54 protein-coding genes, 1 rRNA gene and 1 pseudogene (1 of these 56 only partly in view) are annotated in these 57036 nt (G+C 69.5%); 37 read left to right on the top strand and 19 right to left on the bottom strand.

The window, feature by feature from the left end; all coding sequences use genetic code 11:
• From OO70_RS20215 to OO70_RS20180, 8 genes are all read left to right on the top strand, one after another.
• On the top strand, positions 1-1259 hold the 3' portion of the coding sequence (locus OO70_RS20215) for a S1C family serine protease (protein ID WP_043673046.1). The gene continues 46 nt to the left of window position 1, outside the view; only the last 1259 of its 1305 coding nucleotides appear in the window; its start codon lies beyond the left edge, outside the window; it ends in the stop codon at positions 1257-1259.
• 60 nt (positions 1260-1319) lie between these two features.
• Positions 1320-1526 (top strand): hypothetical protein, encoded by a 207-nt coding sequence (locus OO70_RS20210; protein WP_043673043.1) that lies wholly within the window; start codon positions 1320-1322, stop codon positions 1524-1526.
• A gap of 160 nt (positions 1527-1686) precedes the next feature.
• On the top strand, positions 1687-2424 hold the full coding sequence (locus tag OO70_RS20205; RefSeq protein ID WP_019064547.1) for a response regulator transcription factor: 738 nt from the start codon (positions 1687-1689) through the stop codon (positions 2422-2424).
• A 62-nt stretch (positions 2425-2486) separates the two neighbouring features.
• Complete coding sequence (locus OO70_RS20200; protein ID WP_234336901.1) at positions 2487-3866, top strand: sensor histidine kinase; 1380 nt, start codon at positions 2487-2489, stop codon at positions 3864-3866.
• 192 nt (positions 3867-4058) lie between these two features.
• On the top strand, positions 4059-5267 hold the full coding sequence (locus tag OO70_RS20195; protein ID WP_043673040.1) for an FAD-dependent oxidoreductase: 1209 nt from the start codon (positions 4059-4061) through the stop codon (positions 5265-5267).
• A 120-nt stretch (positions 5268-5387) separates the two neighbouring features.
• Positions 5388-6008: a hypothetical protein gene (locus tag OO70_RS20190; RefSeq protein WP_043673037.1), complete on the top strand. Its 621-nt coding sequence runs from the start codon at positions 5388-5390 to the stop codon at positions 6006-6008.
• 72 nt (positions 6009-6080) lie between these two features.
• Complete coding sequence (locus OO70_RS20185; protein WP_051741433.1) at positions 6081-6809, top strand: hypothetical protein; 729 nt, start codon at positions 6081-6083, stop codon at positions 6807-6809.
• 44 nt (positions 6810-6853) lie between these two features.
• Positions 6854-7579: a response regulator transcription factor gene (locus OO70_RS20180; protein WP_043673034.1), complete on the top strand. Its 726-nt coding sequence runs from the start codon at positions 6854-6856 to the stop codon at positions 7577-7579.
• A gap of 1 nt (position 7580) precedes the next feature.
• Here OO70_RS20180 and OO70_RS20175 read toward each other — a convergent pair whose 3' ends face one another.
• Together OO70_RS20175 and OO70_RS20170 are read right to left on the bottom strand one after the other, a co-directional pair.
• Entirely contained in the window at positions 7581-9413 is a 1833-nt protein-coding gene (locus OO70_RS20175; protein ID WP_051741431.1) for an ABC transporter ATP-binding protein, read from the bottom strand.
• Positions 9414-10507: 1094 nt separating this feature from the next.
• Positions 10508-12325: a bifunctional metallophosphatase/5'-nucleotidase gene (locus OO70_RS20170; protein ID WP_043673031.1), complete on the bottom strand. Its 1818-nt coding sequence runs from the start codon at positions 12323-12325 to the stop codon at positions 10508-10510.
• A gap of 145 nt (positions 12326-12470) precedes the next feature.
• Between OO70_RS20170 and mshD the strand changes: the two genes are divergently transcribed.
• Positions 12471-13400, top strand: a complete 930-nt coding sequence (mshD, locus tag OO70_RS20165; RefSeq protein WP_043673029.1) for a mycothiol synthase — start codon at positions 12471-12473, stop codon at positions 13398-13400.
• A 547-nt stretch (positions 13401-13947) separates the two neighbouring features.
• On the opposite strand, the gene OO70_RS20160 is transcribed toward mshD, so the two are convergent.
• The 5 genes from OO70_RS20160 to OO70_RS20140 all read right to left on the bottom strand — a co-directional run bounded on the left by OO70_RS20160 (position 13948) and on the right by OO70_RS20140 (position 18669).
• Complete coding sequence (locus tag OO70_RS20160; RefSeq protein WP_234336885.1) at positions 13948-14628, bottom strand: ABC transporter; 681 nt, start codon at positions 14626-14628, stop codon at positions 13948-13950.
• Entirely contained in the window at positions 14619-16145 is a 1527-nt protein-coding gene (locus OO70_RS20155; RefSeq protein ID WP_043673025.1) for a hypothetical protein, read from the bottom strand. The genes OO70_RS20160 and OO70_RS20155 overlap by 10 nt, the downstream gene beginning before the upstream one ends.
• On the bottom strand, positions 16142-17002 hold the full coding sequence (locus OO70_RS20150; RefSeq protein ID WP_043673021.1) for an ABC transporter ATP-binding protein: 861 nt from the start codon (positions 17000-17002) through the stop codon (positions 16142-16144). Before OO70_RS20150 ends, OO70_RS20155 begins: the two co-directional genes overlap by 4 nt.
• Positions 17003-17284: 282 nt before the next feature.
• Complete coding sequence (locus tag OO70_RS20145; protein WP_043673017.1) at positions 17285-18121, bottom strand: cupin domain-containing protein; 837 nt, start codon at positions 18119-18121, stop codon at positions 17285-17287.
• Positions 18118-18669, bottom strand: a complete 552-nt coding sequence (locus OO70_RS20140) for an RNA polymerase sigma factor (protein WP_043673014.1) — start codon at positions 18667-18669, stop codon at positions 18118-18120. The genes OO70_RS20145 and OO70_RS20140 overlap by 4 nt, the downstream gene beginning before the upstream one ends.
• Positions 18670-18793: 124 nt before the next feature.
• On the opposite strand from OO70_RS20140, the gene OO70_RS20135 reads away from it, so the two are divergent.
• From OO70_RS20135 to pstB, 13 genes and pseudogenes are all read left to right on the top strand, one after another.
• Positions 18794-19180, top strand: a complete 387-nt coding sequence (locus tag OO70_RS20135; RefSeq protein WP_043673012.1) for a GntR family transcriptional regulator — start codon at positions 18794-18796, stop codon at positions 19178-19180.
• Positions 19081-19674: pseudogene (locus tag OO70_RS57225) on the top strand (ATP-binding cassette domain-containing protein); the annotation flags it as partial. The gene OO70_RS20135 and the pseudogene OO70_RS57225, both read left to right, overlap by 100 nt.
• Positions 19675-20054: 380 nt before the next feature.
• Entirely contained in the window at positions 20055-21077 is a 1023-nt protein-coding gene (locus OO70_RS20125; protein ID WP_043673007.1) for an ABC transporter, read from the top strand.
• Positions 21074-22024, top strand: a complete 951-nt coding sequence (locus OO70_RS20120; protein ID WP_043673004.1) for an ABC transporter permease — start codon at positions 21074-21076, stop codon at positions 22022-22024. Before OO70_RS20125 ends, OO70_RS20120 begins: the two co-directional genes overlap by 4 nt.
• Positions 22021-22776, top strand: coding sequence for a hypothetical protein (locus OO70_RS20115; protein ID WP_043673001.1), 756 nt, complete (start codon positions 22021-22023; stop codon positions 22774-22776). Before OO70_RS20120 ends, OO70_RS20115 begins: the two co-directional genes overlap by 4 nt.
• Positions 22773-23723 (top strand): hypothetical protein, encoded by a 951-nt coding sequence (locus OO70_RS20110; RefSeq protein ID WP_043672998.1) that lies wholly within the window; start codon positions 22773-22775, stop codon positions 23721-23723. Before OO70_RS20115 ends, OO70_RS20110 begins: the two co-directional genes overlap by 4 nt.
• Positions 23724-23997: 274 nt before the next feature.
• Positions 23998-26229, top strand: a complete 2232-nt coding sequence (locus OO70_RS20105; RefSeq protein ID WP_043672995.1) for an RNA degradosome polyphosphate kinase — start codon at positions 23998-24000, stop codon at positions 26227-26229.
• Complete coding sequence (locus OO70_RS20100) at positions 26210-27337, top strand: CHAD domain-containing protein (protein WP_043672992.1); 1128 nt, start codon at positions 26210-26212, stop codon at positions 27335-27337. The genes OO70_RS20105 and OO70_RS20100 overlap by 20 nt, the downstream gene beginning before the upstream one ends.
• Positions 27338-27379: 42 nt before the next feature.
• On the top strand, positions 27380-27802 hold the full coding sequence (locus OO70_RS20095; RefSeq protein WP_043672989.1) for an NUDIX hydrolase: 423 nt from the start codon (positions 27380-27382) through the stop codon (positions 27800-27802).
• Positions 27803-28026: 224 nt separating this feature from the next.
• A complete protein-coding gene (gene pstS, locus OO70_RS20090) occupies positions 28027-29157 on the top strand; it encodes a phosphate ABC transporter substrate-binding protein PstS (protein WP_051741426.1) in 1131 nt (376 codons plus the stop codon).
• 108 nt (positions 29158-29265) lie between these two features.
• Entirely contained in the window at positions 29266-30273 is a 1008-nt protein-coding gene (pstC, locus tag OO70_RS20085) for a phosphate ABC transporter permease subunit PstC (protein ID WP_043672983.1), read from the top strand.
• Positions 30270-31331 carry a phosphate ABC transporter permease PstA gene (gene pstA / locus OO70_RS20080; protein ID WP_043672980.1) on the top strand — a complete coding sequence of 354 codons (1062 nt, stop codon included), beginning with the start codon at positions 30270-30272 and terminating at the stop codon, positions 31329-31331. The genes pstC and pstA overlap by 4 nt, the downstream gene beginning before the upstream one ends.
• A gap of 47 nt (positions 31332-31378) precedes the next feature.
• A complete protein-coding gene (gene pstB / locus OO70_RS20075) occupies positions 31379-32155 on the top strand; it encodes a phosphate ABC transporter ATP-binding protein PstB (RefSeq protein WP_043672976.1) in 777 nt (258 codons plus the stop codon).
• A gap of 122 nt (positions 32156-32277) precedes the next feature.
• Here pstB and OO70_RS20070 read toward each other — a convergent pair whose 3' ends face one another.
• The 3 genes from OO70_RS20070 to OO70_RS20060 all read right to left on the bottom strand — a co-directional run bounded on the left by OO70_RS20070 (position 32278) and on the right by OO70_RS20060 (position 34486).
• Entirely contained in the window at positions 32278-32694 is a 417-nt protein-coding gene (locus tag OO70_RS20070) for a hypothetical protein (protein ID WP_158711492.1), read from the bottom strand.
• A gap of 165 nt (positions 32695-32859) precedes the next feature.
• Positions 32860-33858: an inorganic phosphate transporter gene (locus tag OO70_RS20065; protein ID WP_043672970.1), complete on the bottom strand. Its 999-nt coding sequence runs from the start codon at positions 33856-33858 to the stop codon at positions 32860-32862.
• A gap of 7 nt (positions 33859-33865) precedes the next feature.
• Complete coding sequence (locus OO70_RS20060) at positions 33866-34486, bottom strand: DUF47 domain-containing protein (RefSeq protein WP_043672967.1); 621 nt, start codon at positions 34484-34486, stop codon at positions 33866-33868.
• 197 nt (positions 34487-34683) lie between these two features.
• On the opposite strand from OO70_RS20060, the gene OO70_RS20055 reads away from it, so the two are divergent.
• A complete protein-coding gene (locus OO70_RS20055) occupies positions 34684-35025 on the top strand; it encodes a metal-sensitive transcriptional regulator (protein WP_043673926.1) in 342 nt (113 codons plus the stop codon).
• A gap of 44 nt (positions 35026-35069) precedes the next feature.
• On the opposite strand, the gene OO70_RS20050 is transcribed toward OO70_RS20055, so the two are convergent.
• Together OO70_RS20050 and OO70_RS20045 are read right to left on the bottom strand one after the other, a co-directional pair.
• Positions 35070-35252, bottom strand: a complete 183-nt coding sequence (locus OO70_RS20050) for a hypothetical protein (RefSeq protein WP_043672965.1) — start codon at positions 35250-35252, stop codon at positions 35070-35072.
• Between the two features lie 107 nt (positions 35253-35359).
• Positions 35360-36202 (bottom strand): hypothetical protein, encoded by an 843-nt coding sequence (locus OO70_RS20045; RefSeq protein ID WP_043672962.1) that lies wholly within the window; start codon positions 36200-36202, stop codon positions 35360-35362.
• Between the two features lie 396 nt (positions 36203-36598).
• Between OO70_RS20045 and OO70_RS20040 the strand changes: the two genes are divergently transcribed.
• Positions 36599-38170, top strand: coding sequence for an FAD-dependent oxidoreductase (locus tag OO70_RS20040; protein ID WP_043672959.1), 1572 nt, complete (start codon positions 36599-36601; stop codon positions 38168-38170).
• Between the two features lie 107 nt (positions 38171-38277).
• Here OO70_RS20040 and OO70_RS20035 read toward each other — a convergent pair whose 3' ends face one another.
• From OO70_RS20035 to OO70_RS20025, 3 genes are all read right to left on the bottom strand, one after another.
• The gene (locus OO70_RS20035; RefSeq protein WP_043672956.1) at positions 38278-38985 is read right to left on the bottom strand and encodes a phosphatase PAP2 family protein; all 708 of its coding nucleotides are present in this window, start codon (positions 38983-38985) and stop codon (positions 38278-38280) included.
• A 166-nt stretch (positions 38986-39151) separates the two neighbouring features.
• Positions 39152-40096, bottom strand: coding sequence for a C40 family peptidase (locus OO70_RS20030; RefSeq protein ID WP_106971713.1), 945 nt, complete (start codon positions 40094-40096; stop codon positions 39152-39154).
• Positions 40097-40288: 192 nt separating this feature from the next.
• Positions 40289-41074: a trypsin-like serine peptidase gene (locus OO70_RS20025; protein ID WP_199827354.1), complete on the bottom strand. Its 786-nt coding sequence runs from the start codon at positions 41072-41074 to the stop codon at positions 40289-40291.
• Between the two features lie 202 nt (positions 41075-41276).
• Between OO70_RS20025 and OO70_RS20020 the strand changes: the two genes are divergently transcribed.
• Together OO70_RS20020 and OO70_RS20015 are read left to right on the top strand one after the other, a co-directional pair.
• Positions 41277-41555 carry a DUF397 domain-containing protein gene (locus OO70_RS20020; protein WP_043672949.1) on the top strand — a complete coding sequence of 93 codons (279 nt, stop codon included), beginning with the start codon at positions 41277-41279 and terminating at the stop codon, positions 41553-41555.
• On the top strand, positions 41548-41931 hold the full coding sequence (locus OO70_RS20015) for a VOC family protein (RefSeq protein ID WP_043672946.1): 384 nt from the start codon (positions 41548-41550) through the stop codon (positions 41929-41931). The genes OO70_RS20020 and OO70_RS20015 overlap by 8 nt, the downstream gene beginning before the upstream one ends.
• A 20-nt stretch (positions 41932-41951) precedes the next feature.
• Here OO70_RS20015 and OO70_RS20010 read toward each other — a convergent pair whose 3' ends face one another.
• Positions 41952-42713, bottom strand: coding sequence for an SDR family oxidoreductase (locus OO70_RS20010; RefSeq protein WP_043672944.1), 762 nt, complete (start codon positions 42711-42713; stop codon positions 41952-41954).
• Positions 42714-42769: 56 nt separating this feature from the next.
• On the opposite strand from OO70_RS20010, the gene OO70_RS20005 reads away from it, so the two are divergent.
• Entirely contained in the window at positions 42770-43426 is a 657-nt protein-coding gene (locus OO70_RS20005) for a TetR/AcrR family transcriptional regulator (RefSeq protein ID WP_063749731.1), read from the top strand.
• On the opposite strand, the gene OO70_RS20000 is transcribed toward OO70_RS20005, so the two are convergent.
• Complete coding sequence (locus OO70_RS20000) at positions 43389-44330, bottom strand: oxidoreductase (RefSeq protein WP_043672943.1); 942 nt, start codon at positions 44328-44330, stop codon at positions 43389-43391. The two genes, OO70_RS20005 and OO70_RS20000, sit on opposite strands and share 38 nt — an antisense overlap.
• A 90-nt stretch (positions 44331-44420) precedes the next feature.
• On the opposite strand from OO70_RS20000, the gene OO70_RS19995 reads away from it, so the two are divergent.
• The 10 genes from OO70_RS19995 (at position 44421) to OO70_RS19950 (ending at position 56322) form a co-directional block, all read left to right on the top strand.
• Positions 44421-45032 (top strand): TetR/AcrR family transcriptional regulator, encoded by a 612-nt coding sequence (locus OO70_RS19995; RefSeq protein WP_043672941.1) that lies wholly within the window; start codon positions 44421-44423, stop codon positions 45030-45032.
• Positions 45029-45481, top strand: a complete 453-nt coding sequence (locus OO70_RS19990) for a hypothetical protein (protein ID WP_043672939.1) — start codon at positions 45029-45031, stop codon at positions 45479-45481. Before OO70_RS19995 ends, OO70_RS19990 begins: the two co-directional genes overlap by 4 nt.
• Positions 45482-45760: 279 nt before the next feature.
• Positions 45761-47134, top strand: coding sequence for a S53 family peptidase (locus tag OO70_RS19985; protein WP_043672937.1), 1374 nt, complete (start codon positions 45761-45763; stop codon positions 47132-47134).
• A gap of 419 nt (positions 47135-47553) precedes the next feature.
• Positions 47554-48867, top strand: coding sequence for a S53 family peptidase (locus OO70_RS19980; protein WP_043672935.1), 1314 nt, complete (start codon positions 47554-47556; stop codon positions 48865-48867).
• A gap of 372 nt (positions 48868-49239) precedes the next feature.
• Entirely contained in the window at positions 49240-49548 is a 309-nt protein-coding gene (locus tag OO70_RS19975; protein ID WP_033281366.1) for a hypothetical protein, read from the top strand.
• A 168-nt stretch (positions 49549-49716) separates the two neighbouring features.
• A complete protein-coding gene (locus OO70_RS19970; RefSeq protein WP_043672930.1) occupies positions 49717-50559 on the top strand; it encodes a hypothetical protein in 843 nt (280 codons plus the stop codon).
• Positions 50549-51871: a membrane protein gene (locus OO70_RS19965; RefSeq protein WP_043672927.1), complete on the top strand. Its 1323-nt coding sequence runs from the start codon at positions 50549-50551 to the stop codon at positions 51869-51871. The genes OO70_RS19970 and OO70_RS19965 overlap by 11 nt, the downstream gene beginning before the upstream one ends.
• Positions 51868-53427 carry an SCO6880 family protein gene (locus OO70_RS19960; RefSeq protein WP_043672924.1) on the top strand — a complete coding sequence of 520 codons (1560 nt, stop codon included), beginning with the start codon at positions 51868-51870 and terminating at the stop codon, positions 53425-53427. The genes OO70_RS19965 and OO70_RS19960 overlap by 4 nt, the downstream gene beginning before the upstream one ends.
• Positions 53428-53435: 8 nt before the next feature.
• On the top strand, positions 53436-54869 hold the full coding sequence (locus tag OO70_RS19955) for an ATP-binding protein (protein WP_043672922.1): 1434 nt from the start codon (positions 53436-53438) through the stop codon (positions 54867-54869).
• Between the two features lie 16 nt (positions 54870-54885).
• Complete coding sequence (locus OO70_RS19950) at positions 54886-56322, top strand: type IV secretory system conjugative DNA transfer family protein (RefSeq protein WP_043672919.1); 1437 nt, start codon at positions 54886-54888, stop codon at positions 56320-56322.
• Positions 56323-56347: 25 nt separating this feature from the next.
• On the opposite strand, the gene OO70_RS19945 is transcribed toward OO70_RS19950, so the two are convergent.
• On the bottom strand, positions 56348-56893 hold the full coding sequence (locus OO70_RS19945; RefSeq protein ID WP_043672916.1) for a GNAT family N-acetyltransferase: 546 nt from the start codon (positions 56891-56893) through the stop codon (positions 56348-56350).
• A 71-nt stretch (positions 56894-56964) separates the two neighbouring features.
• A 5S ribosomal RNA gene (gene rrf, locus OO70_RS57220) occupies positions 56965-57036 on the bottom strand; the annotation flags it as partial.

Here is a 57036-nt window from a genome sequence, read left to right as displayed (position 1 = left end):
GCGAGCAGCCGCAGGCGTACCCCCAGCAGCAGCACGTCTCTTCCCCCGTGAACCCGGAGTGGCCGCCCCCGCCGGCCTACCAGCCGCAGCCGGTGCAGGCGCAGCCCGCCCAGCCGGTGCAGCAGGCCCAGCCAGCGCAGCAGCCGGTCACCGTCGAGCCGGGTACGACGGTGTGGCCGGGCCAGGCGTCGGCCCCCTCGCCCGCCCCGCAGGCCGCCTTCGGCGCCGACGGCGGTGCGTACGGCGGTGACGGCGGAGCGTACGGCGGCGGCCACGGCGGTGACGGCGGAACCTCCTTCGGCAGCGCCGGCGGTCACGGCGGTGGCGGTGACACGGCTCTCCTCACGCACGTCCAGGGCGAGGCGCCCAGGCCGAAGAAGCGGACCCGCGGCCCGATCGCGCTGCTCGCCGCCGTGGCGATCGTCGCCGCGGCCGTCGGCGGCGGTACCGCGTACGCCTTCCAGCAGCTGACCGGCAAGGACACCGTCGCCAGCTCCAGCACCACCACGGCGGTCGTGCCCTCGAGCAAGACGGGCGACGTCGCCACCATCGCCGCGACCGTCAGCCCGAGCGTGGTCGAGGTCGAGGCCACCCTGAGCAACGGCTCGTCGACCGGCGCCGGCGTGATCATCACCAGCGACGGCCAGATCGTCACCAACAACCACGTCATCTCCGGCGCCTCGTCCATCAAGGTCAAGACGAGCGACGGCAAGTCGTACACGGCGAAGGTCGTCGGCACCGACAGCAAGAAGGACCTCGCGCTCCTCAAGCTGGAGAACGCCTCCGGCCTCAAGCCCGCCACCCTCGGCAACTCCGACGGCGTCAAGGTCGGCGACACGGTCGTCGCGATCGGCTCTCCCGAGGGCCTGACCGGCACCGTCACCAGCGGCATCATCTCGGCCCTGTCCCGTGACGTGACCGTCTCGACCGACGAGAGCCAGAGCCAGGGTTCGGGCGGCAGCGACGGCCAGTGGCCGTTCCAGTTCGGCGGCCAGCAGTTCAACGGCGACACCGGTACGTCCACCACGACGTACAAGGCGCTCCAGACGGACGCGTCCCTCAACCCCGGCAACTCCGGCGGCGCGCTCATCGACGCGAGCGGCAACATCATCGGCATCAACTCCGCGATGTACTCGGCGAGTTCGGACTCCTCGTCCTCGTCGTCCGACGCCGGCAGCGTCGGCCTCGGCTTCGCCATCCCGATCAACACCGTCAAGGCGGACCTGGCTTCGCTGCGAGCGGGCGGTTCCGACAGCTAGATCAGCCGGATCAGCCAGATCAGCCACGTGCGGTCGATCCATCACAGTAGGGAGTACGTCATGATCAAGCAGGTTTCGCACACGGTGACCGACACCGGAGCGGCCGGTCTCGGCCTGGCCCTCGGGGTGGCGTACGAACTGCACGCACCGGCGGCACGGGCACCGGAAGTGGCGCCCGCCCCGGAGCTGATGGGGCTGCGTACCAGCGCGGCCCGCCCGCACCACCGCAAGGTGCCGCTGAGCCGACTCCAGACGATGCGGGGCTGAACCTGGCGAGGCGGCGGGGCGGTTCCGGTGAGACGGCGAGGCTGATCTCACCTTTTATCCCCTCCCCTCCTCTTTACGCGCCAGCCGGGAAACATGCGAGGCTGATTGCGACCGGCCGATCGTTGTCTCCCCGTCCCACCGCACCCGAGGAATCCAGCCCATGAGCCCCGCCGAAGGCGACCGTGACACCCAGCGCATCCTGATCGTCGACGACGAGCCGGCGGTACGCGAAGCACTCCAGCGCAGCCTCGCCTTCGAGGGGTACGACACGGAGGTCGCCGTGGACGGCGCGGACGCGCTGGAGAAGGCGACCGCGTACCAGCCCGACCTGGTCGTCCTCGACATCCAGATGCCGCGCATGGACGGCCTGACGGCGGCCCGCCGGATGCGGGGCGCCGGCACGACGACCCCGATCCTGATGCTGACGGCCCGCGACACGGTCGGCGACCGCGTCACGGGACTGGACGCCGGGGCCGACGACTACCTCGTCAAGCCCTTCGAACTCGACGAACTGTTCGCGCGGGTACGGGCGTTGCTGCGGCGCAGTTCGTACGCGGCAGCGGCCGCCGCCGGGAACGCCCCCGAGGACGACTCCCTGACCTTCGCCGACCTCCGGATGGACCTCGCGACGCGCGAGGTGACGCGGAACGGCCGCCAAGTCGAGCTGACCCGCACGGAGTTCACCCTGCTGGAGATGTTCCTGGCGCATCCCCGCCAGGTCCTCACCCGCGAGCAGATCCTGAAGGCGGTCTGGGGCTTCGACTTCGAGCCGTCGTCCAACTCCCTTGATGTGTATGTGATGTACCTCCGCCGGAAGACGGAGGCGGGGGGCGAGCCGAGGCTTGTGCACACCGTGCGCGGGGTGGGGTACGTGCTTCGACAGGGTGGCGCGGAGTGAAGAAGGTCTTGGACCGGTTCCTTCATCGGTTCCGCACGCTGCCGATCCGGTCGCGGCTGGCGATGCTGGTAGCGGCGGCGGTGGCTTTCGCGGTGGCGGCGGTTTCGGTCACCTGTTGGTTCATCGTGCAGGGGAAGTTGTACGACCAGGTCGACGGCGATCTGAAGGACATGGTGCGCAGGCCCGGCACAGTCCAGGCGCTCCTGCAGAGGTGCACGCAGACCCCGCAGAAGAACACTGACATGTTCTCCGGCCGGAACGAGTACGTGGAGGCGATCAAGGAGGAGGGTGCCCCTTGCGTCGACCCGAACTCCCCGGGCACGGTCAAGGCCACCAGCACCGACAAGAGCGTCATCAGGAACGCGAACGGTAAAGAGGCCGTCTTCCGAAACGGCACCGACGAGGACGGCAACGCCGTACGCGTGCTGACCCTGTACCTCGGAGTCGACCAGTCCGACTCGAAGGGCGTCGCCCTGCTCCTCGCGGCCCCCCTGAAGGGCACCCAGTCGACGCTCAACGAACTCGCCCTGATCCTCCTCCTCGTCTCCGGCATCGGAGTGATCGGCGCCGGCGCAGCAGGCCTCGCCGTCGCCCGCGCGGGTCTCCGCCCCGTCGACAAACTCACCGAGGCCGTCGAACACGTGGCCCGCACCGAGGACTTGGCCATCCGCATCCCCGTGGACGAGGACAGCGACGACGAGGTCGCCCGGCTCTCCCGCTCCTTCAACTCGATGACGACCTCCCTCGCCACCTCCCGCGAGCTGCAACAGCAACTCATCGCCGACGCCGGTCACGAACTCCGCACCCCCCTCACCTCCCTCCGCACGAACGTCGAACTCCTCACCCGCAGCGAGGAGACCGGCCGCCCGATCCCCCCGGCGGACCGCAAGGCACTGCTCGCCTCGGTGAAGGCACAGATGACCGAACTGGCGTCCCTGATCGGCGACTTGCAGGAACTGTCCCGCTCCGAGGGCCAACGGGGTGAGCGCGTCCAGGTGGTCTCGCTCCAGGACACCGTGGAAGCGGCCCTGCGCCGAGCCCGCCTGCGCGGACCGGAGTTGACGATCACGGCGGACGTCCAGCCGTGGTTCGTCCAGTCGGAGCCCTCCGCACTGGAACGCGCGGTGGTCAACATCCTCGACAACGCGGTGAAGTTCAGCCCCGAGGGCGGCACGATCGAGGTGCAGCTCACGCGCGGCGTCCTCACCGTCCGCGACCACGGCCCCGGCATCCCCGCCGAGGAACTCCCGCACGTCTTCGACCGGTTCTGGCGCTCGCCGTCGGCGCGCGCACTCCCCGGTTCCGGCCTGGGCCTGTCGATCGTCGCCCGCACGGTCCAGCAGGCCGGCGGCGAGGTGACCCTGGCGCACGCGCCGGGTGGCGGGACGGTGGCGACGGTACGGATTCCGGGGGCACCGACTCCGCCGCCGGAGACGTCGTAGCGTTCGCCCTCGTTCCGCCTCCATTCCGCCTCAGTTCCGCGCCGATCGAACCGCCCGTGCTAACTTCCAGGAGACGTACGAAAGCCACAGCCTGGTAGGTAGTCCGGGCGGCGCCGTTCTCCGGCGCCCGTACAAGTGCCCGATCGGGTCACCGGTGCGTCCTTTGTCGAACCACTCAGCAAAGGACCACGCATGTCCGCACTCCGTAAAGTGCTCGTCATCGGCTCCGGTCTCGGCGGCCTGACGCTCGCCCAGTCCCTGCGGGGCGGCGGAATCGACGTCGCCGTCTTCGAACGCGACGCGAGCCCGTGGGATCGCCCCCAGGGCTACCGCCTCCACCTCGACGACGACGCCGTGAACGCCGCCCGCGAAGTACTCCCCGGCCACCTGGTCGCGCTGTTCGAGGCGACCTCGCAGTTCACCGAGCCGTTCACCACGATCCTGAAAACGGACCTGTCCGTCGTCCGGCGTCTGCCCGCCCACGACGACCACGGGGATGTCTGGCCCGGCCGCGAGAACCGCGTCCACGCGAACGTCGACCGCGCCACACTGCGCCAGATCCTGATGTCCGGTCTCGACGACGTCATCCACTTCGGCAAGGAACTGGTGCGCTACGAGGACACCCCGGACGGCGTCACCGCGTACTTCGGCGACGGCACCACCGCGCACGGAGACGTACTGGTCGGCGCGGACGGCATCCGCTCGGCCGTGCGTGCCCGGCGCGCCCCGCACCTGACCACCGTCGACGCGGGCATCACCGCCCTCTACGGACGGCTGCCCCTGAACGCGGCCCGGTCGCGGGTACCCGCAGAAGCCCTCCAGGACATCTTCGCCATCGCCTCCGACGACCGGAAGGTGTTCCTGGGCCTGGGCTCGGTCCGGTTCCCGACCGCTCCCGCCCGGGCCGCGGCGGACCACTCCCCCGGCACTGCCGTCCGCGACCAGGACGACTACGTCGTGTGCGTCGTCGGCGGACGCCACCAGTTCTTCCCCGCCACCGGCGACCTCTCCGGGGAGCGACTGCGCGACCTCGCCGCGAGGACGGTGGCGGACTGGCCCGGCCTGGCCGCCGACCTCATCCGTCAGGGCGACGCCGAGTCGTTCTTCCCGGTCCGCATGTACACCAGTGTGCCCGGCACACTGGACGCGCCCACCAACGTCACGCTTCTGGGAGACGCCGTCCACGCCATGACGCCCACCCTGGGACGCGGCGCCAATCTCGCCATGCGGGACGCCACCCTGCTGGGCCGCACCCTGCGCACCGTCGCCGCCGGCGACCGCGAACTCGACGAGGCCCTCCACCACTACGAGCGCGACATGACCGCGTACGGATTCTCCGTCGTACGCCAGGCCGCACGGATCGGCGAACAGCGCATGGCACAGAACCCGCTGCCCGAGTAAGGGCGTTCACGCCGGCGGGTGAGCGGTCGGCAAGCGGCGAACGGCAGTTGCGGCTACCCGCCCCCTCCTGCGCACAGGCTCCTGCCCTACTCTCCTCTTCTGCTGACCGGGGGAGGGTCCATGAGCGTGGACAACGAGGACTACAGCGACGTGCGTGGGATCGAGCGGGAGTACGGACGGCGAAGAGCGCTGTCCCTCTCCTGGTGGCAGATCGTCATCACCGTGCTGATCATCGGCAACTTCGTCCTCCAGGCGACGACGAACCCCTATTTCCCCGCGCGGAGATGGATCGAGATCGTCGTGCTGGTGATCGTGCTCGCCCGGGTCGTCCTGGCCGTGCTCTACCGGCAGCGGGCGCGCACGATCGTGGGCGCTCAGGGGATCGCCGCCCGAGACGCCGTGCGGACGGAGACCCGTACCTGGGGCGACGTCTACGACATCCGGGCCGAGTTGAGGGCGAGCGGCCGTATCGAGAAGGCCCAGTGGACGACCTACGTCTACGACAACGACGGCCGCCGGATGCGCCTCCCCTACTTCGACGACTGGCAACTCCCCGACTTCCACGCCGAACTCGCCGACCTGCGTGCCGTATCCGCCCTGCACCGGGGCATGGCCTGGGAGCTGCGGCCGGAGACGGAGGACCGGATACGGCGGCGGGTGCGGAACAGCAAGGTCTGGGGCGCGGTGTACGTCGCAGCCGTCATCATCGCCGTGTTCGCGGCGATCTCGTTCCTGACGTAGCTCCCGCGAACCGAGCCCCAACACAGCCCCCGACCTTACGATCGTCTCCAACACAGGCTCTGGGGAGGGTCGATGGGCGGGGACAACGGGGACCGCGGCGACGTGCAGGGGATCGAGCGGGAGTACCGCAAGCGGCGGAAGGTGCCTCGCGGGTGGCTCTTCTCCCTGGGCGGCCTGACGCTGTACTTCCTGTCCTCGATCACCCGGCGGGACTCCACGCCCGGTTGGGCCAGGCTCCTCATGTTCGCGTTCCTGCTGGCTGTCATCGCGCGCGGGGTTCTGTACATGCACCGCGGCCGCACCCTCGTGGACACGCGCGGAGTCACCGCACGCCGCGCCCTGACCGAACGCCGGCGGTCCTGGCACGACATCTACGACATCCGGGTCCAGCCGATCCCCAAGGCCCCGTCCTACGTGCGGAAGTGGCTGGTCCACCTGTACGACAACGACGGGCGCCGGTTTCTCCTCCCGCACGTCGACGACTGGCAGTTGGACGACCCGCCGGCCGAGGTCGAGGAGCTGCGTGCCGTCGCCGCCCGGCACCGGGGCATGGCCTGGGAAGCGCGTCCGGCGATCGAGGCGCGCATCCGCGAGCGGGCCGCGCACCGCAAGGCGTGGGAGCGGGCGGTCATCGGCGCGCTCATCGTCTTCGGGTGCACGTTCCTGCTCGCGCTGGTGCTGATAGTCACCACGGACGAGCCGCCGCTACTGCTCCTCCTCCTGTGGATACCGCTGGCCGCCTTCGCCCTCTTCGCCCCCTTCTTCCACTGGCGCGCCTCCCGAGCCCCAGCCCACCCATAACCCCCTGCCAGCCCCCGCACAGCCCCCCGTCACACCGTGTTGAGATGGCGCGGAAGATTCTGCTGGCCGACGACGACGTGGACGTACGCGAAGGGCTCGGTCGGGTGCTCAGATTCGAGGGGTACGAGACCGTCCTCGCCGGGGACGGGCGCACCGCCCTCGATCTGCTCGGCGTACCGGAGGATGCCGCCGGGCCCGATCTGGTGCTGATGGACGTCACCATGCCCGAGCTGGACGGACTCGCCGCCACGCGGCGCATCCGGGCCTCCGGGTCCACCGTGCCGATCCTGATGCTCACCGGACGGACCGCCGTCGGCGACCGTATCGTCGCCCTCGACAACGGCGCCGACGACTACCTCAGCAAGCCGTTCGCCGTGGACGAACTCCTCGCGCGGGTACGGGCGTTGTTGCGCCGCAGTGGCCGGCAGGGCGCCACCGACGATTCCCCGCCGCCCGATCTCCAACAGCTCGCCTTCCACGATCTCGTCATGGACCTGCGCACCCGCACCGTCACCCGTGGCGGCCATCCGCTCGAGCTCACGCGGACCGAATTCCTGTTGCTGGAGCACCTGTTGAGGCATCCGGCCGCCGCGCTCAGCCGCTCCCAGATCCACCGGCAGGTGTGGGGCTTCGACTTCGAGCCCGCGTCCAACACCCTCGACGTCTACGTCATGTACCTGCGCCGCAAACTGGAGAGCCGCGGCGAACCGCGGCTCATCCACACCGTGCGGGGGCTCGGGTACAGCCTTCGTACCGCTCCCCCTGCCTGATCTACCTCTTCGGCAGCCTCAGGATCATCGTCTCGTCCGGTGCCTGCGGCGGGACCTGGCGCAGGATCATCGTGTCCTCCAACCGCCGTCCCTCGATGGCCATTTCGGGCAGCGGGCCGGCCAGACGGGCGTACGCGCCGCCCCTGGCCACCAACTCCGCGTGCGTGCCTGTCTCGACGAGATGTCCGCCGTCGACGACCAGGATGCGGTCCGCGTCGGGGGCGAGGCTCAGGTCGTGGGTGATCATGATGGTCGTACGGCCGGACATCAAGCGCCGGAGGGGCTGGATCACCTGGCGGGCCGCCACCGAATCGAGGCCGGCCGTCGGTTCGTCCAGGACCAGGACCGGGGCCTCGCGGAGCATCGCCCGTGCGATCGCGATCCGTTGCAGCTGGCCGCCGGAGAGTGCCGCCGTGCCGGGGGCGATCTCGGTGTCGTAGGCCTCGGGGAGTGCGGTGATGAAGTCGTGCGCCGCCGCTGCCCTCGCCGCTCGCTCGATCTCCTCGTCCGTCGCGCCCGGGCGGCCGCACTCGATGTTCTCGCGGATCGTGCCGTTGAGGATCAGCGTCTGCTGGGGCAGCAACGCCACGTTCTCCCGCAGGAATTCGAGGGGTACGTCTCGGAGGGGGACGCCGTCCAGACAGATCACGCCGCCGGAGGGGTCGTAGAAGCGCGTGAGGAGTTTGGAGAGGGTGGACTTGCCTGCTCCGCTTTCGCCCGTGACGATGATCAGTTCTCCGGGGCCCGCCCTGAACGTGACGTCGTTCACCGAGTCGCGGCTCGCGCCGGGGTAGCGGAAGGTCACGCCGTGGAAGCTGACCCAGCCGTGGACGGGCCAGGCCTGGACGGGTTCGCGGGGGTCGTGGACGGACGGGGTGGCGTCCAGGATCTCGTTGATGCGGGCGGCGCCGGCGGTGGCCGCGGTGAGGGTGAGGCCGAGTTGGCCGAGGTTGCGGACCGGCGGGTAGAGGTAGCCGATGAAGGCGGCGAAGGCGAGGAGGGCGCCGAGGGTCATGCGGTCTGCCGAGATCTCCCAGACGCCCAGGCCGATGACCGCCAGTACGCAGAGGGTTTCTACGACCTCCACGAACTGCTCGTACATCTCGCTGAGGCGGGCGCCGCGCACCGATGCCTTCATCCACGCGCGGGCTTCGACGTCGAGGCGCTTCTCCTCGTCCCGGCGGCGGTTGTACGCCTGGGTGAGGACCACGTTGCCGAGGGACTCCTCGACCACTGACGTGATCGCGCCGTCCGCGACCCGCTCGTCCTGCGAGGCCTGCCTGATGCGGCCGGAGAAGCGGCGGGCGGCCAACAAGAACAAAGGAGCCAGGACGAACGTGGCCAGGGCCAGGTCCCAGCGGAGGTACAGGGCCGCGCAGGCGTAGAAGACCGCCGAGAAGGCCGCGGAGATCGTGCCGACCACGCCGGACACGACCATCTGCTCGATGGCCTCGACGTCTCCGGTGAGGCGTTCGACCAGGTCGCCCTGGCGGTGCTTCTGGAAGAAGTGGGGTGGGAGGCCCTGGACGTGGCGGAAGACGTTCGCGCGCAGGCGCAGGACGAAGCGTTCGGCGGTCCAGGTGGCGAGGGAGTTGCCGAAGTAGCCGACGAGCGCGCCGAGTACGGCGACGCCGAGCCAGGCGGCGGCGGGTCCCCAGAACGCGGACAGCGAACCGGCCTTCAGGGCGTTGTCGGTGAGGTCCGCGAAGAGGAGGATCGCGGCGGTCTCGGCGAGCGCCGACACGATGACGCACGTGATGATCACCGCCAGCCACTTGCGGTCACCGCGGGTCAGCGGCCAGAAACGGCGGAAGGCCTCACGGGCTTCCCTCATGGTCAACAACTCCCTTCAGGGCGTGATGAGTTCAGGGCACGGCCGGGATCGGTATCCGGGCCGGACATGGCCGAGGCGGGGCCACCGGCGCGAGCGAACTCGCTAACCGGCGGCCCCGCCTCACTGGATGCCGGCTCAGCCCTTGTGGCCGACGGGGCGCTTCGGGGCGGGCTTCTTCGGCGCGGGCTTCTTGGGAGCCGGGGCCGGCTTGCGGTGCTTCTTGACGGGGACCAGCTTGTGGAAGCTCATGGTGTGTTGCCTCTCTGGGGGTTCGGCTCTGCGGCCGGGTGGGGGGTGGTGCGGGTCTTCTTCTGCGGCTCGCGGGTCTGCGTCTGCGGCTCGCGGGACTGCTTACTTGTGCCCGACCGGGCGCTTCGGCGCCGGCTTCTTCGGCGCGGGCTTCTTCGGGGCCGGGGCCGGCTTGCGGTGCTTCTTGACCGGGACGATCTTGTGGAAGCTCATGACGGGTTCCCTCTCTGGTACGGCTCTCGCGGTGTCTGCTGCGGTTCTGCAACAGTTCCTCTACCGATCTGCTGCAACTGCCTTTGAATTACGCCTGTAAATTCTTTGTCAGCCCTTGTGGGCGATCGGGCGACGCTTCGGAGCGGGCTTCTTCGGGGCCGGCTTCTTGGGGGCCGGAGCGGGCTTGCGGGTCTTCTTGATGGGGTGAATCTTGTTGAAGCTCATGATTTATGTCCCTCCCGGATAATTCTTATCTGCGGTTTACCGCGGCTGGTCGGGCAGGGTTACTTGTGGCCGACCGGGCGGCGCTTGGGGGCCGGAGCAGGCTTCTTCGGGGCCTTCTTGGGGGCCGGGGCGGGCTTGTGGGCCTTCTTCACGGGGACGATCTTGTGGAAGCTCATCGTGCTCTCCTTTGCCTTCTGTCGTTTGCGCCGTTCGCTTTCGACATGGAAAACACTACTGGACTTCCGACGCAGAAAAAGCCTTTTCTGCTTAGACCTTCCTGAGCGATTGCTGTGGATGATTCTTATGGAATTCGCGGAACTGAACCCTCCCTTACACAGAATTTAGAACGGGAAAACAGAAGGGGCCCGGCGCCGACCTGCGGCTCCGGGCCCCCAAGGGGTCGGCTGTTACTGCACGATCGTGATCCGGTTCGCCGCCGGAGGCGCGAGCGGGCTCGCCGCCGAGGAGTGCGCCGTCAGGTAGTCCGCCAGCGCGCTCAGGTCGTCCTTGCCGACCAGGTCGCCGGTGCCCTGCCCCAGCGTCGGGAAGCCGTCACCGCCGCCCGCGAGGAAGCTGTTCGTGGCGACCCGGTAGGTGGCGGCCGGGTCGATCGCCGCGCCGTTGAGCCGGATGGAGTCGGTGACCACACGGTCCGCGCCGGTCTTCGTCAGGTCCAGCGTGTACGTCAGCCCGGACGACACCTGGAGCACCTTCGGCGCCGCCGCGTTCGTGCCGCTCACCTGTTCCTTGAGCGCCTGGATCACCTGGGCACCGGTGAAGTCCTGGAGGTTCACGGTGTTGGCGAACGGCTGCACCGTGAAGCCCTCGGCGTACGTCACCACGCCGTCGCCCTCACTGCCCTTGGCCGCGTAGGTGAGCCCGGCCCGCACCCCGCCCGGGTTCATCAGCGCGAGGTCGGTCTCCGGGTCCAGCTCCTTGCCGTACGCGAGTTGGGCGTCGGCGATGAGGTCGCCCATCGGGGACTCGGTGCCGGTGTTGTTGACGTCGGCGGAGATGTAGCCGATCGCGCGGTTGCCGATGGGCGCCGCGAGGGTGTTCCACTTGCTGATCAGCGAGGTCATGTCGGCGGCCTTGGGCACGGTCCGGGTGACCACGTGGTTCGCCGACTTGACCGACGTACGGGCGATGTCGCCGGTGAAGCGGTCGTACGTCAGCGTGGTGTCCGTGTAGAGGCGGCCGAAGGACGCCGCCGAAGTGACCATACGGGGCTTGCCACTTGGGTCGTTGATCGTGCAGACGTACGCGTTGTGGGTGTGGCCGGTGACGAGGGCGTCGACGGCCGGGGTGACGTTCTTCGCGATGTCGACGATCGGGCCGGAGATGCCGGAGCCGCCGCCGGACGCGTCGCAGTCGTAGTTGTAGGAGGCGGAGGCCGGGAAGCCGCCCTCGTGGATCAGCGCGACGATCGACTTGACGCCCTGCTTCTGCAGTTCCTTGGCGTACTTGTTGATCGTCTCGACCTCGTCCTTGAACTGCAGGCCCTTGACGCCGTCGGCGGAGACGATGCCCGGGGTGCCCTCCAGCGTGACGCCGATGAAGCCGACCTTGACGCCGTTCTTCTTCCACACCCAGTACGGCTTGAGGATCGGCTTCTTCGTCTTCTCGTCGAGGACGTTGGCCGCGAGGTAGGGGAAGTCGGCGCCCTTGAACTTCTTGTCCGTGTAGCAGCCGTCGGTGGGGTGGCAGCCGCCGTTCTGGAGGCGGGCCAGTTCCTTGGCGCCCTCGTCGAACTCGTGGTTGCCGACCGAAGTGACGTCCAGGTCAAGCTTGTTGAGGGCCTCGATGGTCGGCTCGTCGTGGAACAGGCCCGAGATCAGCGGGGAGGCGCCGACCATGTCGCCGCCGGCCGCGGTGATCGAGTACGCGTTGCCCTTGCGGGCGTCCCGCAGATGCGTCGCGAGGTACTCGACACCGCCCGCGTCGATCGTCTTCGTCGTGCCGTCCGCCTGGAGTTCGGTGACCCGGCCGGAGGAACCGGACGGGGGTTCCAGGTTGCCGTGGAGGTCGTTGAAGGAGAGGAGTTGTACGTCCTGGTAGCGGCTGGGCTTGGACCCGTGGCCGTATCCGCCGCCGGTCGGGTTTCCGTGCGCGTCGGCGGGCAGCGCGGCGGCCAGCGCACCGGCCGTGGCCAGGCTCGCGGCTGCGGCGAGCAGGCCTGCGGTACGGCGTCTGCGCGGGCGGTACGGCTGGGAAGTGGCTGGCATGAGCCCCCCTGTGTGTCGGCTGAGAAGTCACCACGTTCCGGCGCAGCCTAGGGTCAACGCGCGTAGCGTGACAGGGGGTTCTTGGTTACATCCTGGTTTCTTCTTTGCCGCCACTTTGCTGGGGGATCGGCTTACCCTCATACCCATGACCAGCGACGACACCGTACGGCCCGCTCCCGCGTCCCGATCCATCGAGACCTACTCCGCGCTCTCCCCGGACCAGGCCGCGGCCGTCCTCGCGCTGATCGCCGAGGCCGCTCGGGCCGACGGGCAGCAGGCGGTGTCGGAGCAGGGGCGGCTGCGGATCCGTGGCGGCGAGCGGGCCGGGGTCTCGCATCTGTTGCTGACTCTGGGCGACGAACTCGTCGGCTACGCGCAGCTGGAGGACACCGATCCGGTGGAGGCGCCGGCCGCCGAACTCGTCGTGCGTCCGGCGGACCGGGGGCACGGGCACGGGCGGGCGCTGGGCGCTGCGCTGCTGGCCGCGTCCGGGAAGCGGTTGCGGGTGTGGGCGCACGGCGGGCACTCCGCCGCGCGCCATCTCGCCCAGGTCCTGGGGCTCGCCCTGTTCCGTGAACTCCGGCAGCTGCGGCGGCCGTTGACCGATCTGGAGCTGCCGGAGCCGGTTCTCTCCGAGGGTGTGACCGTACGGACCTTCGTGCCCGGCGTTGACGACGCGGCGTGGCTTGCCGTGAACGCCGCGGCCTTCGCCCACCACCCCGAGCAGGGTTCCCTCACCCAGCGGGACCTCGACGACCGGATCGCCGAGCCGTGGTTCGATCCCGAGGGCTTCTTCCTCGCGGAGCGGGGCGGCGAACTCGTCGGCTTCCACTGGACCAAGGTCCATGAGCAGGAGCAGCTCGGTGAGGTCTACGTCGTCGGGGTGTTGCCGGGGGCGCAGGGTGGAGGGCTCGGCAAGGCCCTGACGACGATCGGGCTGCGGCATCTCGCCGCGCAGGGTCTTCCTACGGCGATGCTGTATGTCGATGCCGACAACAAGGCGGCGGTGTCGGTGTACGAGCGGTTGGGATTCACTACGTACGAGACGGACCTGATGTACCGCTCGGAGTCGTGAAGCTCGCTGCGCCTGTGTGGCCGTCCCTGGGGGCTGCGCCCCCAGACCCCCATCGGCCCTGAAGGGGCCTCGTCCTCAAACGCCGGACGGGCTGGATTTTGCCGGCCTGCGTTGGAAGGAGCCGGCGGACAGGGGGGGATTGGACCAGCCGCGTTGGAAACAGCCGCCGGACGGAGTGGATTGGACCGGCCGTGTCGGAAGCAGCCGGCGGACGGGGCGGATTGGGCCCTCCGCGTTGGAAACAGCCACCCGACGGGCCGGATTGGACCGGCCGTGTCGGAAGCAGCCGCCAGACCGGGCGGGTTGCACCAGCCGTCTCGGAAACAGCCACCGCACGGGCCGGATTGAGCCCACCGCGTTGGAAACAGCCGCCCAACCAGGCCGGTTGCACCAACCGCCTCAGAAACAGCCGCCCGACGGGGCCGCATTGAACCCGCCGCGTTGGAAACAGCCTCTCAACCAGGCCGGTTGCACCAGCCGCCTCGGAAACAGCCACCGCACGGGCCGGACTTGCCGGACGGCGTGGAGTGAGCCCGCCGCGTTGTAATCAGCCGGTGGACGGGCTGATTTTCGCGGAGCGTGTCGCGAAGAACCCCCTGCGCCTGATCGGTTCCGGTCCGCAGGCTGCCCACACCACCGCCGCGCCCGCCAGGATGAGCGCCCAGTGCTGGTGTCCCGGTGACCACCACTTCTCCTTCGGTGTGGCGAACAGGCCCCAGTGCTGCGGGAGCAGCAGGGCTGCCGCCATGGAGGTGGCGAGCAGGGTGATGGCCACGCGTTGGCCCGGTTCCGCTTCCTCCGTGAGGCGTATGGCAGTGGCCGATGCGGCCAGGGCTACGACCGCGGCGGCGGCCGCCTCCAGGGTGATGTCGCCGACCGGGGGGCGGACCTGGGCCGGGATCAACAGGACGGCGGCCGTCCACCACAGGGCGGCGAACGGGGCGACCAGTGCGGTGCGCAGGGCGCCGCGGACCATGCGGCGGGTGGGCACCGCGGCGGTGACGTGGCGGGCCGGGTCGTCCAGGAGGAACGTCAGGCCCAGGGCGAAGGCGAGCGCGGCGCCGCGCAGCAGGAGCAGTGCCATCCACGGGTCGGGGTGGGTCGACAGCAGGCGCGGGAGCGCGGCCAGCACCAGTCCGGCGGCGGCGCCCGCGCCGAGGGCCCGCCGGGGCAGGGCTCGCAGTACGGGGCCCACCAGCTGCGCCGACGCCCTTGTCCTCACTCGCACTTGTCCGCCCCTGTCGGTGCCTTCACGCCGAGCAGCTGGGCTACCTTCGCGGTGGTGACCTTGGGTGCCGTCAGTTCCGCCCAGTGCGCCTTCACCTTGGGGGCGATCGCGCTCTTGCCTGCCGTGAACAACTCCCTTACGACCGTGGTCTGTTCGGACGTCATCGACATGGGGTTGGTCGGTGAGAGCACGATCGCGGAGCCGGTGACGCTGTCGTCGAGTCGGACCGTGCGGAGTTCGGCCAGCGGGTCGGACTGCCAGGCGAGTGCCAGCCACATGATGGTGACCATGCGGCCGTCGCACAGCGAACTGGTCGCCTTCTCGCTGCCCGTGACCAGCACGGAGGAGACCGCCGCGGCGAACTCCGGGACCCGCGGCCCGCCCCAGCGCGTGCCGACGGTCACCTGGTAGGGCACGGTGGACGGTTCGATGGCACCGTCGCCGTCCATGCCGTAGCGGGCGTCGACGCGCTGTCGTACGAGCAGCTTCTCCTGCGCGGCGGTACCGCCGGCCAGGGACTGCACGTTGTCGGTGACCTTCGCCCAGGTGCCGGTGCGCGGCATCCACTCGGGGAAGGCGCAGTACGTCGAGTGCCCGTGCCGGGCGCACGGCTGGACCTTCGCCGGGTTGACCGTGGCCACGAGACGGGCGGCGACGGTCGCCGCAGGCACCTTGCCGGCCTGGCCGACCGCGCCCCACGTGCCCAGGCCGACCGCCACGACGAGCGCGGCGGCGACGGTCTTCGTACGGCCGCCGTTGACCAGTACCGCGGCGAGCGCCAGGGTCAGCGCGAGTCCGGCCAGGTAGAGAGCGTGCCAGGCGGCCGGGCGGCCCAGCAGGTCGGAGGGGAGCGTCTTGGTGCTCGCGTCGCCGATGACCGGTACCAGCCATCTCGTCGCGCTGCCGTCGCTGTTGCCCGGGACCGCCCCGAGGAAGAGGATCGAGAAGAACGCCAGCACCAGGAGCATCGGTGCCGCGAACGCCGACCGCACCACCCGGGCCAGCAGCACCCCGGCCGACCCGGCGAGCAGCACCGTCAGCGGTCCGACGAGCAGTTCGCCCACCGAGCCGTGGCCGACCGAGCCGGGGGCGAGCACGCCCCAGGTGAACTGCGCGGCCACGAACAGCGCGGTGAGCGCGACCGCCGGCAGCACGGACAGCGCGAACGCGACCGTACGGCGCCAGGGTTCGAGGACCAGCACGTCGAAGTGCCGGTCGGTGTCCTGCCGTCGGGAGCGCAGCACGGCCTGGTTGGCGCAGAGCAGCACGGCGAGCGCGGGCAGCAGCGGGCCGTTCTGGGTGAGCCGGTCGACGTCCTGGAGGGCCGGGTAGGTCGTCCAGGCGTCGCGCATGCTCCAGCCGATCCAGGCGGCGTAGAGGACGAACATGAACAACACCGGTGCGCGCAGCAGGAGTTCGCGCGCCTCGAAGCGGGCCAGCGCGAACACCGCGGCCCATGACCGCCGTTCGCCCTCGGTGCGTTCGGCCGGGGGTGCCTTCTCCAGTACGGCGCTCATGCCGTCACCTCCGCGACCATGCCGTCGAGCGTGATCAAGTAGCCGTCCTCCAGGGTCGGTTCGACGAGTTCCGCGCCGGCGGGCGGGTCGCCCACGTTGCGGAAGACACCCAGGCCGGTGCGCCAGCCCGCCATCGCGCCGGGGTCGCGTTCCGCGCTGCTCCACACCCGGCCGGCGGCCCGTGCGGTGAGTTCGGCCGGGGTGCCCTCGAAGCGGACGATGCCGCCGGCCATGACGACGACCTGGTTGCAGAGCATCGCGACGTCCTCGGTCTGGTGGGTGGAGAGGAGGACCGTCCGGCCCTCGCCCGCCCTCGCGATCAACTCCCGGAACCGCATGCGCTGTTCGGGGTCGAGACCGACGGTCGGCTCGTCGAGGACGAGGAAACCCGGGTCGCCGACGAGAGCCGCGGCGAGCGCGACCCGCTGCCGCATCCCGCCGGACAGCTTCTTGATGCGCTTGCCGCGCACGTCCGACAGGTCGACCTCCGCCAGCACCCGCCGCACCTCGCGGTGACGTCCCTCGCGGTCGGTGAGTTCCTTGAGGATCGCCACGTAGTCGACGAACTCGAAGGCGGTGAAGTCCGGGTGGAAGCCGGGCGTCTGCGGCAGGTAACCGAGCACCCGCCGCACCTCCTGCCGTCCGCCGGTGGTGCTGGGGTCGTGGTCGAGCACGGTGAAGGTGCCCGAGTCGGCGGGCTGCGCGGTGGCGAGGACCTTCAACAGGGTCGTCTTTCCAGCCCCGTTGGGGCCGAGCAGCCCGGTGACGCCCTCACTGAGCCGCAGCGACACGGCATCGAGGGCGCGCGTCGAGCCGTAGCGCAGGCTGAGCCCGGCCGCGGAGACGGTGGTGGTCATGTACGGAACTCCAGTCAGAGGTTGGGAAGTTCACGCGGCGGGCCCGAAGGCCCCGGCCCGCGAAGGCAGGTTGAGACAGCCGGTCGTCGTACGACGCCCCGGAGAGCAGACGCGAGCGGGTCGGAGAGACAGGCCGCCGCGACAGTTACCCGGCAGTCCGGGAAGGCCGGTCGAACGATCGGGCGGCACGCGAGGCCCGGTGGCCGGCCGGCCCGCGCGACGAACCCGGTACGGGCGAGTCGCGGTCACCGCCGCGGGCCGGCGATGCGAGCGGCGCTGACATCACGCCGCCCCCCACGGGTGGGCCGACCGCGTGTCGAAGCGGTCCCGCACCAGGTAGAGCAGTCCGCCCGTGAGCGCGACCACGACCGCGGCCACCCCCTGTCCGGCCGGGGTGAACGGCGCGAGCGTGCCGCCGTGCAGGTTGTGGGCCACGAGGAGGAAGGCCACCCAGCCGCCGCCGACCAGGGACGGGGCGAGGACCGGGCCCAGGCGTGGGGTCAGGGCCAGGCCCGTCGTGGTGAGGGCGAGGGCGGGCAGCAGCCAGGCCAGGGCGCGCAGGCCGTAGTCCGGCATGGCCAGGGTCGCCAGGCCGTTGAGGCCGAGCCCCGCGACCAGGACGGCGACCGTGCGGATCATCAGGAGACGGAAGCCGTGCAGCGGGGAGACGACGGTCATCTCGTACGTCGGGTCGAACTTGGGGCCGTAGGACAGGGCCACGCCCGCCAGGGGCAGCAGCGGGGCCAGGCCCAGGAAGAGGCTCGGGGACTCGGCGTGCTTCAGCGAGTTGGTGACGAACACGGTCATCACCAGCAGCGCGACGACCGCGCCGAGCCACGAGCGGCGCAGTACCGGCGTCGCCGCCAGCAGCCGTGCCGTGTGGTCGGCGACGCCGATCCGCACGAGCAGTGACTCCACCAACCCCCTTTTGGGGGCGTCGAGTTCGGCGTCGAGGCGCTCCCAGCCGGCGTCGAGCGCGACGGGGTCGGTGACGGACGCCAACAGGGCCCGGCAATCAGCGCACTTGGCGATATGGGTGTCGGCGGACCAGAGCACGGGCGGTGCCAACTCGCCCCGCGCATAGGCGCGTACGTCGTCTTCGGCCACATGCCAGGTCATGCCAGCTCCTCCCGCAGTTGCTTACGGGCCCGCATGGCCCGCGTCTTGACCGTGCCGGCCGGGATGCCCAGCAGGACGGCGGCCTCCCGGGTGGTCAGCCCGTCGATCACGGTGGCCTGGAGGACCGCCCGCAACTCCGGCGAGAGCCGGACCAGGGCGCCGGCGAGGTCCCCGTGCTCCACCCCCGCGAGCACGCGCTCCTCCGCCGACGCCTCGTCCCGGTGCCGCAGCCGCGCCAGCGCCTGCCGCATCCGGCCGCGCGCCCCGTCGCCGCGCAGCACGTCGATCAGCCGCCGCGACCCGATCCGCCACAGCCACCCGGCAGCGTCCGTCGAGGCACCGTCCTCCCGGTAGCGGGCAGTGCCCCGCCACACCGCGAGAAACGTCTCCTGTACGACGTCGTCGACCATCCCGGCGTCGGCACACCGGCCGCGCAGCCGCGCGGTCAGCCAGGGCGCGTACCGCCGGTACAGCTCCTCGAACGCGCGCCGGTCGCCGTCCGCCGCGATGGCCCGCAGCAGCTCCCCGTCGCTTCCCGTATCGCTCACATCTCCTCATCGCACGAGCACCGTCGATCGGTTCACGGATCAGCATGCGGATCCGTCTTGACTTTCTGAACCATCTTCCACCACCCTTTCACTACTCAATTAGTGAAAGGGTGGTGGAACCCCAGTGGTCGAGTACCGCATCGACCGGCACAGCGGCGTGGCCACCTATGTCCAGATCGTCCAGCAGACCAAGCAGGCCCTGCGCCTGGGAATGCTGGAGCCCGGCGACAAGCTGCCGACGGCCCGCGAGGTCGTCGAGGCCACCGCCATCAACCCGAACACCGTCCTCAAGGCCTACCGCGAGCTGGAACGCGAGGGGCTGGTCGAGGCCCGGCGCGGCCTGGGCACCTTCGTCCGCCGCGGCCTGAGCACCACCCCCGCCGACTCGCCCCTGCGCTCCGAACTCGACGCATGGGCCGAGCGGGCCCTGGCCTCCGGATTGGACCGGGACGACATCGCCGCGCTCTTCACCGCCGTACTCGAAAAGCACTTCCAAGGAGAACCTTCATGACAGGCACCGCCGCGATAGAGGCCGCCGCGCTCGGCAAGCGGTTCGGCCGGCGGGGAGGGTGGGCGCTGCGGGACTGCGCGTTCCGGCTGCCCGCCGGGCGCGTCTGCGCGGTCGTCGGGCCGAACGGCGCGGGCAAGTCCACGCTCCTCGCCCTCGCCGCCGGACTGCTCGCCCCCACCGAGGGCGCGATCTCCGTCCTCGGCACGGTGCCGGGCGCGGCCCGCGAGCGGGTCGCCTACGTCGCGCAGGACAAGCCCCTCTACCCGCAGCTCACGGTCGCCGAGACGCTGCGCATGGGCGCCGACCTGAACACCGACCGCTGGGACGCCTCCGTGGCCCAACGCGTCGTAGCCGACGGTGACTTGAACCCGAAGTCCCGCATCCGCACCCTCTCCGGCGGCCAGTGCACCCGCGTCGCCCTCGCCCTCGCGCTGGCCAAGCGGCCCGAACTGCTGCTCCTGGACGAGCCGATGGCCGACCTGGACCCGCTGGCCCGGCACGAGATGATGGGCCTCCTCATGGCGCAGGCCGCCGAGTTCGGCACCACGATCGTGATGTCCTCGCACGTGGTGGCCGAGCTGGAGGACTCCTGCGACCACCTGCTGCTGATCGGCGGCGGCCGGGTCCGCCTCGCCGGCGAGATCGACGAGCTGCTGGCCGCGCACGTCCGGGTGTCCGCGCCCGCGCAGACGGCCCTCGAACCGCACCCGGTCGTCGAGTCCCGCACCACCGGCCGCCAACTCAGCGCGCTGCTCCGCCCGTCGACCCCACTGGACACCGACTGGCACACCAGCAAGCCCTCGCTGGAGGAGCTGGTCCTCTCCTACTTGCGCAACCCCGAGGCATCCGCCATCGAGACACCGGAGACCGCCGCGTGACCGCCCTCGCCACACCGCCGGCGCTCACCGGGCGCCGTACCGCAGCACCGCACCTGCTCCGCTGGCTGGTCCGGCTGCACCGGCCGGCCCTGCTGGTGTGGGCCGGGTTCGTGCTCGTCCTCGGCGCCCTCCTGATCTGGGTGGGTGGGCCGCTCACCGACGCGGCGGTCGAGGGCTGGAAGCACTACCACGCCTGCGCGGCGGGCGGTTGCGTGTACGACCCGAGCGCGGTCGGCCGCTACAAGGACTGGTACACCTACACGACGATCGCCGTCCTCGCGGTCCCCTTCCTGATCGCCGCCTGGTCGGGCGCCACGCTGACCAGCCGCGAACTGGAGAACGGCACCGCCCAGCTGGCCTGGACCCAGTCGGTCTCTCCGGCCCGCTGGCTCGCCGCCAAGCTCGCCCTCCCGGCCGTCCTGGTCACCGTCGGCTCCGGACTGCTGGTCGGGCTGCACCACTGGGCCTGGTCCGCGGGCCAGGGCCGGCTCGACTCGGCCAAGGACTGGTACGACATCGGCACCTACGCGGCCAACGGCCCGGCCACCGCCGCCATGGCCCTGGCGGGCCTGGTGAGCGGCGCCTTCTGGGGCCTGTTCAAGCGCAACTCCCTTGCCTCGCTGGTCGGTTCGCTGTTCTCCACGGCCTTCCTGTGGAGCGTCATGGCCATCGCGACGCCCCACCTCTGGCCCACCGTCACCAAGCTCAGCAGCCTCAAGAACACCGTCCCGTCCGGCTCCGGCATCGTCGTCGACCAGGGCCTGGTCACCTCCACCGGCGCCCACATCGCCAACCCGCACTGCGGGAGCACCGACTGGGCGCAGTGCCAGACCCTCTACGCCAAGCTCGACGCCGTCAGTTACTACAACGACTACCACCCCCAGTCCCACTACTGGCCCCTCCAGTTGACCGCGACCGCGATCATCCTCGCCGTCACCGCCGCCCTCGCCGTGGCCACGTTCCGACTCCTCGAGCGCCAGACCGGCACGGTCAACTCCCGCAAGGCGGCGGCCATATGACCACGCTGGCTCACCCGCGCCCGCGACCGCAGCGCGCGGTCCTGCGGCTGCACCGGCCGGCGCTGCTGGGCTGGGCGGTGTTCGTGATCGTCGTCTGCGGCCTCCTGCTCTGTGTCGGCGGCCCGCTCACCGACACAGCCGTGATGGACCCGGCAAAGATCCAGCGGTACAAGGACTGGAACAACTACACGACGAGCGCCGTCCTCGCCGCCCCCTTCCTGATCGCCGCCTGGTCCGGCGCCACGCTGACCAGCCGCGAACTGGAGAACGGCACCGCCCAGCTGGCCTGGACCCAGTCCATCTCCCCCGCCCGCTGGCTCACCGCCAAACTCGCCCTCCCGGCCGTCCTGATCACCGTCGGCTCCGGCCTCCTGGTAGGCCTGCACCACTGGGCCTGGTCCAGGGGCCAGGGCCGTACCTACGCCGCCAAGCAGTGGCACAACATCGGCACCTACTCCGCCAACGGCACGACCGTCGTCGCCCTCGCCCTGTCGGGCCTGGTCGCCGGCGCCCTCCTCGGCCTGCTCACGCGCAGCTCTCCCGCCTCACTCGCCGGCGCGATGTGCGTCCCGGCCCTCCTGTGGGGCGCCGTCACCCTGGCCACGCCGTACCTCTGGCCCACCGTCACCACGGTCAGCAGCCTCAAGCTCTACACCGCCGGAGGCTCGGGCATGAGCGTCTCCGAGGGCCTCCTCACCTCCACCGGCGCCCGCATCGCCGACCCGGGGTGCGGCAGCGACACCGACAAGACGTGCCGAACCCTCTACGAAAAGCTCGACGCCGTCAGCTACTTCAACGACTACCACCCCTACTCCCACTACTGGCCCCTCCAGCTGACCGCGACCGCGATCGTCCTCGCCGTCACGGCCGCCATGACGGTGGCCGCGTTCCGACTCCTCAAGCGCCGGACCGGTCCGGCGCCCGCACGTAAGGCAGCCGCCGTATGACCGCCCTGGCCCTGAGCCCCACCGCCCGACCGCGGCGCGCCGTACTGCGGCTGCACCGGCCGGCGTCGATCGTCTGGGGCGCGTTCGTGCTGATCACCGTGGGCACCCTGCTCTGGGTCCACCTGTTCCGGGCGCCCGACGCACGACACCCCGTCGACCCGTACTTCGTCCTCACCGACGTCAATAACATCGTCAACTTCCTTGGTGAGGTGCTCAGTTACACCTCCATAGCCGTCGCCGCCTGGGCGGCCGCCGCCCTCGTCGGCCGCGAACTGGAGACCGGCACCGCCCGCCTCGCCTGGACCCAGTCCGTCACCCCGGCCCGCTGGCTCACCGCCCAACTCGGCGCGGCGGCCCTGCCGTTGACCGCCGGTACCACCCTGCTGGGCCTGGTCTACGCCTGGGTCTGGACCGGTGACCAGGACGTCCTGGTCACCAACTGGTCCTACGACCGCGTCCTCGTCCCGGCAGGCCCACTGTCCGTGGCCCTGGTCCTCTTCGCCCTGGCCGTCGGCACCCTCGCCGGAATCGCCCTCGGCCGCGCGCTGCCCGCCCTCGCGGTGGCCACCGCCGTCACCTACGCGGCGCGCTACTTCTTCGGCCGCAAGTGGGACAACATCTGGCCGGTCCGCCGCTACTGGCCGGTCCAGCTCAGCGCCACCGCCGTGCTCCTCGCCCTGACCGCCCTCGCCCTGGTGGCCGCGTTCGCGCTGCTCGGCCGCCGTACGACCATCAAGGGAGCCGCCGTATGACCGCCCTGGCCACCGTCCCGACGGCACACCCGAGACCGGCCCGCCCGTGGCGCTCGGTGCTGCGGCTGCAGCGCGGCCTGCTGATCGTCTGGTCCGTGATCTTCACCGCGGGCTCCGGTGCCCTGCTGTGGGCCTACGGCCCCGGCGGGAGCGCCGCCGCGGCCGCCTGGAAGACCAAGTGCTCCGTCCACGGGTGCGACTGGAGCGCCCCGATCACCAACTACCACCTGGCCCGTGCCGCCGCCGAGTTCCTGATCGCCATCACCCCCTACGTCGCCGCCGCCGCGGCCGGCGCGCTCATCGGCCGCGAGCTGGAGAACGGCACCGCCGGCCTCGCCTGGACCCAGTCCGTCTCCCCGACCCGCTGGCTGGCCACCGGCCTCGCCGTGCCCGCCGCCCTGCTCACCGCCGGCACCACCGTCCTGGTCCTGCTGCACCGGCTGCTCTACGACGCCCACCAGGTGCCGGTCACCTGGAACTGGTGGAGTGACCGGACCTTCTCCGCCAACGGCACCATCGCCCTCGCTTATCCCCTGCTCGGCCTGGCCGCCGGCGCCCTCGCGGCCCTCCTCCTGCGCCGCGCCGTCCCCGCACTCGTCCTCGGGGCCGTCGCCACGGCACTCGTGCACGCCGTCCTCGGCCTGGCCCGCCCGCACCTGTGGCCGTGGGTGACCCGCACCGGCTCCGTGAGCACCGGCTACAACGCGCCGCCGAACGTCCTCCTGGGCGACCAGGGCGCCATCACCGCCACGGGCGCCCATGTCTCCGACACGTGCTTCACCGACCGCACCTGCGCCAAGGCGTTCGATGTCACCGGCTACTACGTCGACTACCACCCGGCCTCCCACTTCTGGCCCCTCCAACTCATGGAGACCGGCATCGTCCTCGGCGCCACCGCCCTCACCCTCACCCTCGCCTTCACCCTCCTGCGCCGCCGCACGGCCTGACCGGTTCCCCCCTCCCCACGGCTCCCAGGCATCCGTTACGTTCGTTTACGTGCCGTAGACGTCCGGGAGCCGCCCCCCGATATCCCGCACGCCATGTCGCCGTAACCATCGGTTCAGACGAGCTTGCGACGCTCGGCGAATGCAGCCCGTCGTGCCAGAGCCTTCGCCGCCTCCCGAGGTGAACGGGGGGAACGGGAACGCTCCTTTCGCGCTCACGCTCCCTACGGCGCTCTCCGACGCGCCCGTATCGCAGGTGGCGCGGAACAATGGGCACATGAGTCAGCCCAACGCCCAGGCACAGGTCCAGCACGCGCAGCCCTCCGTGGGCTCCATAGCCGCCCACCGCCCGCACACCGTGTCGGCGGCGGTCTCCGATCTGGAACCCGACATCGACGCCGACCTCGACGAGTACGAGGAGTCGCCGTACGACGGGCCCCAGCTGCCGCAGGGCCGTTTCCTGGACCGGGAGCGCAGCTGGCTCGCGTTCAACGAACGGGTCCTGGAGCTCGCCGAGGACCCGAACACGCCCCTGCTCGAACGGGCGAACTTCCTCGCGATCTTCGCCAGCAACCTGGACGAGTTCTTCATGGTCCGGGTGGCCGGCCTGAAGCGCCGTATCGCCACCGGTGTCGCCACCCGCTCCGCGTCCGGTCTGCAGCCGCGCGAGGTGCTGGAGATGATCTGGGCCCGCTCGCGCGAGCTCATGGCCCGGCACGCCGCCTGCTACCACGAGGACGTCGCCCCCGCGCTGGCGGAGGAGGGCATCCACCTGGTCCGCTGGAACGAGCTGACGGAGAAGGAGCAGGCGCGCCTCTTCACCCTGTTCCGGCACCAGATCTTCCCCGTGCTGACCCCGCTGGCCGTCGACCCCGCGCACCCCTTCCCGTACATCTCGGGTCTCTCGCTGAACCTCGCGGTCGTCGTACGGAACCCGGTCACCGGTCACCGCCACTTCGCGCGCGTCAAGGTGCCGCCGCTGCTGTCCCGCTTCCTGGAGTCCTCGCCGGGCCGTTACGTCCCCCTGGAGGACGTGATCGCCGCCCATCTGGAGGAACTCTTCCCGGGCATGGAGATCCTGGAGCACCACGCGTTCCGGCTGACCCGCAACGAGGACCTCGAAGTCGAGGAGGACGACGCCGAGAACCTGCTCCAGGCCCTGGAGAAGGAGCTCATGCGGCGCCGCTTCGGGCCGCCGGTGCGCCTGGAGGTCGAGGAGTCCATCGACCGCGAGGTGCTCGACCTGCTGGTGCGCGAGCTGAAGATCAGCGAGGCCGAGGTGTACCCGCTGCCGGGTCCGCTCGACCTCACCGGCCTCTTCCGCATCGGCTCGCTGGACCGGCCCGAGCTGAAGTACCCCAAGTTCATCGCGGGCACCCAGCGCGACCTCGCCGAGGTCGAAACCGCGTCGGCGCCGGACATCTTCGCCGCCCTGCGCAACAGAGACGTGCTGCTGCACCACCCGTACGACTCGTTCTCCACGTCCGTGCAGCGGTTCCTGGAGCAGGCGGCCAACGACGACGACGTCCTCGCGATCAAGCAGACCCTGTACCGCACCTCGGGCGACTCCCCGATCGTCGACGCGCTGATAGAGGCGGCCGAGGCCGGCAAGCAGGTCCTCGTCCTGGTCGAGATCAAGGCCCGCTTCGACGAGCACGCCAACATCAAGTGGGCGCGCAAGCTGGAGGAGGCGGGCTGCCATGTCGTCTACGGCCTGGTCGGACTCAAGACCCACTGCAAGCTGTCGCTCGTGGTCCGCCAGGAAGGCGACCTGCTGCGCCGCTACAGCCATGTCGGCACCGGCAACTACCACCCGAAGACGGCCCGCCTCTACGAGGACCTCGGGCTGCTGACGGCGGACCCGCAGGTCGGCGCCGACCTCTCGGACCTCTTCAACCGGCTGTCCGGGTACTCGCGCCGCGAGACCTACCGCCGCCTGCTGGTCGCCCCCAAGTCCCTGCGCGACGGCCTGATCGCCCGGATCAACAAGGAGGTCCAGCACCACCGTGCCGGGCGCCCCGCGTTCATCCGCATCAAGGTCAACTCGATGGTGGACGAGGCGATCATCGACTCGCTCTACCGCGCGTCCCAGGCAGGCGTCCCGGTCGACGTGTGGGTGCGCGGCATCTGCGCCGTGCGGCCCGGCGTCCCCGGCCTGTCCGAGAACATCCGCGTACGGTCCATCCTCGGCCGCTTCCTCGAACACTCCCGGGTCTTCGGCTTCGGCAACGGAGGCGAGCCCGAGGTGTGGATCGGCAGCGCCGACATGATGCACCGCAACCTCGACCGTCGGATCGAGGCCCTCGTCAGGGTCACCGACCCGGCCCACCGCGCCACGATCAGCCGGCTCCTGGAGACCGGCATGTCGGACACCACTTCCTCCTGGCACCTGGGCCCGGACGGCGAATGGACCCGGCACGCGACCGACGCGGAAGGCCAACCCCTGCGCAACGTCCAGGAGATGCTCATAGACGCCCGGAGGCGCCGGCGTGGCACAGCAACACCTTGACCCGACGGATCCCACGGCCGGGCCCTCCCCCACTCTCGACTTCGGTCGAGCGGGAGGGACCCCCACAGGTGACGCCCTCGCGGCGTACCTACGGGCCCAGGCCACGGAGTTCCTCCGCGCCCTGCGGCTGCACCGGGAGACCGGCAGCGGGCAGAACGGCACGGAGGAGTCCGTCGACGCGGCGCGCGCCCTGCGCCACTCGGCCCGCCGCATCAGCGGCAGCCTGCACACCTACCGCCCCCTCCTCGACGCCGACTGGTCCGAGGAGATGCGCCCCGAACTGGCGTGGCTGTCGGGCACGTTGGCCCTGGAGCACGCCTGCGCGGCCCGGCTGGAGCGGCTGCTGCTCGCACTGCACCGGCTGTCGGGTTCGACGGCGTTCCCCGCGCAGTCGGCGGCCTCGGCCGTGGGCGGCCGGGTCACCGGCGCGGGCCGCAGCACCGGCACCGGACCGGTCCCGGCGCCGACCGTCACCGCGGAGCGCGGCAACCTCACCGTGGGCGCGGCCAAGGCGGGCGCCCTGCTGGAACGCCAGCTCACCCTGGCCCGGACCCGGGCCCACTCCACCGCGCTGCAGGCCCTCGGCTCCTCCCGCTTCCACGCGGTCGCCGACAAGGTCGCCGTCCTGGCCAGCGAGGTCCCCCTGACCCCGGCCGCGGCCGTCGCCGACCTGCGCCCACTGGCCGCCGCCGCCGGGGAACGCCTCAACGACGCGGTCACCGCGCTGCCCCTGGTCACCGCCGGGCACCCGTACAACGCGGAGGCCCTGATCCACGGCCTCTCCCCCGACCCCGCCCCGCACCCCCAGGACGGCCCCTGGCACCAGGTCCGCCTGCTGCTGCGCCTGCACCGCTACGCCGGCGAGGTCCTCCACCCGGCCGGCACCCCGACGGACGTACGACTCCTCGCCGCCGGCCAGGCCCTCAACCTCCACCGGGACGCCTCGGAGGCGGCGGCGGCGGCCGCGTCGGCGGCCCGCACCCCGCGCATCGCCCCGGCGACCGCGTACGCGCTCGGAGTCCTGCACGCCGACCAGCGCCACGAGGTGGAGGCGGCCCGCTTCGCCTTCCAGCAGTCCTGGCAGAAACAGGCGGTGGGCACGCTCTGACGGCCCCGCACCAACCCGCGCAGAGGAGACGGTGAACGACCAGTGACTTCCACGAACGACACCACCCTCCAGGCAGCCGGCTGCGTCCTGTGGCGCCGCTCCCCGATGGACGGGGAGCTGGAGATCTGTCTGGTCCACCGTCCGAAGTACGACGATTGGTCCCACCCCAAGGGCAAGCTGAAGCGCGGCGAGGACGCCCTCGCCGGCGCCCACCGCGAGGTGCTGGAGGAGACCGGGTACACAGCTACCGCCGGTGCCGTACTGCCCACCGTGCGTTACCTTGCGAACGGGCGGCCGAAGCAGGTCCGGTACTGGGCGGCCGAGGCCGGGGAGGGCGGTTTCACGCCGAACGACGAGGTGGACCGCATCCTGTGGCTCCCTCCGACAGCCGCCCGCAACCGCCTCACCCAGCCGAGGGACCGCACCCTCGTGGACGCGCTCCTGACCTCGCTGCACCTGGCATAGTCCGGAATCAGCTCGTGTCCTCGACGTGAGCGTTCCGTGACCTAACCGCACCGCCCACAGGGGTTCACCCTCCGTTCACTTATGCCCATAGGCGCCTTCACCTGTTCTGCCTAATTTCGGCCTTACGCGATGCGAGCCGCGACCTGGGGGTCGCCACCCGCGTCACCCCGTCTTCGCACGCCGCCGTAATTCAGGACGGCGGCTCTCGGAAGGAATTCTTTCAAGTGAAGCTTCAGCGCATGAACCGGCGGGCCCTCTCCCTCGGTGCTCTCGCCGTCTCCGGCGCCCTGGCCCTCACGGCGTGCGGCTCGGACGACAACAGCTCGGGCACGAGCAGCAGCAGCTCCACGTCGGCCAACGCCAGCTCGGCCGTCTGCGGCGACGCCAAGAAGGGCCAGCAGCTGCTCGCCGACGGCTCGTCCGCGCAGAAGAACGCGATCGACGCGTGGGTCAAGGCGTTCAGCACGGCCTGTGGCGTCCAGATCAACTACAAGGGCGGCGGCTCCGGCGCCGGTGTCACCTCCTTCAACCAGGGTCAGCTGGCGTTCGCCGGTTCCGACTCCGCGTTGAAGCCCGAAGAGGTCACCGCCTCGAAGCAGGTCTGCTCCGGCGGCCAGGGCATCGACCTCCCGATGGTCGGCGGCCCGATCGCGCTCGGCTACAACGTCCCGGGTGTCGACAACCTGGTCCTGGACGCCCCGACGCTCGCCAAGATCTTCGACAGCAAGATCACCAAGTGGAACGACGCGGCGATCAAGAAGCTGAACCCGTCCGCCACGCTGCCCGACCTCAAGATCCAGGCGTTCCACCGCTCGGACGAGTCCGGCACCACGGACAACTTCACCAAGTACCTGATCGCCACCACCCCGGACAACTGGAAGTACACCGGCGGCAAGGCCTGGCAGGCCAAGGGCGGCCAGTCGGCGGCCGGCTCGGCGGGCGTGGCCGCGGGGGTCAAGCAGACCTCCGGCGCCATCGGCTACTTCGAGCTCTCCTACGTCGCCGACGGCGTCAAGGCCGTCAGCATCAACACCGGCGCCTCGGCCCCGGTCGCGCCCAGCACCGACAGCGCCACCAAGGACATCGCCGCCGCCAAGATCGTCGGCACCGGCAACGACCTGAAGCTGCAGCTGGACTACAACACCAAGGCCGAGGGCGCGTACCCGATCACCCTGGTGACGTACGAGATCATCTGCGACAAGGGCAACAAGGCCGACACGCTGCCCGCCACGAAGGCGTTCCTCACCTACATCGCCAGCGAGGACGGCCAGAAGGTCCTCTCCGGCATCGACTACGCGCCGATCCCCGACGCGATCATCGCCAAGGTTCGCAGCACCATCGCGAGCATCAGCTAGTCCGAGTGTGCGGCCGGGTCCCGTTCCAGGGGCCCGGCCGCACCGTCCGGTGCACCGCCGCCACGGACCGCACACCGCACGTGTGGACCCGCAGACCGGAGACCTCCAATGGATATATCGACAAAGAACCCTGAAGAAGCACCCCCTCCCACTCCCGAGCCCGCCGCCGCGCAGAAGCCCGCGGCCCGCGGCGCCACCCGACCCGGTGACCGGATCTTCCTCGGTCTCTCCCGCGGGTCGGGCATCCTGCTGTTGGTGATCATGGCCGCGATCGCGGTCTTCCTCACCTATCGCGCCTCCCTCGCGATCAGCAAGGACCACGCGAACTTCCTCACCACCTTCGAGTGGAACACCGGCCTGGTGCCGCCGAAGTTCGGCATCGCCGTCCTGGCGTTCGGCACGGTGGTGTCCTCGATCATCGCCATGGTCATCGCGGTCCCGATCGCGGTCGCCATCGCCCTCTTCACCACGCACTACGCCCCGCGCAAGCTCCGCGGCCCGGTCTCGTACGTCATCGACCTGCTGGCCGCCGTACCGTCCATCGTGTACGGCCTGTGGGGCGCCCTGATCCTGGTGCCGCACATGGTCGGCCTCTTCGGCTGGCTGAACGACTACTTCGGCTGGACCGGGATCTTCTCCTGGGACCAGGGCGCGCCCCGCTCGATGCTCACCGTCGGCGTCCTGCTCGCGATCATGATCCTGCCGATCATCACCAACGTGAGCCGTGAGGTCTTCCGGCAGGCCCCGCAGATGATCGAGGAGGCGGCCCTCGCCCTCGGCGCCACCCGCTGGGAGGTCATCCGCATGGCGGTGATCCCCTTCGGCCGCTCCGGCGTGATCTCCGCCTCGATGCTCGGCCTCGGCCGCGCGCTCGGCGAGACGATGGCCGTCGCCACCGTGCTCTCCCCGGACTTCATCATCCACGCCAGCCTGCTCAACCCGGGCGGCGGCACCTTCGCCCAGAACATCGCCAGCAAGTTCAGCGAGGCGACACCGGACGGCCGTGACGCGCTCATCGCCTCCGGTCTGGTCCTGTTCGTCATCACCTTGCTGGTCAACGGCGCGGCCCGGCTCATCATCGCCCGCCGCGCGGAGTACTCGGGGGCCAACGCATGAGCAACGCAGTCGCAGCCGAGAAGCCCGCGAGCACCCTCCAGGGCGCGACGCTCCCCACCTGGTCGCCGTACGCGATCGCCGGCGGCTCCATCGTCCTGGCCGTCCTCATCGGTCTGGTCGGCAGCCTCGACAGCAAGGTCCAGTGGGGCCTGATCGCGGCGATCCTCTTCGTCATCGGTACGTACGTCGTCGCGGCGCGCATCGAGGGCACCCGCCAGGCCAAGGACCGCATCGCGACCAGCCTGGTCTGGGTCGCCTTCCTGCTGGCCGTCGTCCCGCTCGTCTCCCTCCTGTGGACGACGATCTCGCGCGGCGTGAAGGTCCTCGACGTCTACTTCCTGACCCACTCGATGGGCGTGGTCGGCGACACCGAGCCCGGCGGCGGTATCTACCACGCGATCATCGGCAGCCTGGAGCAGGTCGGCCTCGCCACCGTGATCGGCGCCCCGATCGGTGTGCTCACCGCGATCTACCTGGTCGAGTACGGATCGGGCGCCCTCTCCAAGGCGGTCACGTTCTTCGTCGACGTCATGACCGGTATCCCGTCGATCGTCGCGGGTCTGTTCATCCTGTCCCTGATGCTCATGTGGGACATGCAGCCCTTCGGCTTCGCCGGTTCCTGCGCCCTGGCCATCCTGATGATGCCGGTCGTGGTCCGCTCCACCGAGGAGATGCTGAAACTCGTCCCGAACGAGCTGCGCGAGGCATCCCTGGCGCTCGGCATCCCGAAGTGGCGCACGATCCTGAAGGTGGTCCTCCCGACCGCCATCGGCGGCATCACCACCGGCATCATGCTGTCGGTGGCCCGTATCGCCGGTGAGACCGCGCCCGTACTGCTGCTGGTGTTCGGCAACCCGTTCATCAACAACGACCCGTTCCACGGTGCGCAGGCGTCGCTTCCGCTGTACATCTATCAGCAGTTCGCGCAGAGCGCGGGTTCCGGTGCGGCCTACGACCGTGCCTGGGCCGCGTCCCTCACGCTGATCGCCTTCGTGATGATCCTCAATCTGGTGGCCCGCGGCATCGCCCGCTGGAAGGCCCCCAAGACCGGTCGCTGACCGCGACCTCCTCAGCGACCGTTCTGAAGTCTGGAAGTGAAGCAATCATGTCCAAGCGAATCGACGTAAGTGGGCTGACCGCCTACTACGGCTCCCACAAGGCAATCGAAGACATCTCGATGACGGTCGAGCCCCGCTCGGTGACGGCCTTCATCGGCCCCTCCGGCTGCGGCAAGTCGACGTTCCTGCGCACGCTCAACCGTATGCACGAGGTGACGACCGGCGGCCGGGTCGAGGGCAAGGTCCTCCTGGACGACGAGGACCTCTACGGCCACGGCATCGACCCGGTGTCGGTGCGCCGCGAGATCGGCATGGTCTTCCAGCGCCCGAACCCGTTCCCCACGATGTCGATCTTCGACAACGTGGCGGCGGGCCTGCGCCTCGCCGGCTCGTACAAGAAGAGCGAGCTGAGCGACGTCGTGGAGAAGTCGTTGAAGGGCGCGAACCTCTGGAACGAGGTCAAGGACCGCCTGAACAAGCCGGGTTCGGGCCTGTCGGGTGGTCAGCAGCAGCGCCTCTGCATCGCCCGGGCGATCGCGGTGGAGCCGAAGGTCCTGCTGATGGACGAGCCCTGCTCGGCCCTCGACCCCATCTCGACCCTCGCGATCGAGGACCTGATCGGCGAGCTGAAGGAACGCTTCACGATCGTCATCGTGACGCACAACATGCAGCAGGCGGCGCGTGTCTCGGACCGTACGGCCTTCTTCAACCTCGCGGCGGTCGGCCAGCCCGGCCGCCTGATCGAGATCGACGACACGGAGCGCATCTTCTCCAACCCGTCGGTCCAGGCCACGGAGGACTACATCTCGGGCCGCTTCGGCTAAACCCGGGCACTCCTCTTCAAGAACCCCTCGCGGTGCTGCATGGCGGTGCCACCGCGAGGACGAAAAGGGCCCGCCCCTGGCTCCCGGGGGCGGGCCCGTTCGTATGTCCGGCCGGACTGTCCCTACGCGGGAGTACCGGCGTACTGCCTACGCCACGCGCTGCACGTGTCCGCCTTCACGACACCGTCGTCGTCGACGCAGACCTGGATGTACACGTAGGAGGTCTCGGAGACGTTGTGGGATTCGTACACGCACTCCTGGAAGCCCTTGCCGTCGTAGATCGGGTGCTGGGTACCGCTGGCGCCGACCTTCCAGTAGCCCATGACTCCGGCGCCGTCCTTCCAGTTGTCGCAGACCGAGAAGTGGTCTCCGTAGCTCTCGAAGTACATGGATCCGGCCTGCACGAGGTAGCCGTCCGCCGCAACGGTGTCGACGTCGATGGTCACGGCCGCCGCGGGCGAGGCCGCGTAGAGGAGCAGGCCCGTGAGAGCCGACGCCACCCCCGCCCCGGACATGAGGTGACGACGAAGTTTGGACATAGGGACCCCCACCCTCGTATGGCGCGTTCAATTCGAACGCTTGAGCCCCAGAAGTTAGCAGTGCCCCCGGCGCCATCACCGGGTTTTCGAGAAAGCGGTTTCACCTTCACAGGAATGGCCCGCTCCGGAAGTCGGAGCGGGCCACTGACCGGAGTGAAGGGAGGGCTACAGGAACGCGAGGTTCACGACCCAGAACGAACAAGCGGCCACCACCGCGGCCGCCGGCATCGTGATGAACCAGCCCATCACGATGTTCTTGGCAACGCCCCACCGCACGGCATTGACCCGCTTCGTGGCGCCCACGCCCATGATCGCCGAGGTGATGACGTGCGTCGTCGACACCGGCGCCTTGAAGAGATACGCCGTGGTGAACATGATCGCCGCGCCCGTCGTCTCCGCCGCGAACCCCTGCGGAGGATCAAGCTCGATGATCTTCCGCCCCAGCGTCCGCATGATCCGCCAGCCACCCGCGTACGTCCCCAGCGACAGCATCAGCGCGCAGACGATCTTCACCCACACCGGGATCGGATCGCCGTAGGTCGAATGCCCGGAGATCACCAGGGCCATCACCACGACACCCATGGTCTTCTGCGCGTCCTGGAGACCGTGCCCGAGGGCCATGCCCGCCGCAGACACCGTCTGCGCGATACGGAACCCCCGCTTGGCCTTGTGCGGATTGGCCCGCCGGAAGATCCACATGATCGCGGTCATCACCAGGTAACCGCCGACGAGACCGACGACCGGCGACACGAACATCGGCACGATGACCTTGTCGACGACCCCGTGCCAGATGACATCGGTACCGCCGGCCAACGCGGCCCCCACCATCCCGCCGAACAACGCGTGGGACGAGGACGACGGCAGGCCGAAGTACCAGGTGACCAGGTTCCAGGTGATCGCACCGATCAGTGCCGCGAAGAGAATCCCCATCCCCTTCGACCCCTCGGGCGTCTCGATCAGCCCCTCGCTGACGGTCTTGGCGACCCCGGAACCGAGAAAAGCACCCGCGAGATTCATGACCGCGGCCATCGCCAGCGCCGCGCGCGGAGTCAGCGCCCGAGTCGATACGGACGTAGCGATGGCGTTCGCAGAGTCGTGAAAACCGTTCGTGTACGTGAAAAAGAGCGCGACCAGAATGGTCACGACCAGAGCGAAGGTGTCCATGGAGAGGTCAGGACTCCTTGACGGCGATGGTCTCCACCGTGTTCGCCACGTGCTCGAACGCGTCCGCCGCTTCCTCCAGCACATCCACGATCTGCTTGAGCTTCAGCACCTCGATGGCCTCGTACTTGCCGTTGAAGAGCATGGCCAGCAGCTTGCGGTGGATCTGGTCGGCCTGGTTCTCGAGGCGGTTGACCTCGATCCAGTACTCGGTGAGGTTCTCCATCGTGCGCAGGTTCGGCATGGCCTCCGCGGTCAGCTCCGCCGCGCGCGCGAGCACCTCGATCTGCTGCTCGACGCCCTTGGGCAGTTCCTCCACGTTGTAGAGGACGACCAGGTCGACGGCCTCCTCCATGAAGTCCATGATGTCGTCGAGGCAGGAAGCGAGGTTGTAGATGTCCTCGCGGTCGAAGGGCGTGATGAACGAGGAGTTCAGCTGATGGAAGATCGCGTGCGTGGCATCGTCACCGGCGTGTTCAGCGGCCCGCATACGCTCTGCGATCTCGGCCCGGCCGGCGGTGTCCGCCCCGAGCAGTTCCATGAGGAGTTTCGAGCCCGTGACGATGTTGTCCGCGGACGCGGCGAACATGTCGTAGAAGCTCGTCTCCCTGGGGGTCAGACGAAAGCGCACAAGGGGTCCTCGGGATGCATCGGTTTCGGTCAGGCTGATGCTAAGTGCATCATCCGGCCACGGCTAATGGGCCGTCCCCCAGTGTCGCCCATCAGGCACAGTGATCCGCACGGGGGCGTACCAAGGGCCCTATACCCAGCAAAGTTCGTTACGATATACCCACTAGGGGTATATGTCTGGAGGACGCGATGGACGCGATGACGACCACCGAGGCCGGCGCGACGGCAGCGCCCTCCGAGCCGGCTCTGGAACCGGTGACGCACGGTTACCACAAGCAGAAGGACGAGCACCTCAAGCGCCTGCGCCGGATCGAGGGCCAGATCCGCGGACTGCAGCGCATGGTCGACGAGGACGTCTACTGCATCGACATACTCACCCAGGTGTCCGCCTCCACGAAGGCCCTGCAGTCGTTCGCGCTGCAGCTCCTGGAGGAGCACCTGAGGCACTGCGTCGCCGACGCGGCCGTCAAGGGCGGCGAGGAGATCGACGCGAAGGTCGACGAGGCGACGAAGGCGATCGCCCGGCTCCTCCGCACATAACGGCTCCTCCGCACGTAACTAACCGGTCCGACCAGCCTGACCGGTTAGTCGGGCGCACAGGAGGAGGCGTCCCGTTCCTCGGCCACTTTCAGCACCTCGTCGATGCTCTCAAGACTGAGCCGGTCCTCGGCGGCCGAGGCCGCGATGATCAGGTCTCCGCACAGCTCGATCTCGGCGAGGGCCACGTGGTCCTGAACTGCCGTACCGCCGACCGGAGCCACGTGCATCACCTCTTCTCTGCCGTCACCGACTTCCTAGAGTAGGGAGCGGTCTACACAACGCGCATGGCACGGACGGGCTAGTTCTCACCCCGACCCACACCGATCGATTCAGGTCACTTCTCGGCGATCTGCCCGGCGTAGATGTCCTTCGACGCCGGAAGCCGTACGTCCACGGGGGCCCCGAAGTCGTACAGCAAGGTCGTCGAGGTGACCGCCACGGTGCTGCGGCGCTGCCCGTTGACGAAGCTGAACCGCTGCTGGACCTTGCGGACGCGCCCCTGGTCGTCGAGGTAGACGTCGAAGGGCACCCGGGCGGTGGCGAACCCTTTCGCCGCCGACCTCAGCGCCGCCTCGTTCCCCGCCGACGCGCTCCTCGCGGCGACGGAGAGATCGGCGACCCCCCGATAGTGACGCACGGAGGCCCCGGCCACCTCCGTCTTTCCCAGATCCGTCGCGGTAGTCGTCCCACGCAGCAATTCGGCGGCGGCGTAGGGGTCGGTGGCCCCGCCCGTCACGAGGTTCCCGTCGGACAACGTCCCGGTGTCGACCCTTACCCACTTGTCGGCCGGTACTCCGGCGCCCCGGTTCTTCATGAACAGGGCGCCGGGCGCGAGGAGTTCGGTGATCGGCCGGTGCTCGCTGGCGCCGGCCGGATCCTGCGGCAACTGCACCTTCAGTCGGCCGAGTTGGCGCCGGAAGTCGTAGACGCCCTCGCCGCGGATGGTCACGCGGGTGCCGCCGGTGGCCATCTCCATGGACGTACGGGCCTGCGAACTCCCCGCCGCCACAAGGGTGTCGGCCGCGCGCCGCACCACCGCGACCGTGTTCCCGGCACCTCGCGCGTCCGCCATGGCCGCCCCGTCACCGCCGCTGCATCCACCGGTACCGACGCAGGCCCCGACCACGAGTCCCGCCGCGACGACCGCCCCACCGGCTCGCCTTTGCTGCCGCTCCATCGCTGCCGTACCCCCGGTACGTCGTCACGGGCCCCCTGTCGTTCCGCTTAACGAGCGGGCAGGTGGCCCCGTCACGCGGGTCGGGGGCACGGACAAGGTCGTAGGACCGCCATACGAACCCTTTACCGAAGGTCGGTAACGTTGTCGGAGTGGCTCAGCCGGACAGCCGAGAGGCTCCCCCCGAACACCCGGAACATCTCACGACGACGGTCGAACAGGGACCGTTCTGTGTCGCCCGCTGCGTCTGCGGCTGGCGGGGTCCGGCGAGACGCGCGAGAAGCCAGGCCAGGACGGATGCCACGGTCCACTCGGCTGTTCCAAACCCGTGACATGACCACGAGAACTTGTGGGGCACCGGACGTATCTCACTTCACGGAACCCCCACAGGAGGCGTAAATGGAACGGCGTTCGTTCATCGGTGGCGGCATGGCCGCGATAGCGGCGGTCGCGACGACCGCGTGCAACGGCAAGAACATCGGCGGCGGTGACACGTCCGCCACGGCGACCGACGCTTCCGCTTCTACGGGTACGACGGGACTGCGCACCACCAGTGCCGCGGCCGCCGCCAACTGGGCCGCCCTGGCCCGCGAGCTGGACGGCACCCTGGTCCGCCCCGGCGACGCCTCCTGGAAGACGGCCCACCAGCTCTACAACACCCGCTTCGACTCCCTGAAGCCGGCCGCGGTGGCGTACGTCGCGAACCCCGACGACATCCGCTCGGTCCTCTCCTACGCCCGCGCCCACAACATCCGCGTCGCGATCCGCAACGGCGGCCACTCCTACGCGGGCTTTTCCTCGGGCGACGGCCGCCTCATCCTCGACGTGTCCAAGCTGAACAAGATCCGGGCGAGCGGCTCAACCGCGGTCGTCGGCGCCGGTTCCAAGCTGATCGACGTGTACCGGGGTCTCGCCGCGAAGGGCGTGACGATCCCCGCAGGCTCCTGCCCGACGGTCGGCGTCTCCGGCCTCACACTCGGCGGCGGCCACGGCGTGGTCTCCCGCGCCTACGGCCTGACCTGCGACAGCCTCACGCAGGCGACGCTGATCACGGCGGACGGCAAGCAGCTGGTCGCCAACTCCACCGAGAACAAAGACCTGTTCTGGGCGCTGCGCGGCGCGGGCAACGGCAACTTCGGCGTCGTGACGGAGCTGCAGTTCAAGACCCACCCCGCGCCCCAGGCCGTATCGGGCTACCTGACCTGGCCGTCGTCGATGGCGGCGGCCGTGGTGAAGGCCTGGCAGGAGTGGGGCCCGGACCAGCCCGACGAGATCTGGTCCTCCTGCCACCTGACGAACACGCCGGGTGGCACCCCCAAGGTCTCGGTCGCGTGCTTCTCCCTGGGCACCTACAACGAACTCCAGAACGCGGTCGACAAGCTGGCCCACCTGGTAGGCGGCAACGCGTCGAGCGTCTCGCTCAAGCGGCACACCTACGAGGAGTCGATGGAGGCCTACGCCGGCTGCTCGTCCTTCTCCACCGACGCCCAGTGCCACCTGCCGGGCTCGACCCCCGGCCGCTCCCCGCAGGGCGCGCTGGCGCGGGAGACCTACGTCGGCCGCTCCGACTTCTTCGACCGCTCGATCTCGGCCACGGGCATCCAGACGATGCTCAACCAGATGAAGGCGGTCCGCGGCAACTCGGGCGACATCGCCCTGACAGCCCTGGGCGGCGCGGTCAACCGCGTCTCCCCCACAGCGACAGCCTTCGTCCACCGCCGCTCCCGCATGCTGGCCCAGTACATAGTGTCCTGGCCATCAGGCACGGCCGGCACGGCAGCCCAGTCCTGGCTGACGTCCTTCCACACAGCGATGAAGCCGTACGCCTCCGGCGCGGCCTACCAGAACTACACCGACCCAACTCTTACGAACTGGCGCAAGGCGTACTACGGCGACGCGGCAACCCGCCTGACGACGCTGAAGAAGCAGTACGACCCGACCCACTTCTTCAGCTACCCGCAGGGCCTGTAGGCCTGACTTTGCAACTGGCGGTCCCGCAATGCCCTTAGGGGCGCGGGGAACTGCGCGACCAGCCACAGCGCACCCGCAGCCGAAGAACCGACCTTACGACGGAGCAATCACGCCGCCAGATCCCGTTCCTCACTACCCGACGTCTCCGCCCGAGCCCCCGGAATCACAGCATCCCGTCTTACCCGGCGAACACCGGCCGACCGAACCACCCACCCACCCCAAGCCGACCCCTCGACAGCCTGGAGCACCGGCGTAAGCAAAGCCATGGCAAGCGGAGAAAGAAGCAGAGCAACAGCCGTACCCAGCGCGAACCCACCGACCACGTCAGTCGGATAGTGCACGCCCATGTACACCCGGCAAAACCCTTCGAGCAACGCAAGCCCGATCCCGACCAGCCCGAACCGCCGATCCGCGACGAACAACGCGACCCCCATCGCCATGGTGATGGTCGCGTGATCGCTCACGAACGAGTAGTCGGTCTTCCCCGAGATCAGCACATCAAGCCCGGTGTGGTCGAGGAACGGCCGCGGCCGCTCCACAAACCCGCGTATGGGTACGTTCACGAGAACAGCAAGCGCAGCGGCAAGCGGCGCCCAGACCAGCCCCGCGACGGACGCCGCGGAATCCTCGTCCCCCCGCCGCCGCACGGACCACCAGCACCACACCACGAGCAGCACCATCGCGATCAGCAGCCCGTACTCACCGACGAACTCCACGATCCGGTCGAACCAGTGCGGTGCGTCCTTCGCGAGTCCATTGATGTCGTAGAGCAGATCGACGTCGGGATTCGACCCGGATTCGGCGACTACAGCCATGGTGCTGCGGCTCCTTCGTCGTAGTTCCGGGCGCATCTCTCGTGCGCATTACTGAACAGGAACGCACGGTCCCGCTTAATACGTTCCACCCTCCACCGAATGATCACTCAGACGTTATCGAAGAGAGACACATCGCCCCAGCTCAGGGGGTGGGTTCACGCTCGGTTCACACCGTCGTGGGGAGTGCTTTCGCGCCATCTTCGGTGACGCGGGTGGCACCGAAGTAATCGGGGGTGTCAATGGGGTCGAATCGGATCACAGCACCCGTCCGGGGTGCGTCGATCATGAACCCGCCGCCGACATAAATCCCCACATGCCGGATCGCGCGGGAATTGGTGAGGTCGTCCGAGAAGAACACCAGATCTCCCGGCAGCAATTCGGCCCGCTGCGGGTGCGGCCCCGCGTTGTACTGATCGTTCGCGACGCGCGGCAGCGTGATCCCCGCACTCTCGAACGCGGCCTTGGTCAGCCCCGAGCAGTCGAAGCGCCCGCCCTGGTCGGCGGTGCCGTTCCCGCCCCAGAGATAGGGGGTGCCGAGCTTGTTCTGGGCGTAGTTGATGGCGGTGGCGGCCTGCTGGGAGGGATCGACCCGGCTGACGGGCGCGGCGAAGCTCTGCTCCAGCGTCGTGATCGTCTTCACGTAGTTCTTGGTCTCCGAGTACGGCGGTACGCCCCCGTACTTGATGACCGCGTACGCGCCCGCGTTGTACGAGGCGAGCATGTTCTCGGTCTGGTTCCCCGGCACGTCCTTCACATACGAGGCGAGCTCGCAGTCGTAGGACGCGGCCGACGGGATCGCGTCATTCGGATCCCATACGTTGCGTACGCCGTCGCCGTTGCCGTCGATCCCGTGCGTGGCCCAGGTCCCCGGGATGAACTGCGCTATCCCCTCGGCCTTCGCCGGGCTCTTCGCGTTCGGGTTGAACCCGCTCTCCTGGTAGAGCTGGGCGGCGAGCAGTGCGGGGTTGAGGGCGGAGCAGAGGTTGCCCCACTTCTGTACGAGCGCCGAATAGGCCGTCGGCACCGCGCCCTTGGCGAGCGCGACGTTCCCGCCACCGGCTCCGTTGACGAGGTTCCCGGCGACGAGGTACACCCCGACGACGAGCAGCATCACAAAGCTGAGCCCGAGCCCAGCCGCGACCCCACCGGCCACCCATACTTTTCGCACGGCTCAACCCTCCCCCATGTCAGCCCTGTTCAAGGCCATTTCGGGGCAGGGTGGCGGCATTTCGCCGTGCTTCCACCACATCTGACGCGTATTCAGCGCGTCCGGAGCGCCGTGTACCGCTCCTTATTACGGCTGTTACGGGTCGGTCGTCGCGTCCTTGTACAACTCGGCTGCTTCTTTCCCGAACACGACACTGTACGAAATGTCAGGCGTCAGTCCGCCCTGTTCGTGTCCGCCGATGACACCCACGACCTGCTGGTCCCCGTTCACCCAGGGGCTGCCGCTGGTGCCGCCGGTGAAGCCCGGGCAGTCGATGCGCTGCTGGGTGCCGCTGTGCTGGGTGGGTTTGTTGGTGCAGCTGATCGGCTGATCGGTGGCGGAGGGATACCCGGTGATGGTCACGGCCGTGGCTCCGGTGGCCATCCCGGTGACGAACCCATCGGCCCCGACGACGTCCTCGATGTTCTTGCCGCCCACCTCGACGACCGTGGCGAACCCGATGTCGCTGTCCTCCGCCTGCCCCTTGGACCACCCGTCGGGCAGGAACCGCTTCTCGATCTTCCACACCCCGTAGGGAGCCATGCCGTCCCGGTACCCGGGCACGAACACGTCTCCGGGGTCCCCGTCCAGGCAGTGGGCCGCGCTGACGATGAGGTTGTGCCCCGCGCTGTGCACCACGGACGCGGTGCAGTGGTGCCCGCCGGCCAGGCTGGTGACATGGGCCGCCCCGAACAGGGCACCCACCCGCGCGCTCTCCTTGCTCGCCACGGTCACCGTGGTCACGCCGAAGGGCCCCGGGCCGTCGTCGGCGGTCGCCACGGACGCGGAGGTCAGTGCCAGCGTCACCACGGCGACGAACAGCGCGTACCTACGGTTGCCCGCGAGGCGAGCGGAACGGGAGATGCCTGAGCTGCGCTTCATCGGCCCCCACTTTGTCCCACGAAGGTGAGAAAGGACGTCGACGTTTGCTGAGATTTCGCTGTGAACGGCTCATTCCATGGCATGCGAGATCGCACATTCGGCGCTTCGTTCGGCGGTCAGTCCACCGTACTGTCCCCCCGTCCCTCCCGCCTCTCCTGCGCGATACTCAAACCCATTCCCGCACTCGACGAAGGAAACCCCCGTGTCTGACATCCCCCCCGACCTCACCTGGGAACGAGCGGCCCCACCGGACGCGACCGGCCCCGGCCCCTGGATCGAGATCGCCTTCGGCGCCGGGGACGACGGCGAGGCCCCGGTCTACATCCGCGAGACCAGCGACCCGGACAACGTGGTCACCACCAACCGCCGCAAGTGGGACGCCTTCGTGCTCGGGGTACAGGCGGGCGAGTTCGACCACTTCGTGGAGGGTGTGCAGGACGAGGCGGACACAACAGCCCCGGAAAACGGGCCACATGCATAGAAGCCGCGTCTACGCCCTCCTGATTGACACCCCCGGACCGGAGGCCGCCGCCGCTGCGTCCTTCTGGGCGGCGGCACTCGGCGCGTCCGCCGTACCGGTCCCGGCGGAGGAACAGTTCACCAGCCTCCACGGGGCAATCCCCGGCCTGGTCACGGCGGTTCAGTCGATCGACGATCCCAACCCGCGCTTCCACATCGACATCGAGACGGACGACGTGGAGGCGGAGACCGCCCGCCTGCTCGCCCTTGGCGCGACCCAGGTCTCCCGTTGGCTGGAATGCCGGGTACTGCGCGCCCCCGGCGGCCATCTGCTCTGCGTCCTGCCGGTGCACAGCACCCCTGCGGTCTTCAACGCCGGGGCGCGCACCTGGAGTTAACGCGACTGGGCAGAGGCCGCTCAGAACGTCGTCGTCATCCCCCCGTCCACCGCGATCGTCTGCCCCGTGATGAACGACGCCGCGTCGCCCGCCAGGAACACGACGATCCCGGCGATCTCCGCCGGTCGCCCCCAACGCCCCAGCGCGGTGCGGGTCCTGAGCCAGCGGCCCCACTCGGGGTCGTCCGCCAGCCCGGCGTTGACCTCGGTCGCGAAGGTTCCCGGTGCCACCGAGTTGACCGTCGTGCCGCTGGGCCCCAGGTCGGCGGCGAGCGCCCGGGTCAGCCCGTCGAGGCCGGCCTTCGCCGTGGCGTAGGCGACGTCCCCGGTGCGGCCCAACTGGCCGACGACGGAGGACACGTTGATGATGCGACCCGGGGTGCCGCGCGCGGCCAGGCCTTCGGCGACCGTCCGGCTCAGTGCGTACGCCGAGGTCAGGTGGACGTCGAGCATGCGCGCCAGCTCGTCCGGGGTCATCTCGCGCAGCCCGCGCCGGTCCCGTTGGCCGACGTTGTTGACCAGCACGTCGATGTCCCCGAGCCCGCGCACCGCCGCCCGCGCACCGGCACGCTCGGTGACGTCGAAGACGGCGGCCCCGGCGTCCAGCCCGTCGTCCCGCAGCGCGGCGACGGCCGCCTCGACGGTGGCCGGGTCCCGCCCGTTGACCAGTACCCGCGCGCCCGCCCTGCCCAGTCCCCGCGCCATCTCCAGGCCCAGCCCGCGCACCGACCCGGTCACCAGGGCCGTACGCCCACTGAGCGTGAAGTCGTCGTGGTCAGCCATCCCGCGACCTCCACCTGAGCTGTCACTGAAACACTCGTTTCAGTTACGGTAGCGCAGTGGGTACGACACCGTCATCACCGTCTTCGCCCAGGCGCACCGAGCTCCTCGACGCCTGCTACGCCTATCTCCTCGAACACGGCCTCACCGGCCTGTCCCTGCGCCCCCTGGCCGCCGCCACCGGCACCAGCCCGCGCGTCCTGCTCTACCTCTTCGGCAGCAAGGACGAGCTACTGCGGCAACTGCTCGCCCGCGCCCGGCACGAGCAGGTCGAGATGATGGCCGCCGTACTGACGAGGGCGGCCGGTGACGGCTTCGACGCCCTGGTCGACCGCCTGTGGGCGTTCCTCTCCGCACCGGAGCAGCGCCCCATGGTCCGGCTGACGTACGAGGCCTTCCTGCTGTCCCTGAGCCACGACCCCGGCCCCTGGGCGGGCTTCGCCGGCGAGGCGGCCCACGACTGGCTCGACCTCCTCGTGCGGGCCCAGCCGCCCGACACCCCTCCCGCTCTCGCGGAGGCCAGGGCGACCCGGGCGCTGGCCCTGATCCGGGGCCTCCTGCTGGACCTCCTGGCCTGCGACGAACCGCGGCGGGTCCAGTCGGCGCTCACCGTCGGGACCGCGAACGCGACACTCCCTACGCCACCGTCCTCACCGGAAACCGCGGACCCGACACCCCCTACGCCGCCGCCCCCACCGGGAACCGCACCCCGGTGAGCTCCTCGGAAGCCGTCCACAGCCGCTGAGCCGCCGCCACGTCGCTCGCCGCCGCACTCCGCCCCACCAGCGTCGGCGCGCCCCGCACCTCCATCGGCCCGCTCGGCCCGACGTAACTCGCGCCCGGCAGATCCTGGGTCGCCGCGAACAGCGTCGGCAGGGCGCCCCCCTTGTCGTCCTGGGCCACGACCTTGTTGCCGACGGCCATGAGCACCCGCGAGACAGGGTTCGTGGTGTGGCTCTGCAGGTTGGTCGCCGCCCAGCCCGGGTGCGCCGCGAGGGAGCGGACGCGCGAGCCCGACTCCGTGAGCCTGCGCTGCAGTTCGAGCGTGAAGAGCAGGTTGGCCAGCTTGGACTGGGAGTACGCGCGCTGCGGGCTGTAGATGCCGTCCAGGTTCAGGTTCTCGAAGTGGATGACGCGGTCGCCCATGCGGTGCGCGCCGGAGGACACCGTCACCACGCGGTCGGTGATGTGCGGCAGCAGCAGGTTCGTGAGGGCGAAGTGGCCCAGGTGGTTGGTGCCGAACTGCATCTCGAAGCCGTCGCGCGTGCGCCGCTCGGGGAGCAGCATCACGCCCGCGTTGTTGACCAGCAGGTCCAGCGGGCCGTCCCACCCCGCGGCGAACTCCCGCACGGACGCGAGGTCCGCGAGATCCAGCCGCCGCACTTCGGTACTGCCACTCACCTTCGCCGCCGCGGCCCGCCCGCGCTCCAGGTCCCGTACGGCGAACACGACATGCGCGCCCGCGCGGGCCAGCTCGGCGGCGGCCGCGAGACCGATCCCGCTGTTGGCGCCGGTGACGACCGCCGTACGCCCGGAGAGGTCGGGCACCCGGCTCGCGTCCCACTTGGTCTCGCTCTTGCTCTTGCTCTCGCTGCTGATGGTCTTGTCCGTCTTGTCCATGCCTCCCAATGTAGGCAACGCCTACAATGATGTCAATGACAACAATGATGTCGGCGCCAACAATGCTGGCGCCGACTACATCGGGATACGATGGTCCGCATGCCTGCACGCCCCTATCACCACGGAGACCTGCGCTCCGCCCTGCTCGCGAGCGCGGAGCGCACCCTGCTGGAGAAGGGGGTCGCGGCCCTGTCCCTGCGCGAACTCGCCCGGGACGTCGGAGTGAGCCATGCCGCCCCCGGCCGCCACTTCAAGGACAAGCAGGCCCTGCTCGACGCCCTGGCCCTGGCCGGCTTCGAGCGCATGACCGAGGAGCTGGACGCCGCCGACAGCCCCGAGCTGCCCCTGGAAGCCCGCCTCACCGAACTGGCCACGGCCTACGTGCACTTCGCGGTCTCGAACGCCGAGCTGCTCGAGGTCATGTACTCCCGCAAGCACGACCCCGACATCTCCGAGCAGCTGCGGGCAGCCGTGGACGGCACGACGACCCACTTCGTACGGATCGTCACCGACGCCCAGGGGCGCGGCGAGATGACCCCCGGCGCCCCCTGGACCATCGCCCTCGTCATCGGCGCCGCCCTCCACGGCACGGCGTCCTTCGCAGCCCAGGGCACCCTCACCCCGGAGGCGGCGGTCGAAGGCATCCCGACCCTGATACACCACCTGCTGCACGGCCTCACGCCCCGCGAGAACGAGCGGTGAGCGACAACTACTTGACGGTGATTCCGACCGACCCGCACTGGCAACCCGACCGGGCGGCCGCGGACCACGCCAAGGCCGCCCTGTCCGCCCTGCTCCCCGACGCCCGCCGCGGCCCGGAAGCCCGGTGGCACGACACCGTCGAAGTGGTCCACTGCGGCACGAACCTGGAGACGATCCGCTGCCCGCACTGCGGCGCGGACTCCGGCGACTGGTGGGGCGAAGCCGTCCAGGAGTGTTACGACGAAGGCTTCTCCACACTTCTGGTCACGGTCCCCTGCTGCGGCGCCGAGACATCGCTCAACGAGCTGACCTACGACTGGCCGATGGGCTTCGCGAGCTTCAGGATCGCGGCCCTGTATCCGAACCGAGGGTGGCTCACCGAGGAGGAGCTGGCCTCCGTCACAGCCGCGCTCGGACATCCCCTGCGCCAGATCCTCGCGCACTTCTAGCGCACTTCCGGCACCCCCGGTGACGCCTGTCAACGCGCGTCACGCTGTGGAGTTCCCGTGGAGAGAGTCAAGTCCGGGCCATCGCCACGCCATCCCGGCGCCATTGATCAGCAATCCCCCAACCCCCTTGAGTAACGCGGAAGTCAGAGTTCCGGAATCCTCCTTGTTGTCACGTACTCAACAAGAGATGGTCGTCGCGGGCCGCCGCCCCCACCGGGAACCTCACCGGTGGACCCCCCACCCGCAGGCCTCTGCCAACCTCTCTCTGGAGGCTGTACGTTGCGTACGTCACCGCCCAACTCCCCCCACATACGCGGCAACTGGCGCAGAATCGGTTCTGCCGCCGCCGCGACCGCCGCGCTCCTGATCGCCGGACTCGGCACCGCGGCCCACGCGAGCGCCGTCGCGGACACCACCGCGAGCACCAAGAAGGTCAGCGCCAGGACCGTCGCCGCACAGGTCGCCAAGGCCCATGTGCAGTACGAGAAGGCCGGCTGCGGCGCCACCCCGAAGAAGGGCTACGCCGCCTGTAACGCCCTCCGTGTCACCGGCGGCACCACCGCCTTCATGGAGAAGCAGGCCGCGCTGAAGGGCATCGCCCCCAAGACCATCTCCCCGAAGGCCGCCTCCGACGACCCCACCGGGTACGGCCCCTCGGACATCCAGTCCGCCTACGGCCTGGCGAGCGCCGCCTCCTCCGACGGCTCGGGCGAGACCGTCGCCATCGTCGACGCCTACGACGACCCGAACGCCGAAGAGGACCTCGCGACCTACCGGTCGTACTACGGCCTCTCGGACTGCACCACGGACAACGGCTGCTTCACCAAGGTCAGCCAGACCGGCTCGACGACCTCCCTCCCCTCCGCCGACAGCGGCTGGGCCGGTGAGGAGTCCCTCGACCTCGACATGGTCAGCGCGACCTGCCCGAACTGCAACATCCTCCTGGTCGAGGCCAAGTCGGCGAGCGACGCCAACCTGGGCACCGCGGTGAACGAGGCCGTCAAGCTGGGCGCCAAGTTCGTCTCGAACTCCTACGGCGGCTCGGAGTCCTCCTCCGACACGACGTACGACACCTCGTACTACAAGCACGCGGGCGTCGCCATCACCGCGAGCGCGGGCGACGAGGCCTACGGCGCCGAGTACCCGGCCGGCTCCCGCTACGTCACCGCCGTCGGCGGCACCAAGCTCTCCACGTCCTCCAACTCCCGCGGCTGGACCGAGAGCGTCTGGAAGACGAGCAGCACCGAGGGCACCGGCTCCGGCTGCTCCGCGTACGACGCGAAGCCCACCTGGCAGACCGACACGGGCTGCACCAAGCGCATGATCTCCGACGTCTCCGCGGTCGCCGACCCGGCCACGGGTGTCTCGGTCTACGACACCTACGGCGACGACGGCACCGGCTGGGGCACCTACGGCGGCACCAGCGCCTCGTCCCCGATCATCGCCTCGGTCTACGCCCTCGCGGGCACCCCGTCCAGCAGCTCCTACCCGGCCAGCTTCCCCTACGCCTCCGCCGGCACCTCCGCCCTGAACGACGTCACCAGCGGCAACAACGGCACCTGCTCCACGTCGTACTTCTGCACCGCGAAGTCGGGCTACGACGGCCCGACCGGCTGGGGCACCCCCGAGGGCGTGTCGGCCTTCACCGGCTGACACACCCCGCAGAACCTCCCCGTCGGGTCACGGGGAGCCGCCGGCAGAGGGGGACGTGGGGTCCCCTCGGCGGAGCAAGTGGCAACGGGCCGCGGCAACCAGCCGCGGCCCGTTCGCCATGTCCCGATGCCGTCATGCCCCCATGTGTCCATGTGCTAAGCGACTGCGTGACCAGTGGAAACCCCGTGGAAATACTGTGAGTTGGGTCAAGCGGGAGCCACCCGATGGCCATCGGACGGCCATCGGAAAGTAAGGCACAGCCCCCGTTCGGTAAGACGGAAGTCAGGATTCCAGCAGCCTCTTGTTGTCGCGTACTCAACAAGGGATCGTCATCGCGGGCCGCCCCCCACCGCCGGGGAAACCGTACCGGCGACACGCACCCGCACCGCCCCTGTTCCACCGACTCAGGAGGCTGCACCTTGCGTACCACCACCCCCAACTCCCCCCACACGCACGGTAGATGGCGCCGCATAGGATCCGCGGCCATAGCCACAGCCGCACTCGTCTTCACCGGCCTCGGCACCGCCGTACAGGCCGACGCCGTACAGAGCGCCACCACCTCCACCGCGGTGACCTACGCCGCCACCCCCTGTGCGACCCCCAAGCACACCGGCGATCTCACCTGCAAGTCCTACCGCGTCACCGGAGGCCTCACCGCCTTCCAGAAGATGCAGGCCGCGAAGACCGGCATCACCCCCAAGGCCGCCGACGCGTCGACCCCCTCCGGCTACAGCCCGACCAACCTCCGGTCGGCATACGGCCTGACGTCCGCCGCCGCCTCCAACGGCTCCGGTGAGACCATCGCGATCGTCGACGCGTACAACGACCCGAACGCCGAGGCCGACCTCGCGACCTACCGCTCGTACTACGGCCTCTCCGCCTGCACCACGGCCAACGGCTGCTTCAAGAAGGTCAGCCAGACCGGCTCGACGACCTCGCTGCCCTCCAGCGACGCCGGCTGGTCCGAGGAGATCTCCCTCGACCTCGACATGGCGAGCGCGATCTGCCCGCTGTGCAACATCACCCTCGTCGAGGCCACCAGCGCCAGCTACGCCAACCTCGGCACCGCCGAGAACGAGGCCGTAACCCTCGGCGCCAAGTTCGTCTCGAACTCCTACGGCGGCTCCGAGTCCTCCTCGCAGACGACGTACGACACCTCGTACTACAAGCACGCAGGCGTGGCCATCACCGTCTCCTCCGGTGACAGCGCCTACGGCGCCGAGTACCCGGCAACGTCCCAGTACGTGACGGCCGTCGGCGGCACCAAGCTCTCCACCTCCTCCACCACCCGCGGCTGGACCGAGACCGTCTGGCGCACCTCCAGCACCGAGGGCACCGGCTCCGGCTGCTCCTCCTACGACGCCAAGCCCACCTGGCAGACCGACACCGGCTGCACCAAGCGCATGGAGTCCGACGTCTCCGCCGTCGCCGACCCCGCCACCGGCGTCTCGGTCTACGACTCCTACGGCGTCACCGCCGGCTGGTACACCTTCGGCGGCACCAGCGTCTCCGCCCCGATCATCGCCGGCGTCTACGCCCTCGCCGGCACCCCCGCCAGCGGCACCTACCCGGCGCAGTACCCCTACGACTACGCGGGCACCTCGTCCCTCAACGACGTGACCAGCGGCTACAACGGCTCCTGCTCGACGGCGTACTTCTGCACCGCCGAGACCGGCTACGACGGCCCGACCGGCTGGGGCACCCCGGAGGGCATCTCCGCCTTCGCCAACTGACGACGACCCGGCCCCCATCCTGAACTGATCCTCAGTCACATGTCGTGCCACAGTGGGTCGTGGGGGCCACACCTGGCACGGGAGAACGGGCCGCGGCATCCAGCCGCGGCCCGTTCATCATGAGAACATCAAGGCGAACCGAATCCCGTAATCAGGGGCTAACGACCAAACCACGGACAGGTTCCGCTCCGGCCTCGTTGCCCGGCGTTACCTACCGTGATACACAGAGTGACCGTACGGGGTATTCGTACGAAACCCGCCAATCAATGACGCCAAGTCGACATCCGACGGCGCCTTTGTCGGCGACAATGATGCCTGACCTCTGCGCACCTGCAGGGGATGCGGAACTACCCATCAGGGGCGGTGACTTACATGCTCTCTGCGGCCGACAAGGGAGACATCAACACCATCATCGGCGGGATCGCTCCGGACTGGGGCCCCTTCGGCAGCCTGGGCAACGAGGCGAAGGTGATGATCGAGGTCGTGATGGCGGTCGCCATCCTGCTCTGCCTCGGGATCGCCGTATGGGGTGCGGCCAAACAGCGCATCGGCGCTACGGCGCTCCGCGACACGTTCAGCGCGGAGCAGGGCAAGGGACTCATCGTCGCCGGTCTGACCGGCGTCTTCATCATCGGCTCCCTCGGCACCCTCTTCACGATCGTGTACGGCATGGCCGTATAGCCGGCCTCGGCCGCCCGCCCTCTCCCCACCCCACCCGCCCGTCGTGCCCACCGGCTGAGGTTGCGTTTCCCTGATGTCGAGTCACCACACCGCGCCCACGCGGGAACCAGCACGGCTACCGTCGTACTTCCAGATGTTTCTGGACGACGGCGAAGGGGCGTACCCGGCATGAGTCCCGGAGACGAGCACGAGACCTCCGGCGGTTACGGCGGCACGGGCCAGACCCGCACCCGCCTCCCGCAGGGCACCGGCGGCGACATCTACGGCGGCGCCCGCAGAACCGGCCGCTCCTCCTCGAAAAGCCTGGTGACGGTCGTCGGAGTCGTCGTCCTCCTCATCGCCGCAATCGCCTTCGCCAACCGCGGAGGCGACAACTCCACGTCGACGGACGGCAATACGGCAAGCGGTTCCAAGCCGGATTCAGCGTCCACGGCAGCGAGCGGGACGAAGCCGGTGGAGTCGAAGACCGGTGGGATTCCGTCGGGCTTCGCGCGGAACCAGCAAGGTGCGCAGTCGGCGGCGGCGAACTACTCCGTGGCGCTGGGCTCGACCGGCATGTTCCAGAAGGAGATCCGGCACACGCTCGTGAACTCCCTCTACACGACCGGTGCCGCGAGCAAACTGACGGGTCCGATGGACCAGGCCTACTCGGCCGACTTCCTCGCCAAGTTGGGCCTCGACGCCAACGGCAACGCACCGACCGGCAGCACCTTCGTCTCGCGCGTCACCCCGGTGGGCACGACGGTCCAGCAGTACAGCGACAGCAGCGCGAAGGTCGCCGTCTGGTACGTGGGGCTCCTCGGCATGGCCGGGCAGACCTCGACCGATCCCGTCACCACCTCGTGGAAGACGTGGACCTTCGACCTCCAGTGGTCCGACGGCGACTGGAAGATCGCCAAGGACTCCCAGAAGGACGGCCCCGCCCCGGTACCCGGCGACGACACGGCTGCCACCTCGGACGAGATCAGCAAGGCCATCGACGAGTACGGAGGGTTCACGTATGCCCGGTAACCCGCAACGCGTGCTCAGGCTCGCCGGAATCGTGACCGCCGTACAGACGTCGCTCGTGCTGCTGGCCACTCACGCCGTCGCAGCGACCCCCAGCCCGTCCACCTCACCGTCCGCCTCGCCGAGCGTCGACTGCGGCCCCATCGTCGGCGACGCCAAGAAGTTCTGCGAACGCGGCAACGCAGGTAGCGGCTCCACCACCCCCAGCACCACCGACACCCTCGACCCCCTCTCCTCCCTCGCCAAGGGCTGCGCCGAAGCCGCCTCCTGGACAATCGACAAGCTCAGCGTCGCCGTCAAGGACACCGCGACCGTCGACTTCACGAACAACAAGTTCCTTCAGCAGTACGCCGTCGTCTTCGCCGCGTCCACGATCCTCACCCTTCTCCTGTGGCTCCTCGCGGTAGCGAAGCGCGCGGTCCGAGGCGTCCCCCTCACCACCGCGATCTCCGAGGCCGTTGGCTTCCTCTGGCTCACGGTCATCGCCTCCGCGTTCACACCCCTGATCCTGTACACAGTCGTCTCCGCCACCGACGGCATCACGGACGTCCTCGCGAAGACGACAGGCAACCAGGACACCTTCTTCGGCAACTTTTCCAACGCCCTGGCCAAGGGCGACAACATCGGCGGCGGCCCGATCATGCTGATCGTGGTCTCCCTGGTCAGCATCCTCGCCGCCGGCGTCCTCTGGCTGGAACTCGTCATCCGCGCCGCCCTCCTCTACGTAGGCGCCCTCCTCGGCACCGTCGTCTACGCCGGCCTCGTCGACAAGAACCTGTGGGGCCACGTCCGCCGCTGGGCCGGCATCATGATCGCGGTGATCCTGGTCAAACCGGTCATCGTCATCGTGCTGGGCCTGGCCGGCGCCCTGTCCACCGCCGACGGCCCGGACTCCTTCTCCGCCGTCGTCTCCGGCCTCGCGATCATCCTGCTCGCCATCTTCGCCAGCGCGATGATCTACCGCTTCGTCCCCGGCTTCGGCGACGACATCGCCAGCGGCCGCAACAACCGCATCATGCAGGGCGCCGAGGGCAAGGCCGCCGCGGTCATCAGCTCCCCGGCCACCATGGTCGCCCAGGGCATCAAGACCCACAGCGCCCGCGCGAACGACGGCGGGGGCGGCCAGTCCTCGTCCGGCGGCGGCGCCCGCCCGTCCAACCCGGTCTCCGGCGGCGTCGCGGCCCACAGCAGCCGCCCGTCGAGCGGTGGCGGCGGAGCTGTCCCCTCCGCCGCGCCCCCGCCCCGCCAGAGCCCGGCGAACACCCCGCACGCCAGCAACGCCCGCAACAACCGCACGGGAGGTGAAGGGCGTTGACGACAGAGTCCCACCTGTCCCATCCGATCACGCCCCGCCGGACATATCTCATCGGCCGAGCCCGGCCGAACGCGATCGTCGGCAAGAATCGTGAGACCGGCGAGATCGCGCTCATCATCCTGGGCGCGTTCCTCGGCATGATGAGCGGACTCCTCGTCCCCGTCCTCTCCCTGCGCATCGTGCTGCTGACCGGCTTCCCGATGCTGGCGCTGATGGCGGTCTACGTGCCGTACAAGCGCCGTACGTTCTACAAGTGGTTCGAGATCAACCGCAGTTACAAGCGGACCCTGCGCAACGGCACGACGTACCGCTCCTCCGTCATGGAGGCCGGCGTCCACCTCGACGGACGCGAGGTCGAGATCGGCCCACCGCCCGGGATCGGCCGCATCAACTGGCTGGCCGCCCCTTTCGGCCCCGACGAGATCGCCGTACTCCTGCACGCCGACCGCCGTACGGTCACCGCCGCGATCGAGATCGAGGGCCCGGGCGTCGGCCTGCGCGACAGCGAGGACCAGGAGGCCCTCGTCGACCGCTTCGGCACGCTCCTCAAGCACGTGGCGAACGGCGACGGCTTCGTCACCCGCATCCAGATGCTCGCCCGCACGCTGCCCGCCGACCCGGACGCCCACGCCAAGGACGTCGCCCAACGCGGCGACGAGAAGGCACTGAGCTGGCTGCAGCAGTCGTACGACCAACTGCAGTCGATGGTGTCCACCAGCAGCGAGCAGCACCGCGCCTACCTCGTCGCCTGCATGCACTTCACCCGCGAACTCTCCGCCGAGGCCCACGCGATGGCCCGCGCCTCGCGCCCCCACGCGGGCCGCAAGCTCGACCGCGACGCGGGCCTCGCCGTCGTCATGGCACGTGAACTCACCGATATCTGCTCGCGGTTGCAGGAGGCGGACATCCGCGTACGGCAGCCGCTCGGCCAGGGCCGGCTCGCCTCGCTCATCCACTCCATGTACGACCCGGACCACTCCATCGACCACCTCCAGGCGATGACGAAGCGCAACGCCTGGCCGGCCGAACTCGACGCCATGGAACCGACGTTCCTCCAGGCGAAGACCCGCGAGTCGTCCACCCGCGAACCGTGGTGCCACGCCACGGCCTGGGTGAAGGAGTGGCCGATGACCCCGGTCGGCGTGAACTTCCTGGCGCCCCTCCTCGTCCACACCCCGGACGTCATCCGCACGGTCGCCGTCACGATGGACCTCGAACCCACCGAGGTCGCCATCGAGCGCATGCTGACCGAGAAGACGAACGACGAGGCCGACGCGTCCCGCGCCGCCAAGATGAACCGCACCGTCGACCCCCGCGACGTCGCCGCCCACGGCCGCATGGACCAGCGCGGCGAGGACCTGGCGAGCGGCGCGGCCGGCGTGAACCTCGTCGGCTACATCACCGTCTCCTCCCGCAACCCCGAGGCTCTCGCGCGCGACAAGCGCACGATAAGGGCGTCCGCCGGCAAGTCGTATCTGAAGCTGGAGTGGTGCGACCGCGAGCACCACCGCGCGTTTGTGAACACACTGCCGTTCGCCACCGGCATCCGGAGGTAGGGGCTCAGATGCGGGATCCGCTGTCCGTCCTCACCGACGCCTTCACGTCCTTCCTCTTCGGCAAGATCGAGTCCACCCGCCTCCCCGTCCGCACCTCGACAGGCCAGGCCCAGGCGGTCTATCTCCCCACGGCAGCCCCCGGGTTGGGCGACTCGGGCGTCATCATCGGCCGCGAGGTCTACTCCGGCAAGGGCTACATCTACGACCCCTTCCAGCTCTACGGCCAGCAACTCCCCGCCCCCCACTGGCTGGTGCTCGGCGAGTCCGGCAACGGCAAGTCGGCCCTGGAGAAGACGTACGTCCTACGCCAACTGCGCTTCCGCGACCGCCAGGTCGTCGTCCTGGACGCCCAGGGCGAGGACGGCGTCGGCGAATGGAACCTGATCGCGGAGGAGTTGGGAATAACCCCCATCCGCCTGGACCCAACCGCCGCCCTGGACATGGGAATCCGCCTCAACCCCCTCGACCCGGCGATCACGACGACCGGCCAACTCGCCCTGCTCCGCACGATCATCGAGGTGGCGATGGGCCACGGCCTCGACGAACGCTCGGGCTTCGCGCTGAAGGTGGCGCACGCCTACGTCAACGAGACGATCGTCGAACGCCAGCCGGTCCTCATGGACATCGTCGAGCAACTACGCCACCCCGAACCGGAGTCAGCCGAGGCGATGAACGTCGCCATAGACGACGTACGGGCATGGGGCCTGGACGTGGCCCTGGTCATCGACCGCCTGGTCGACGGCGACCTCCGAGGCATGTTCGACGGCCCGACGACGGTGGGCATCGACCTGGACGCCCCGCTGATCGTCTTCGACCTGTCCCACATCGACCGCAACTCCATCGCCATGCCCATCCTGATGGCGATCGTCGGCGTCTGGCTGGAACACACCTGGATCCGCCCCGACCGGAAGAAGCGCATCTTCCTCGTCGAGGAGGCCTGGCACATCATCAACAGCCCGTTCGTGGCCCAACTCTTCCAGCGCCTGCTGAAGTTCGGCCGACGCCTGGGTCTGTCGTTCGTGGCGGTGGTCCACCACTTGTCGGACGTGGTGGACGGAGCGGCGGCGAAGGAGGCAGCGGCGATCCTCAAGATGGCCTCGACGCGAACGATCTACGCCCAGAAAGCGGACGAAGCACGCGCCACGGGCCGGGTGTTGGGGCTGCCACGCTGGGCGGTGGAGATCATCCCGACCCTCACCCCCGGTATCGCGGTCTGGGACGTCAACGGCAACGTCCAGGTGGTCAAACACCTGATCACCGAGACGGAACGCCCCCTCGTCTTCACCGACCGCGCGATGACCCAGTCCTCCCGCGACCACGACCGCGAACTGACCGACGACGCCCTGCGCGCCGCCGAGTTGGAGGCGGAGGAACGCGCGGCGGCCTTCATGGAACAGCACCTGAGCGATCTCGACGGCTCCTCCGAGTCCACGGTGGCGTGAGAGGCGAAGAGGCGAGATGAGACCGAACGACGAACGGGAGCGCCGAGGAGGCATCCCCGACGGCCTGTTGATCGGCCTGCTCGCCTTCCTCCTCGGCATGACCCTGCTGGTGTGGTCGGCCGCGGGCCTGGCAGCCCTGTTCTCCAAGGGCGCCTGGCCCACGGGCGTCACCTTCGCCCGCACCCCCCTGGCCATGCGCCACCTGATCGGCCAACCGCACGACATCACCGGCGCCTGGCCGGAAACCCCACCCACCCAACTCTCCGGCTACGGCCTCTTCTGGGGCCTGTTCATCGGCCAGTTGATGGTCCTCTTCGTCCTCACCGTGTTCACGATGGGCACGGTCGCGAGATGGCGGGCGGTACGGGCCAGGAGCCGAACGGCGGTACAAGCACCGGAAGTTCAGGAAGTACCGGCACCGAGACCGGAGCCACAGCCGCAGCCAACGGCCGTCTTCGAACAGCCGCCGAGCGCACCGCCGCTCGCCTCTACCTCAGCTTCTCCGATGAACGGTGAACGGGCGGGTGGGTGGGAAAAGATCTTCGTGGCACCGCCGGAAAGCCGCCAAGCAACCGCAACCCAGGCCGTACGGGACGCGGAAGGCCCCGCCCTCGTCGTCACGTCAAACCCCGCCGTCTGGCAGGACACCAAGGACGCCCGAGCCAAACTCGGCCCGATCCTCCTCTACGACCCCACCCACCTCTGCGACACCCCGGCCCGCCTCCACTGGTCCCCCACCACAGGCTGCGAGGACAAGCAGACCGCGGTGAGACGAGCCGCCGCCCTCCTGGCCCCCGTAAAACCCACCGCGAAGATCGACCAGGCAGTAGCGGACACGGCCGAAACGCTCCTCCGCAGCTACCTGCACGCCGCCGCGATCGACGGCCGCACCATCCGCCACGTCCACCGCTGGTCCCAAGGCACCCAGATCCAGGACGCGGTACGAACCCTCCGTACGAACCCCAAGGCTGCCCCCGGCTCAGCAGGCGAACTGGAAGCCGCGCTCACCTCGCACCCCGAACGCCGTGACATCGCCCAGGAGTTGACGAGCCGCGCGCTGTCCTCTCTCTTCACGGTCAACATCCGCGAAGCCTGCACACCCAACAGAACTGACGCGCTCTCCTTGGATTCCTTCGCGAACGAAGGGGGCACGCTTTATCTGGTAGGTGAATCCATCGAGGACCCCCGTACGAACCCGGGCGCGATGCCTCTCCTCACCGCCCTCGCATCAAGCGTGGTCGAGCGCGGCCGGCACATGGCCGAACGGTCATCGGCCGGTCGCCTCGACCCACCAATGACGCTCGTCCTGGACGACATCGCCGCGGTCGCCCCGCTCCCCCAACTCCCCGACCTCCTGGCCACGGGAGCCGACCGCGGCCTCCCCACCCTGGCCCTCCTCCGCTCCCAGGAACAGGCCAGAGCCCGCTGGCCGCACCACGAACTCCCGGTGTAGCACCAGGACTTACGGCACTCCGCGGCTACGGCCGCTCGAACGCCATCTCCAGCTCGCGCTCGTCCGCTTTCCCGGGCAGCGGCACGACGACCCCCGTGGGCACGAAGCCGACCTTGCCGTAGAACCGCCGGGCCCGTTCGTTGTCCTCGTGCACGATGAGCCGCACCCGCTCGACCCCACGCCCCCAGGCCCACTCCAGGGCAGCATCGAAGAGCACCTCGGTCAGCCCGATGCCCCGCACCTCCGGGCGCACGAACACCCCGACTATGTGCCCCTGCTTCCGCTCGACCGCGAAGCCGGCCCAGTCAACGGTCCCGGCCTCCTCAAGCAGCACGGTCAGCATCCCAACCCACTCGCCGTCCGGCCCCTCGGCAATGATCTGCTGAGCCTTTTCGGCACCTTCGGCGGCCCCTACGGCCCGCTCCTGATAGAAGGAGTCCGGCTGGGCCTTCGCCGCCTCGTAGGTCTCCATGAAGGCAAGGTGCGCGACGGGATCCTGCAGGGCGACGAGCCGCAGTTCCTTCGCCGCGGCCCACTCGTCGGCGCGTATCGAACGGATCTTGTAGTTCATGGCAGCAACGGTAGCCCAAACGCAGAAAACCCCCGTACCGAATTAACGGTACAGGGGTTTTCGCAATATTTGTTCGGCGGCGTCCTACTCTCCCACAGGGTCCCCCCTGCAGTACCATCGGCGCTGTAAGGCTTAGCTTCCGG

Source organism: Streptomyces xylophagus, from assembly GCF_000716435.1.
Taxonomy (GTDB): Bacteria; Actinomycetota; Actinomycetes; order Streptomycetales; family Streptomycetaceae; genus Streptomyces; species Streptomyces xylophagus.
This window is presented reverse-complemented; position numbering and strand designations above follow the sequence as displayed.

Coding starts and splice junctions, on each gene's coding strand:
- pstC (WP_043672983.1), top strand. CDS start 29,266: ATGGATATATCGACAAAGAACCCTGAAGAAGCACCCCCTCCCACTCCC.
- OO70_RS19950 (WP_043672919.1), top strand. CDS start 54,886: ATGAGACCGAACGACGAACGGGAGCGCCGAGGAGGCATCCCCGACGGC.
- OO70_RS19995 (WP_043672941.1), top strand. CDS start 44,421: ATGGTCCGCATGCCTGCACGCCCCTATCACCACGGAGACCTGCGCTCC.
- OO70_RS20110 (WP_043672998.1), top strand. CDS start 22,773: ATGACCGCCCTGGCCACCGTCCCGACGGCACACCCGAGACCGGCCCGC.
- pstB (WP_043672976.1), top strand. CDS start 31,379: ATGTCCAAGCGAATCGACGTAAGTGGGCTGACCGCCTACTACGGCTCC.
- OO70_RS20205 (WP_019064547.1), top strand. CDS start 1,687: ATGAGCCCCGCCGAAGGCGACCGTGACACCCAGCGCATCCTGATCGTC.
- OO70_RS20050 (WP_043672965.1), bottom strand. CDS start 35,252: ATGCACGTGGCTCCGGTCGGCGGTACGGCAGTTCAGGACCACGTGGCC.
- mshD (WP_043673029.1), top strand. CDS start 12,471: ATGACCAGCGACGACACCGTACGGCCCGCTCCCGCGTCCCGATCCATC.
- OO70_RS20155 (WP_043673025.1), bottom strand. CDS start 16,145: ATGAGCGCCGTACTGGAGAAGGCACCCCCGGCCGAACGCACCGAGGGC.
- pstA (WP_043672980.1), top strand. CDS start 30,270: ATGAGCAACGCAGTCGCAGCCGAGAAGCCCGCGAGCACCCTCCAGGGC.
- OO70_RS20045 (WP_043672962.1), bottom strand. CDS start 36,202: ATGGAGCGGCAGCAAAGGCGAGCCGGTGGGGCGGTCGTCGCGGCGGGA.
- OO70_RS19945 (WP_043672916.1), bottom strand. CDS start 56,893: ATGAACTACAAGATCCGTTCGATACGCGCCGACGAGTGGGCCGCGGCG.
- OO70_RS20035 (WP_043672956.1), bottom strand. CDS start 38,985: ATGGCTGTAGTCGCCGAATCCGGGTCGAATCCCGACGTCGATCTGCTC.
- OO70_RS20180 (WP_043673034.1), top strand. CDS start 6,854: ATGGCGCGGAAGATTCTGCTGGCCGACGACGACGTGGACGTACGCGAA.
- OO70_RS19975 (WP_033281366.1), top strand. CDS start 49,240: ATGCTCTCTGCGGCCGACAAGGGAGACATCAACACCATCATCGGCGGG.
- OO70_RS20030 (WP_106971713.1), bottom strand. CDS start 40,096: ATGCTGCTCGTCGTCGGGGTGTACCTCGTCGCCGGGAACCTCGTCAAC.
- OO70_RS20055 (WP_043673926.1), top strand. CDS start 34,684: ATGACGACCACCGAGGCCGGCGCGACGGCAGCGCCCTCCGAGCCGGCT.
- OO70_RS19970 (WP_043672930.1), top strand. CDS start 49,717: ATGAGTCCCGGAGACGAGCACGAGACCTCCGGCGGTTACGGCGGCACG.
- OO70_RS20000 (WP_043672943.1), bottom strand. CDS start 44,330: ATGGACAAGACGGACAAGACCATCAGCAGCGAGAGCAAGAGCAAGAGC.
- OO70_RS20145 (WP_043673017.1), bottom strand. CDS start 18,121: ATGACCTGGCATGTGGCCGAAGACGACGTACGCGCCTATGCGCGGGGC.
- OO70_RS20185 (WP_051741433.1), top strand. CDS start 6,081: ATGGGCGGGGACAACGGGGACCGCGGCGACGTGCAGGGGATCGAGCGG.
- OO70_RS20105 (WP_043672995.1), top strand. CDS start 23,998: ATGAGTCAGCCCAACGCCCAGGCACAGGTCCAGCACGCGCAGCCCTCC.
- OO70_RS20150 (WP_043673021.1), bottom strand. CDS start 17,002: ATGACCACCACCGTCTCCGCGGCCGGGCTCAGCCTGCGCTACGGCTCG.
- OO70_RS20210 (WP_043673043.1), top strand. CDS start 1,320: ATGATCAAGCAGGTTTCGCACACGGTGACCGACACCGGAGCGGCCGGT.
- OO70_RS19965 (WP_043672927.1), top strand. CDS start 50,549: ATGCCCGGTAACCCGCAACGCGTGCTCAGGCTCGCCGGAATCGTGACC.
- OO70_RS20015 (WP_043672946.1), top strand. CDS start 41,548: ATGCATAGAAGCCGCGTCTACGCCCTCCTGATTGACACCCCCGGACCG.
- OO70_RS20120 (WP_043673004.1), top strand. CDS start 21,074: ATGACCACGCTGGCTCACCCGCGCCCGCGACCGCAGCGCGCGGTCCTG.
- OO70_RS20070 (WP_158711492.1), bottom strand. CDS start 32,694: ATGTCCAAACTTCGTCGTCACCTCATGTCCGGGGCGGGGGTGGCGTCG.
- OO70_RS20115 (WP_043673001.1), top strand. CDS start 22,021: ATGACCGCCCTGGCCCTGAGCCCCACCGCCCGACCGCGGCGCGCCGTA.
- OO70_RS20065 (WP_043672970.1), bottom strand. CDS start 33,858: ATGGACACCTTCGCTCTGGTCGTGACCATTCTGGTCGCGCTCTTTTTC.
- OO70_RS20195 (WP_043673040.1), top strand. CDS start 4,059: ATGTCCGCACTCCGTAAAGTGCTCGTCATCGGCTCCGGTCTCGGCGGC.
- OO70_RS20175 (WP_051741431.1), bottom strand. CDS start 9,413: ATGAGGGAAGCCCGTGAGGCCTTCCGCCGTTTCTGGCCGCTGACCCGC.
- OO70_RS20040 (WP_043672959.1), top strand. CDS start 36,599: ATGGAACGGCGTTCGTTCATCGGTGGCGGCATGGCCGCGATAGCGGCG.
- OO70_RS19955 (WP_043672922.1), top strand. CDS start 53,436: ATGCGGGATCCGCTGTCCGTCCTCACCGACGCCTTCACGTCCTTCCTC.
- OO70_RS20025 (WP_199827354.1), bottom strand. CDS start 41,074: ATGAAGCGCAGCTCAGGCATCTCCCGTTCCGCTCGCCTCGCGGGCAAC.
- OO70_RS20170 (WP_043673031.1), bottom strand. CDS start 12,325: ATGCCAGCCACTTCCCAGCCGTACCGCCCGCGCAGACGCCGTACCGCA.
- OO70_RS20190 (WP_043673037.1), top strand. CDS start 5,388: ATGAGCGTGGACAACGAGGACTACAGCGACGTGCGTGGGATCGAGCGG.
- OO70_RS20010 (WP_043672944.1), bottom strand. CDS start 42,713: ATGGCTGACCACGACGACTTCACGCTCAGTGGGCGTACGGCCCTGGTG.
- OO70_RS20200 (WP_234336901.1), top strand. CDS start 2,487: ATGCTGGTAGCGGCGGCGGTGGCTTTCGCGGTGGCGGCGGTTTCGGTC.